Here is a 56,606-nt window from a genome sequence, read left to right as displayed (position 1 = left end):
CTCTGGAGATACCGTAACTGGAGAGGCGCCGTAGGTGGATCGAATTGATCTGCATCCTTCCATAATCGATAGTACCGTTGTTGTTGCGATGGATCGCATCGGCACGGCCACGCGATTCCTGCCACGCAATGGCGCGCAGCACCCAGGGATTGACATGTTGATAACTGGCGGCTTCTTCAAAACAGTCTGCGCGTGCGAGCGGCGCGGCGCATAGCAACGCCGCTGCAATCAACACGCGTCCCCGAGGCGCGGCAACATGCCGGGGCTGGTGCGCGCACCATCGTTTGCCCACGCGCATGTTCCTGGAGAACATGGCCCAATGCTTTGGACGCCGAACACGCGTGCCGTGCACGGACGGACACGTGGTCGGCGTATCGGTATCTGTCATGTCTGCCACCTGATCGTCGTTGATTCCAGCAACCCAGCGAAGTGGATACGCACCCCAGGTTGATCCGTCGCTCCGCCCTATCGCAATACCATAACAGCGCTGTGCACACGCACGCCCATGCTGGACGAAGCGCCTATGGCATAAACGAAATCGCAGCACGCATCGTTGTAACGCAGCTGTTCTCTTCTGTATTTCTGGCATTTTTCGGCAGCCAGGTTCGCAAGCAAAAGCGCGCTTTCGCGTCCTTGCAGATGTCTCGCGGTTGCCTCTTCTACCTTGCCGTCGGGGGCAGCACAGGGCTCCCATTACGATCTTGCCGAAGCAGCTTTCCGGCAATCGGCGGTGTATCCAGTTCACCCACATGAGACGGAATCAACATGGACTCATCTATCGGAAACAACTTCTCGAATTTCAGTAATTTTCAGACGATGGGCATCGGGCCCCAGCAATCCCATAATTCGAGTCAGCGCTCGCCTTCGGCTGACTCCGAGCAACAGCTGGATCAGTTGCTCGCCATGTTCATCATGATGATGCTCCAGCAGAGCCAGGGCAGCGATGCCAATCAGGACTGCGGAGACGAACAGCCGCAGAACGGTCAGCAGGACGGTCTGAGTCCGTTGACGCAGATGCTGATGCAGATCGTGATGCAGCTGATGCAGAACCAGGGCGGTGGCGGTTCGGTTAACAGCAGCCTGGGCAGCAACAGTTTCGGTGGCGGTTTCAACGCCAACCTGTCGAGCATCACCGGCCAAGCCTGATTGGCAATGCATGCAGGCTGCCGCGCCACGCGGCAGCCTGCATGTTGTTACAGCATCGGCTGCAACCCCGAAGCGTTGCTCAGGGCGAGACGATATGCGGGGTCAGCAAGAACAAGCGCTGCAAACGCTGCCCGCTCTTCTGGCGATGCTTGAACAGGTTACCGACCAGCGGGATCTTGGAGAGTCCGGGAACCTTGTTCAGAGCGGTCTGATCGGTATCGGAGGCATACCCGGCGATCAGCAGGCTCTGGCCTTCGTTGACGAATGCCTGGGTGGTGATCTCGCTGGAGGTGATGACGGGAATGCCATCGACGGTATCGGTGCCCAGCTGCCCGTCTTCGATACGCACATCCAGGCGCATCTGCCCATTGGGCGACCCCGGCACCACACTCGGCAGGACGCGTAGCGACACGCCCGCAGACAGGTTGTAGAGGTCTGCGGATGCATAACCGCTGACCCGCACGAATGCCTGCTGCTTGTGATCCATCACCGCTTCCACATTGTCCAGCGTCGCCACCTGCGGGGTAGACACGATCTTGGCCTTGTCGGTCTGCTCGAGCGCCGAGACGCGTGTCATCAGGTAACGCCCCGCATCCCCCAGAACCGCCGTCAGCGTGCCACCCAATGGAGCTGTTGCACCTGCCGCTGCGGCCCCGCTCAAGCTGCCATCGTAGCCAAGCTGGCCGCCACGCCCGTCGCCGGTCTGCACATCCACGCGCCGGCTGTGAAACCGCCAGTCGACACCAAGATCCTGCATGGCACCGTCGCGGATCTCGATGATGGTGGCATCGATCTGCAGCAGCTTGGGGCGGTTGTCGAGCTGCTGGATCAACGTGCCATAGGCGGCCATCCGCTCCGGGCGGTCGCGAATGAGAATTGCGTTGGTGCGCGGGTCGGCTTCGATCACCGGCGCGTCGGAGGCCAGCTCGCCACCGCTGCCGGCGTCCACCGACAGCGGCGTATCGCGGCGGGCCTGGCTCATCTCCGGCCACACGCTGGCCGGCGCATTGGCGCCATTGCCACTGCCCGGCAACGGCGGACTGACCGGCACCCGATCGGACGACGATCCGCCACCGAACCACGACGCAGGCAATCCGAGAATGCCGGTGTTGCTGCCACCACCGTTCTGGCCCTGACCGCCATTGCCGAAAGTATTGGACGAGCCACCGCCGATCGGTTGCACCCGCCCGAAATTGGCGCCCGGCCCGGGCCGCGCTGCTGCGGGCGCGCCACGCACGCCGTACATGCTACGCAACAAGCTGGCCATGCCCGGGACCTGGACGTCCTGCCCACCGATACGGGTGCTGTGATCGGCCGCCTGCGCATAATGCAGCTGAAACACCTGCACTTCGGTGGCATCGCGTTGGCGTGCGCCCTGCTCGACCTGTTTGGCGATCGCGGTGACGGTATCCACATACCCCGGCGGGCCGGACACCACCGCCACGTGCGCCGCCTCGTCGTAACGGACCGGAAAGCGCGGATCGTCCAGCCGCATGCGCGCAAGCGCATCGCGCAGCGCACTCGTCGATGCGGCGCCCAGATTCAAGGTCGCATTCTTGGTTTCGTTGGCGCCCCAGATTCTGAGCACGGCACCGTCGTAGTACCAGACGAAGCCGAATGTGGCAGACAAATCGTCGAGGAATTTCTGCGGGCTGGCTTCGAACTTGCCGCTGAGCGTGCCGGTCACTTCCGGTGATATCCAGGTGGTGACGGATTGACTGGCGGACAGGTCGCGCAGCACCTCCTTGAGATCCTTGTGGTCGGCAACGTATTTGAAGGTGCGCGAATGCCACGGCACCTGCGCGGCATTGGCATGCGGCGGCAGCAGCGGCAACAGGCCGAGCAGCAGTGCAGCGGCCAACGGTGCGCGGCGGTGGCGGTGAACTGGACTAGAGGCATATGCCATGGCGTTCCCTCTGCGAGGCAAGTGAAAGAAGTTGATAGCCGCAGCGCTTGGCATGCAGGCGCCGGCCGAAGGATTGCGTGCCGGATGCCGCCGAGCCGCGCACCAAGGCGTCGGCCGTACATCCAGCGGTCGTGCGCTCAGTGTAGGCAGCGCGCGGCTGGGAATGTCTCAACAAAGATCAGTGCGATACGCCTCCCTTTCCGCTCATGGTCGCGGCATCGTGCAGCTGCTGCTGGAAATGCAGGAACCCGAGTGCTTCACCGAATTGCGCGATGAACACGCTGGTCAGCAAGGCGAGCAGTAGCAACGCCAGCACCCCACGGATCGGCTGACTCAGATTTGAAGGTTCCAGCTTGTCGGCGGCGCGCGCCACAAAGCCGATGGCCAGATCCACCAGCACCAGCACCAACATCACCGGCGCGGACAGCTTGACGATTGCCGCCATCATGCCGTCGGTCTGCTGGATAACGAACGACTCGGCAACCGCCCCGATGTCCGGCGAGAGCTGGCTCAGTGGCCACCAGCGAAACGATTCGAACAACGCGCCGAGCAGCATCAACATGCCGCCCAGCGCGTAGAACGATACGATCGCCAGCTGCATCAACACCGTGGAGACCGGCGTGCTCTGCTGCCCGCTGAGCGGATTGGTCATCTGTACATTGTTATAACCGGACAGATCGTCGATCAGCAGGCCCACGCTCTCGGCGATCCAAAACACTGTCGATGCAGCAAAGCCAATCAGCAGGCCAATGAAGGCTTCCTTGAAAACCACCCCCACCAGGCCGGACGCCTGGATCCTCGCCAGCGCGTCAGCCGGTTGCCCATACGCGATGAACGAGCTCAGCACATAGATCACGCCGTTGCGCGCCATACCGGGAAGGCTGTCCTGCGCGGTTGCCGGCAGCACGGAAAACATCACGAACACACGCACCCCGCACAGCGCCAGCAACGTCACCAGCGACAGACCCTGCGATGAAAGCGCCAGCAACGCGTTGGCGGTGTCGTTCATCGCGCCACCCCGGGTGCGGCACGATACGCGCGCAGTGCCACCAGCGCTTCGATCGCGTCTTCTTCCTCTGCCGCTTCGCGGTGCGCTTGCCGGGCACGGCGCGCACTGGCAGCTTTTTCTGCATACATCTGCGCCTGTGCCTGCAGCTTGCTCACTGCCTGTTGCACGGATGCAAGCTCGTCGCGTGCGCTCTGAAGCGCCTGCCCGGCCGTCGCGAGCGCTTGTTCGGCTGCGTGGCAGCGCTCTTGCAGCACTGCGCGGAAGCGCTCGTGCTGCAGGATGGTGTCGATACCGATCGGCTCACCCGCACCGGCCTTATCGACCAGCGCAGCGTCGAACGTGGCCAGGCGCGTGGTGCAGGCGTCGGCCTCCTGACTGCAATTGGCGCGTTCGCGCTCGCACTGTTCCAGCGCATGCTTGCACTCGCTCAGGCGCTCCTGCATACGCTCGCAGCGGCGCGTCTTCAGCTGCTGCAATGTTGTCCAGGTGTTCGCACGCTCACGCATCGTCGATCACGTTTGCAAGCTGCTCCAACGTGGCTTCATAGTCACTGAGCTCATCGGTGGGCTGGCTGAGGAAATCGCGAATTGCATCGATCCTGGCGATTGCTTCGTCGGCGACTGTATCGCTGCCCTGGCGGTATTCGCCGACCTGCAGCAGGGTCTCCACATCGTTGTACTTGGCCAGCAGGCGCCGCAACTGGCCGGCGTCCTGGCATTGCTGTGCGGACACGATCTGGCTCATCACCCGGCTCAGGCTGCCCAGCACGTCGATGGCCGGGTACTGGTTCTTGGCAGCGATCTCGCGCGAGAGAATCAGATGCCCATCCAGGATACCGCGCACTTCTTCGGCGATGGGATCGCTGCCGGTGTCGTCTTCGGCCAGCACGGTGTAGAACGCGGTGATCGAGCCGCTCTCGCCCATGCCGGCACGTTCAAGCAGGCGCGGCAACTCGGCGAACACCGACGGTGGAAAGCCGCGACGCGTCGGCGGCTCACCGGCGGCCAGACCGATCTCGCGCTGCGCGCGGGCAAAGCGGGTCAGCGAGTCCATCATCAGCAGAACGCGCATGCCCTGATCACGAAAGTACTCGGCGATGGCGGTGCCGACGTAGGCGGCCTTGGCGCGCTCGATGGAGGAGCGATCGGAGGTCGCACACACCACCACGCTGCGTGCCAGGCCCTCTTCGCCAAGAATCATCTCGATGAACTCGCGCACTTCGCGCCCGCGCTCGCCGATCAGCACGATCACATTGACATCGCATTGCGTGCCGCGCGCGAACATGCCCATCAAGGTGCTCTTGCCTACGCCGGCTGCAGCAAAGATGCCCATGCGCTGGCCTTCGCCCAGCGTCATCAAGCCATCGACGATCCGCACGCCGGTCGGCATGGGGTGTTCGATCAACTGCCGGCGCATCGGGTCGGGCGCCTGCGCCTGGATCCGTACCCAGGTATCGCAGGCAACCGGTCCCTGCCCGTCCGCAGGCTCGCCCAGGCCATCGAGCACGCGTCCCAGCAGCGCCGATCCGACCGGCACCGCCAGTGGCCGCCCCAATCCGATCACACGTGTCTCGCGCGATAACCCGACCAGCTCGCCGAACGGCGCCAGCAAGGCGAGATTGCGACTGAACCCCACCACCTCGGCGCGCTGCAACAGGCTGCCATCGCGCTGGCGCAACTCGCACACCTCGCCCAGGCTGACCTGTACACCGGCCACCTTGAGCATGGTGCCGATTACTTCGACCACCTTGCCGTAGCGGCGGCCGAACGCGAGCGCGGCTAATTCGCGCTCGAGCGCCGTCTCCAGCAGCGGCATCTCAGCAAGCATCCGACACCGCCTGCGGCGTGGCCAACACCCGGCGAATGACTCGCCGGAGACTGCGTAGCTGATCACGCAGATCGGCCTCGAACACGCCGGTATCCCATTCGCACACGCAGGCGCCCGGCGCCAGACTCGCGTCGCCGCACAGCTCCACCGGCATGCTCCAGCCTGCGGCCGCCGCGGCCTCATCGAAGGCGCGCCGTGCGTCGTCCAACGCATCGTGATGCACGCTCACCCGCAGGGACTTCGCCTCGTCCAGGGCGCCCTCCAATGCCTGTGCGGCACGCGCATACAGCGCGACGGGATCGTGCCCGTGGACGACCTGTTCGCACGCGCGCGCGACGATCTCGGCCAGGCGCTCGCGTGCACGCTGCGCGGCTGCCTCGGTGGCGAAGGCATGCCGCAGGCCGCGCTCGTTCCACGTATCGAGCTGATGGCGCAGCCCCGCTGCATAGCCCAGGCGTGCGCTGCGCTCGGCCTTGTCCTGGGCATCCTTGAGGATCGCCTCGGCCTGCTGTTGCGCCTCGTCGATCAGCGCCTGTGCACGTGCCTGCGCATCGGCCAAGGTCTGCGCGCAACGTGCGTGCACCTGCGCGGTTGCCGCATCCAGTGCCAGCACCGAGGCCAACGCCTCGCGCGGAATGACATCGCAGTCCAGGCCGACCGCCTCGGGTGTGGACCTCAGCCACAGACGCATGGCGGCTCCGGCAACAGGGTGGGAAGCGCGTGCAGGAATGCAGTGCTCTCGCCGTCTGCGGCGACAGGCGCCACTTGCGCAGCGCCCAGCGGCAAGGACAGCGCCAGCAGCTTGGCCACGCCGGGATCGGGCCACACACCATCGGCCTGCAGCCGACGCCAGCCATCCCCGATCCACGCCACCTGATCGGCATCGCGCGGCAACAGCGGCATGGGCAGGCCGGTGACCGCGCGCTGGCGCACATGCTCAAGCACCGCTGGCCCCACAAGCTGCTCGAACCAGTCCAGACGCTCGCGCTCGATGCAGCGGCGCAGCGCCAATCCGCGCGAGAACAGGGCACGGCTGATCAGCACCTTGGCCAGCGAGGCGGGCGTGAGCAGGACCAGCGTGCTAGCCGGCGGATCGAGCGCCGCAAGCGGCAAGCCCGACCACCCCGACCAGACCTGAATCACGCGCAAACGCCGATGCACAGGCGCCTGCGCCCAGCCCATCGCTGCGACCGGACCAAGCCAATGCGCTACCCGCGCGGCATCCAGCGATTGCGCCAATGCCGCCAGCATGGCCGTCCAGCGTTGAATCCACCGTACTGTGTTGTCGATCCGTGCGTTGTCCATCCGCTGACCTCAACCGGCATTTTTTCTGGTCAACGCGCGCAGGCGCTGCCAGCCGCCCCAGCGGCGCGCATCGGCGCTCGGCCACCAATACAGCGCTGCCGCAGCAACCGCCACGCACAGCGCCAGCGCGCTTCCGACCAGCCATGGCCAAGGCCAGGTACGTGGCGGCGCCGATGCGGCGAACTGCGCATCGTTCTCCGCACCGCCCGGCACCAGCGTGACGCTGACGTTTTCGTAGGTCAGTCCTTCCACGCTGTGCATCACCAAGGTCTTGATGTTAGGCACCAGACTGGTCAGATCGCTGCCGACACGGAACTTGATGAACACCGCGGCGCTGGAGGGCTTGACCGATGACGAGAGCGGGTCGTTGTTGGGGAGCACAATTCCCACGTCGGCTGCGATCACGCCATCGATATTCGACAAGGTCTGCGACAGCTGCTGCGAAACGCCATAGATGAAACGCACGCGTTCTTCGGTAGGTGTGGAGATCAGGCCGTCTTTCTTGAACATCTCGCCGAGATTGGAGTGCCTCTCATGCGGCATGCCGTGCGCGCGCAGCAAGTCAAGCGAATACGACACCTGATCGTGCGGTGCATTGACCGCCCAGGTCTTGCCATCATCCGGCGTGACCTTTTCCGCATCCACACCGGCGCGCAGCAGTACCGCAAGCATGTCATTGGCATCGTTCTCGGTGAGCCCGGAATACAGCTGCTGACTGCAGGCAGACAGCAGCAGTGCCACCAGCAACACCACCATGCATCTGAGCGCGCGCATGCTATTGGTTCTTGAACAGTGTCTGCACGGCGTTCTTGCCCGACTGCGCCACGCCGACGCTGACATTGAGGTTGAAGCCGACCATCGTCAGCTCGTGCATCAACTTTATCTGTTGCGCCGTCATTTCCTGCAGCCCCATGGTTGGCGCCTGCATGCTGAAAGCATCGATATGCTCGGTCATGGTGCGCACGCCATCATTCTGCACATCGATCACCCGGCTCATCATGCTGGGCTCTCCCACACGCTGCATGGCAGGCGGCAACGGACTTGAAGACTGCATCAACGCTTGAAAGCGGTTGACCAGCGCCTGGTTCGGCGCCGCCGCCGTCGGCGATAACGCTTGCGTGGAAACACCGCTACCTGCGGTGATCGGTGGGACGGGTGGAATGAGCGTCATGACATGCTCCGGCGGGGTCGGGTCTGGCGATGCTCAGGCGCGCAAGTACTGCGCGTTGGGAACTTCCATCTGTACCGGGGATTCAATCTGCGCCTCCACTGGCTCGGGCGTCGGGGTGTAGCGTCCGGACAGCGCCTTGACCAGGCCGACCGCGTCGGCATCGGCGTCCTCTTCGATCAGCCCCTCTGCAATGCCATGCCACGACTGGTCGCCCACTGCAAACAGGCAGCACGCGTACAAGGCCTTGCACAACGGCTTGGAACCCGCATCGGCCTCCAGCTCACGCAGCAGGCGGGCGCCCTCCAGATAATTGCCGCGTTTGATCGAAATCCACGCATCGAAGGTATCCAGCGCCTTAAGCTCCGGCCGCAGCACCCGAACTGCGGCCAGCACCGCTGCGGCCTCGTCGATTTTTTCGTGGGTCAGCCCGACCGTGATCAGCTCGATCAGACCACTCACGACCGCGCCGGGGCATTCGATCTTTTCCATACAGCACCTCGTCATTCAATGGCTGCGGACAGCATGCGTGCATAACGCTACGCGTCCGCGCCCAGCAGAAGTTTTCAGAAGCGAACATCGGAATACTTTGGCGAACAAACCTTACTGACTTCGCCGACCTGCGCACACGTTCGCCTCAGAAGCGAATTGTCGGGCAACGGCTCAACCACAATCCGCACGGAGTGACAGCGGCCGGAGAGCACCATGTCGGATGAGAAGACCGAGAAGCCGACCGAAAAGAAACTGCAGGACGCGCGCAGGGATGGGGAAATCCCGATCAGCCCGGACGTAACCGCAGCTGCGGTGCTGCTCGGTGCTCTGTTGGTGATGAAACTGGCCGGCAGTTACTGTGTCGAGCACATGCGCACATTGATGTCGATCGGCTTCGATTTCACCGCCAATACACTCGATGCAACAGCCATGAACCGCGCGCTCGGTCGCATCGCCATCCAGGGAGTGTTGCTGATACTGCCGTTCCTGGTCGCCTGCCTCGCCGCCGGGTTGATCGGCACTTTTCTCCAGACCGGTCTGAATGCCTCGCTCAAACCGGTGACGCCCAAGTTCGATTCGCTCAATCCCGTGAACGGCGTCAAAAAACTCTTTTCGTTACGCAGTCTCATCAACCTGCTGAAGCTGGGCGTCAAGGCCATCCTGATCGGTGTGGTGCTGTGGTTCGGGATACGCGCGCTCATGCCGATGATCATCGGGCTTGCCTACGAGCCTACGCCTGACATCGCCCAGATCGGCTGGCGTACGCTGGGCACGCTGTGCTCCCTGGCGGTTCTGGTGTTCGTGTTGGTTGGCGCAGCGGATTGGAGTGTGCAGCACTGGCTATTCATCCGCGACAAACGCATGAGCAAGGACGAGCAGAAGCGCGAACACAAGGAAAGCGACGGCGACCCGGAAGTGAAGGGGAAGCGCAAGGAATTTGCCAAGGAACTGGTGTTCGGCGACCCGCGCGAACGGGTCGCCAAGGCCAAGGTGATGGTGGTCAATCCGACCCATTACGCGGTCGCACTCGCCTACGAGCCGGACGGCTTCGGCCTGCCGCAGGTCGTTGCCAAGGGTGTGGACGACGGTGCGCTGGAACTGCGCGCATTTGCGCACAACCACGGCATTCCGATCGTGGCCAATCCACCGCTGGCGCGTGCGCTGCATCAGGTCGAACTGGGCGACGCTGTGCCCGAGGCGCTGTTCGAAACGGTGGCGGTGGTGTTGCGCTGGGTGGATGAACTCGGCCGCGACCACGACGACGGCAGCAGCCCGCTGTCCTGCTAGGAGATCGCATGCGCTTGACACGGTATTTTGCATACAGCGGCGAAGTGGCGATCGCCGCCCTGGTGGTCGCGGTCATCGGCTTGATGATCCTGCCGCTGCCCACCCCGTTGATCGATACGCTGCTGGGCATCAACATTACCCTGAGCGTGGTGTTGCTGATGGTCACGATGTACGTGCCCGACTCGATCTCGCTGTCGTCGTTTCCCTCGTTGTTGCTGTTCACCACGCTGCTGCGGCTGTCGTTGAACATCGCGTCGACGAAATCGATCCTGCTGCACGCCGAGGCTGGCCATATCATCGAGAGCTTCGGCGAGCTGGTGGTGGGCGGCAATCTGGTGGTGGGCCTGGTGGTGTTCCTGATCATCACCACGGTGCAGTTCATCGTGATCGCCAAAGGCTCCGAACGCGTTGCCGAAGTCGGCGCGCGCTTCACCCTGGATGCGATGCCCGGCAAGCAGATGAGCATCGATGCCGACCTGCGCGGCGGCAATCTGACCGCGGACGAAGCACGCCACAAACGCGCGCGGCTGGCCATCGAGAGCCAACTGCACGGCGGCATGGATGGCGCCATGAAATTCGTCAAGGGCGATGCGATCGCCGGCCTGGTGATCACCATGGTCAACATCCTGGCCGGCATCGTGGTCGGCGTGACCTACCACGGCATGAGCGCGGGCGAGGCCGCCAACCGCTTTGCGATCCTGTCGGTGGGCGATGCGATGGTGTCGCAGATCGCCTCGCTGCTGATCTCGGTGGCGGCCGGCGTCATGATCACCCGCGTGGCCAACGAGAACGAGACCAAGATCAGCTCGCTCGGGCTCGACATCGGCCGCCAGCTCACCAGCAACGCGCGCGCCTTGCTGGCAGCGAGCGTGCTGCTGGCCTGCTTTGCGTTCGTGCCGGGATTTCCGGCGCTGCTGTTCCTGCTGCTGGCGGCGGCGGTCGGTGCCGGCGGCTACACGATCTGGCGCAGGCAACGCGACATCAGCGGCACTGACCAACCGACGCTGCCATCGACCAGCCGCAAGGGCGCCAAAGGCGATGCGCCGCACATCCGCAAAAGCGCGCCCGATTTCGCCTCGCCCTTGTCGATGCGGCTGTCGCCGCAACTGGCTGCAAGGCTCGATCCGACGCTGCTGGATAAGGCGATCGAAAGCGAGCGCAGGCAATTGGTCGAGCTGCTAGGGTTGCCGTTCCCGGGGATCGCGATATGGCAGAGCGAATCCCTGCAGGACCTGCAGTACGAAGTGTTGATCCACGACGTGCCCGAGACCCGTGCCGAATTGAGCGACACCGCAGACATGCAAAAGGCACTGGCCCAGCAGGCCATTGCGCCGCTGCATGCACGCGCGCACCTGTTCGTCGGCATCCAGGAGACGCAATGGATGCTTGAACAGGTTGGCGCGGACTATCCCGGGCTGGTCGCCGAGGTCAACAAGGCGATGCCGGCCCAGCGCATCGCCGATGTGTTGCGACGGCTACTGGAAGAACGCGTCCCGGTGCGCAACATCAAGAGCATTCTGGAGAGTCTGGTGGTGTGGGGGCCCAAGGAAAAGGATCTGCTGATGCTCACCGAGTATGTGCGCTGCGATCTCGGCCGCTATCTTGCGCATACCGCGACCGCAGGCACCGGGAACCTGCCTGCAGTGATGCTCGACCATGCTGTGGAGCAACTGATCCGGCAGTCGATTCGCGCCACTCCGGCCGGCAATTTCCTGGCCCTGCCACCGGAGCAGGCCAGTCAGCTCGTTGAGCAGGTGGAGCGCATCGTGGGCGATCACGCACGGCATCCACTGGCGGTGGTCGCATCGATGGACGTGCGCCGTTATGTGCGTCGCATGATCGAGGCGCGGCTGGGTTGGCTGGAGGTCTATTCGTTTCAGGAATTGGGCGCGGAGGTGCAGCTGCAGCCGATCGGCAGAGTGGTCGCCTGATGCGCAAGCCGCCTGTCCGCCATGTGCGCATCCTGCCGCTCGCCGGTGCACCGCTGCGGCCGGCGGCTCCGGCAACGCCGCTGCGGCTGGCGCAACGCGCCAACTTCATGCAATTACGACGACGTTTGACTGGCGCGCAGCTCGCGGTACCGGACGCTCTGTTGCCGCAGGAGTGCGACGACTATCCGCCGCAGCCCGACGTTGAGGATGCTGGGGATATGGATGTGGATGTGGATGTGGCAAACGAAGAGCATGACCCTGCGCAGGTGCGAAGCGACCCGTCATTGTGTCTCGATCAGGGTCACCATCGACAGATCGCTCGAGGCAATGACAGCGACGCGCTGGGGCGGCAGATCGCTACCGAGTGGATCCGCACTCAGCGCGCGCAGATGGCCATCAATCACATCGCGCTGCGCGTGGCCGAGTTCTGCAACGCCACGCAGGTACGCGGCGCAGGCACCTGGGAGGCGTGGCTGGACATCAACCACGACCTGCTTGCGCTAACCACCTTGTTTTTGCGGCTTTCGCCAGACCAGCTATCGCTTCGCTTCAACACCGGCTCGCCGGACGCGCGCGAGGTACTTTGCACCGAGAAGAAGCGCCTGGATACCGCACTGAAGGCCACGCTGAGTGACACGCTCCAGCTCAGCATCGAGGTTGTCTGACGCCGCACACGCGGCAGCATCGCCATAAGGAGGGATCCCGTCTTGCCAACCGATCCAGGCCTAGCTCCACCGGCACGTACCCTCTCTCAGGCACTGAGGCAGGTACCGGCCGCGCGCGCGCAGCTGGGCAGGTTGCTCGGTGATGCGCGCGCCGCACTCCGCTGCGGCTTCATCACGCACTGCCGCGGCATCCACGCCGTGGACGCGGCGCGGCTGCGGCTGCAGTTGGACAGCGGCAGCATGGATCTGCGGATCGCCACACGCGATGGTCTGGCGCTGCTGTTGAACGAAGCCGACGAGGCACTGCGCGTGTCGATTGCCGGGGTGCTGTTGAGCGATTGCCTGAGCGCTTTCGCACCGCTCGGTCTGGGTAATGCCGAGGTCGTCGCCTTCGAGCGCGATGCAGAGCCCGCCGATTCCCCCGGCATCGGCATCACGCTTGGCGACATCGACGCGATCGCCGAGACCGCCAGCCCACTCCTGCTTGCCGCACTGCAAGCGGCCAATGCTGCGCTGACGATGCCAACACCTCTGCCGGCCTGGTTGGCCGCACTGCGGGTGAACACGCGCCTGCGCATCGGCAAGCGCACCGCATCGGCAGCGCTGCTGCAATCGCTGCGCACGGGCGATGTCTTGCTGCACGGCATTGCCTCGGCTCCGCTGCGCAGCGGCGAACTGCTCTGGGGCATAACGGGAGGCGCAGTCTTGCGTGCCCCGGTACGCCTGAACCTGCAACAGATGATTCTGGAGACCACACCCGCCATGCAGCACGATATCTCCGAGCAAGAGGCCTCACCACCCACCACCGATGTGGCAGCACTGGAACTGCCGGTGCAGCTGGAAGTGGACCAGCTGGCACTGCCGCTGTCGATGCTGTCGGGCCTGCAGCCCGGCCAGATCCTCGAAATGTCGGTGCCGGTGGATCAGGCCGACGTCCGCCTGGTGGTCTACGGCCAGACCATCGGCATCGGCAGGCTGTTGGCCGTGGGCGACCATCTTGGCGTGCAGATCCTCAGCATGGCGGAGACCACGCATGCAGATGCCTGACGTCGGGTCGCTGCTGCTGGTGGTCATCATGCTGGGGTTGCTGCCCTTCGCGGCGATGGTGGTCACTTCCTACACCAAGATCGTGGTGGTGCTCGGCCTGCTGCGCAATGCCATCGGCGTGCAGCAGGTGCCGCCGAACATGGTGCTCAACGGCGTCGCGTTGCTGGTGTCTTGCTTTGTGATGGCGCCAGTGGGCATGGAGGCATTCAAGGCCGCGCAGAACTACAGTGCCGGGGCAGACAACAGCCGCGTGGTGGTCTTGCTCGACGCCTGCCGCGAGCCATTTCGGCAGTTTCTGCTCAAGCACACCCGCGAGCGCGAAAAGGCTTTCTTCATGCGTTCTGCGCAGCAGATCTGGCCCAAGGACAAGGCTGACACGCTCAAGGCTGACGATCTTCTCGTGCTGGCACCGGCATTCACGCTCAGCGAATTGACCGAGGCGTTCCGCATCGGCTTTCTGCTGTATCTGGTGTTCATCGTCATCGACTTGGTGGTGGCCAATGCATTGATGGCGATGGGGCTTTCGCAGGTGACGCCGACCAATGTGGCGATCCCATTCAAACTGCTGTTGTTCGTGGCGATGGATGGCTGGTCCATGCTGATCCACGGCCTGGTTCTGAGTTATCGGTGACGGCATGGACCAAGACGATCTTGTTCGATTCACCTCCGAAGCCTTATTGCTGTGCCTCAAGGTGTCGTTGCCGGTGGTCGGCGTCGCCGCGCTGGCCGGGCTGCTGATCGCCTTCATCCAGGCGGTGATGTCACTGCAGGACGCATCGATCTCGTTCGCGCTCAAACTGGTGGTGGTGGTGGCTGCCATTGCGGTCACCGCGCCGTGGGGCGCCTCGGCGATCATGCAGTTCGGCCAAGCGCTGATGCAGGCGGCATTTCCATGATCCGGCGCATTCCGCCAGGTTCCGTGCCGCCGTCGGTTTCGAGCGCGCCCAGCGTATCGCACAAGCATGCCGATGCGCCGCACACCGGTGTGCAGCCACTCGCCGACGCCGTAACGCATGGGCCGCGTCTGCGCCCCGCTCCGCCGCGCAAGCGGCGACGTGGCATGCGCTCGCTGGATGGCCAGGACGGCGAGCTCGACGCCGCCGAACAGGCAGAAGACGAAGCGGCGCGCGTGTCGGTGCTGCGTGGCCGTGTCAGCATCGCAATCGCACAACCACAGGGCCAGGGGCAAGGCCAGGACGATCAGCACGGCGAGGGCGGCAACGCGCATGCCGGCGATCCGCAGGCAGCTGTTTGGTCGGGCACATCGCCGCTGCAATCGGACCCCGGTGTGCGTGCAAGCATCGACTGCGTCCTCGGCCGCTACGCGGCGACGCGCGCCGCAGACCCGATGACCGAGAAACGCGCGCTTGCGGTCGCCCTGGTCGAATTGCGCGCGATCGGAATCGCCCATCCGGCCACCACATCGTTGACGGCCATGGTCTGGAGATTGATGCGCGAGCACCTGCTCTCCGGCAGCGCGTCCACCCCTGCGGAAAACGTCCAGGCATTACGCAAGCTTCTGGTAGATCTGGTGCCGGCGCAACCGGAGCCATCCCCAGCGCTGCGTAATTTCCATCTACTGCTGCCGCTGGTGCTGCTCAACGCGGAAAAACCGCGTAAACGCGTCGATCGTGCGGACGCCATCACACGCTTGGACACGCTGTTGATTGAGCACCCGGAGCGGGCCGCTTGGGAGATTCGCGCATGACCATGCAACTTCGCGTGCTGACGGGAATCCATGCCGGCGCACGATTAGATTTGGAGCCAGGGAGTTACGTACTGGGTACCGACCCACAGGCCGATATCCGGATCGAAGACTGGCCTGATTGCTCGCTCATCATCGAGGTGGATCATGATGGTCAAGTGCGTTATCGCAGCGACGCGTTGCCAACGACATCGTTTATCGCGCTGCACCCAGTCCGTTTTGGTCCCTTGGTGCTGTGCCTTGGCGATTCTGCATCCGATTGGCCAGACGATGTGGCATTGCTGGAGCGGCTGCTTTCCCCAGCCCCGACGCCGGCCACGCGCGCACCCAGGCGCAAAGCAGTGCGTGCAGTGGTGGGCGCCGTGCTAGCGCTAGCCGCCGCAGCGTTGCTGCCCTCATTGCAACCAGCGTTTCTCTCCGACGCGGCTACCCCGCAACGTCAGGACAACCGGGCCAATGAGGTCAGTTCCGTGCTGAAGCAGCTGGGCTTGCGCGAAGCGCGAGTAGAGCAGGTCGGCACGCGCGTGCGGGTCGAAGGCCTGGTGACCAGCAGCGCGGATGCGGCTCGCCTGCGCGCGCGGCTGAATCGGTACCAGCAGGCCGTCACGGTCGATGTGGTGGTGGTGGACGAGGTACTGGCAACGCTGCGCGACACCTTGGCCGACCGCGACCTCAGCGTGCGTTACGACGGCAATGGTGTGTTTTCGATTGCCGGCAGCAGCGACAACGCCGAGCGTGCGACCCGACGCATCGCTGATCTACGCAGCGACCTGGGCCCGGAAATCCGCACGCTGCATGTGGAGATCACTCAGCAAGACCCATCCGTGAAACCGCCCGCCAATTACGACGCCGCCCTGCTCGCCGACGGACTGCATTACGTGGAGACGCCGGACGGCACCAAGCACCTGACTTCCCTGCCGCAGCAAGCGGCGCCATGAGAACCGCACCATGTTCGATACCATGACCGATACGGTCATCCAGGATATGAGCAAGATCTTGCAGACCAAGGCACAGGATCTCTCCGGTGAGCGACTGCGCAATATGGAGGCAGCGCTGCACGCGACAGCGCAACAACTCCGTGTGCACTGGTCCGCCGCGAGCGATCAGGCTGCGCGCAACGATTTCACTGTCTTGCACGACGGCGTCAACGCTGCGCGCGACATCGTCGCGCACATCGCCAGCATGCCTTGACCATCGAGTTCCTTGGCCACCTTGGTCAAGCAAAACGCGCCGACAAGCGCTCCACGTTACTTCTCTTTAGCTAAGGAGTATTTATATGTCAAATTTACAATCGATATTGCCGCGATTGGGCCAGGCCGGGGATCTGTTTGGATCAAACCTTACAAGCAGATTTGACAATCACACTACCACTCAGACCTCGGACAATCAGATGGATAGTCTGATGGGTGGCATTGGCAAATCAGCCGCAGCACAGGAGCGCATGAACAACTACCTGACCGCGAAGAAGAACGAACTTGACTTCAACGTGGCGCTCAACAAATTCATCGGCAAGGCAGGCGACAACGCGAAGCAGCTGGTTGGCCAGTAATAGGGCCTGACATGCGCAGGGCCGGTGCATGGCCCTGCGCATGTCGCACGACAGATGAGCAGCACCCGATTCGAAGCGATCGTTGAGCAGATGTGCGAAGCATTGGACCTGCCGGATGTGCAGGCGGTGCTCAGCAGTCGTGTGCTCTGGGTGGAAGGGTTTGAAGTCTATCTGCACATGCCTGCAGCCCAGACCGACGATGAAGCGCAGCAAGCGCCGGAAGAAGAAGCGCTGTACCTACGCATCTCCTATGGCCTAGCACCTGCAGGACGCACCTTGATGGTCTTCCGGCTATTGCTGGAGGCGAATTTGACGGTGTACGCACAGGACCAGGCGCAACTCGGATTGAACGATGCTGGCGTGATCGTGCTGATCGTGCGTGTTCCGCTGTACGACGACGTCGACGGCGAATGGATCTGCGATCTGCTCGCCCACTATGCCGAGCATGGCCGCTATTGGAACAACAACATCTTCATTTCACACGACGAAATGTTCGAAGGAATCGCAACCGGAAATTATCTGTGGCTACGCGCGTGAGGTGCTCGGCCTTACATGCCCATTGTTTTAGCAAGCCATGTAGCACTGCGCAGCACGCTGTCGGCGACTTGCTGATCCGCTGCGCTGCAGGACATCGCCACGCTGCCAATCCGTTATTTCCAAGCGCAGGACTTCGTTCGCCATTCCTCCCTTGCAAGGACACTCGTCAATGAATCTTGCCATCCCCTCACATTCCACTGCGAACTTACAGTCGTGCTCATTCTCCCCTTCGCAGCAGCAGGCCTTGACTGCGGTGATCATGAGCATGCTGGTGTACTGCATGCAACGCATGCTCAAGGACATGCTGCGACAGCAGTATCAGCCCTCCAGTGATGGTCAACCCACGACCACCCCCAATCCGACACCGTCTATGCCGCCATCGAATCCTTCGTGTTCCACCAACACCGGCGGGCAACACGGCAGCGGCAGCGGTACTGGCAATGGCAACACCGGTGGCAATGGCAGCAACAGCTCCGGAACGGGTAACGGCAATGGAACGGGTAACGGCAACGGCGCATCGCCCACCACTCCGGGTCATTCGGTTACGCCCACGCCCACCAACGGGACTCCCGCCACGCCAGGCCCGACCGGCCCGCAGGCGCCGCTTCCTGCCGGCAAGGTCGTCACCGCGCCGCCCGGCGTCCAGAACAAGCCCATCGTGGTGCACAAGGGCGAGGTGTTCGACGGCAAGGGCCAGACCTACGTCGGCGGCCCCTGCCTGGGCAAAGGCGATCAAGACGAGCACCAGCAACCCCTGTTCATCGTCGAGGACGGCGGCAGCCTCTGCAACGTCCATATGACAGGCGGCGGCGACGGTGTGCATTTCATCGGCAGCGGCAAGATGGTCAACTGCGTCAACGAAGATGTCAGCGAGGATGCGGTCACCATCGATGGCCAGGGCAACCGTGAGCATGACGCGCGCATTGCCGGTGGGAGCCCCGAGGTCAGCGGCCGCCCCAAGGTCGAGATCATCAATTGCACGTTCAAGAAAGCTGCCGACAAGGTCGTGCAGGACAACGCCGCCGCCGACGTGGTGATGTCGGGCGACACCGTCGAGGGTGCCGGCAAGGTCTTCCGTACCAACGGTGGGCATACCGATATCGACTCGCACCTTCTGGTCGAGAATTGCCAGTTCAACCAGGTCAAGGAAGCGGTGTTCCGTACCGATGCGCCCGGCGCGACGGTGACGCTGAAGAACCTGAAGACCGATGCGCCCAGCGAGGCGATTGTGCCGAACGCTTCCCAGGCAATAGGCGCGACACGTATCGGCCATAAGGCCTACAGCGGCTGATCGCACCGCACACCAGCGTTGCACGTCGATCGCGCCCGGCAAATGCACTGCTGCGCCGCATCTGCCGGGCATCGGCACTGGCAACGCAACACGCGAGGTGTAGAGGGTGACCCGCATACGCCCTTCCAACGTGACATTCGGGCTGCCTGGTAACAGCCGCAGTACCGCGCATGCGGGTACGCCTGCGCCGCACAAGCAGTCCCATCAACGACTGCATCAATTGGATGGGCGAGCGGCCGAGTCCGAAGCATGCGCAGCAGAAGCGGATGTGGCCGCACGGGTACATCGCTACACCGCAGCTGCTACCGGCACCGTACATGACACACCTGCGCCACGCGAGGCAGGCAGGCTGCGCGGCGTGCGCAAGTCGTTGCAGAAGCTCGCCCAATTCGCTGGTACGGCCGTCGGCATCGCCCGGCAGGCCACTCCAGACCACACGCGCCTGCTGCGCTACCAAGGCACGCCTGCGCAACCTGCGCCGCCGGCCCAGGCAGATCCCGGCGACTGGCACGCACTCGCTCCTTTGCAGATAGCGGCGTTCTCTGCCTCGCAGCGGCTAAACGACGCCCGGATCGCTGGGCGCAAGGCCGCAGCGCTGGAGCGTTTGGTGCTACTGCATCTCGATCGCCTGGAGCAAGCCGCCGGCTTGCATGCCAGACGCGCACCGCGCCTGGCCGACCGTGCCAATGACATCCGCAAACGCCAACAGGTGCTGGCCACCTGGAACGCGCTACTACGCAAACACATCGCCAAGTGCAGCGAGCGCCTGGCGCGCACCGAGCAACAGCTGCAGGAGCAACTGGACCAACTGATGGCCATGCCCGCGCCTGCTGCAAGGGATCATCGTCCGCGCTTGCGCGACATGCTCAAGCACGAAGCAGAACTGGATCGCATCCGCAAACTGCACGAACACGCCCGCCACCTGTCTGCCCTGCGCGAGAAACAACAGGCCTCGCTGCAGCGCCTGCAAGTGCGCGCCGCCAGCCTCGACACCACATTGGCGCAGGCGCTGCAGTCTGCACACATCGTGGCTGGCGACCTGTTCGAGACCGCTACACAGGCCGACGATCTGCGTGCACTGCTTCCGGCGCTATCGGGCCTTAAACAATCGCTCGAGCAAGAGCTTGGCAGCGCAGTTGCCGACGATCTGAATGCCAGCCAGGCGCTGCAGACCGCATCGGCCGCGCTGATAGCCGCGCAGATCGCGCAGACCGCATCTAGCGCAACCGATGCCGCTGCGGCCACTGTATTGCGCAAGCGCTTGTCGACATGGGCGAACGGGCTCTCCACCACGCGTTTCGGAGACCAGGCGGTGCCTGCAGCGGGGATCGTGGCCATCGCACTTGGCGCGCTGCGCTCGGCCGTGGCCGGTGTGCTCGGCGACAACCGCGCGGAGGTGGCGCTGGTGCTTGCCACCTTCGACCATGTCCACAACAGCACCTGGAGTGCGCTGATCCCTGCCGACCCGGAGGAGTCCGGTGTACGGCCGAGTGCGGCGATGGATGAGCGCTCCGGGATTCCCCGCGCGGCGATCGAGGCAGCCACAACACGCTGGCTGGAGACCCTGTCGCGCATACCGCGCGGACGGCAGGTGCTCGGCCAGTTGATCCAGGTGCGCCACGAGCCTGCCGCCGATCCGGGCCGGCAGGACATCGCACGCATTGCGTTGCGAGCCGATGCGTTGCTGCGCGCCACGCCTGTGGACGATGCCGCCACACGGAGCTGGCTGAGCGATGCGCGACGCGCGGCCGGTCGTGCCCTGCACGCGGCCGACCCGGCGCAGGCGCTGCAGACCTGCAGCAGCGACGAACGCGCCGCCTACCACGCGTTGCGCAACGGTTACGAGTCACGTGCTGCCGATTCGGCGTATGCACGCGCAAATGCCCACCTGCAGGCGTTTGGCGAGGCGGTGCTTTGTGCCACCTCGCCCCAGCTTGCAGGCGCACACGCGAGCGCTCCCAATCCGCTGCATGCCTTGTCGGAGGGGCTGGAGGTCGCATCGGCCACCGCACTGCCGACACCACGTCGGCGTGCCAACCTGACCCTGGAGCACGCCTGCGCTGCCTTGATCGATTACCAGGGCGCAGTACATGCGGCCCGCCCACAGGGCCACATTCCATCGCATGTGGAGTTGAGCTGGCAGGCAGCTGCCGAACTAGTGCAGTGGGTCGATGAGGACGTGGACCGCAACGGCATGGTCTTCGATGCTGCCACCCTGGCACGCATCGGAGAACGTGCCGCCGCGCTGCACAGCCACCATCAGGCACAGGCCTCCCGAGCCCCGGGCGGTGCAGTGGTGCAGGCAGCGCCACCGGAAGGAGTGCAGCGTGCCTGGGAGCAATTGCAGAGCGGCCACTGCAGCGCGCCAGCGGCGTTCGATCTGTTGCGCACCTGCCTGCGTGCCGGGAGAGCGGAACACGCAGACCAGGCCGCACCGCTGCAACCGAGCGATCTCTCGCCACAGGCCGCATTGTGGCGTGCACATGCAGACGACTGCCTGGCGCATTTCGATGCTGCCGTGGACAAGACCCTGCAGTTATTGAAGCAGACCGGCGCCGGTGCACTCGCCCACCCCGACTCGTTGCTGGACCTGCTGCGCGACATGCTCTCACACCTGGAATGGCGCGACCGCTGGCGGATGACCTGCCAACGGACCTGGGGCGCCAATCTGGCACCGCTGTCGGCGGCCGCTGCGCTCGCGGGATCTGCCTTCGGTCTGGGCGCGCGTTTGATCGCCAGCGTGCAGTGCAATCGCGATGCCTGCCTGGAGTTCTACATGGGGCGTACCGGCCTGTACCTGCAGATCAGTCGTCAATCGGCGACACAGCGCCAACTCGGCGCCGGCCTGACTGTCGGCTACGGCATCGATGTAGACAGTGACTACGCCGCAGCAGGGGTCTCGGCCGCTGCGGATTGGCGCTATCGGCGCGAGACCGGCGTGGAAGACGGCCTGCAGATCCGCATCCCTCGGCTCGGCAAGGGCCGCGAGCCGGAGTTGCTGCAGGCGTTCTTGCGCATGCTGGAGCATCTGGTCCGTCGCGCAACACCCGATGCTTCCGCACAGCCACCCGACACCGACTGGATGCATGCGTTGCTGGCCGAGCATCCGGAAGCCAGCGTCGGGCTGATCGACCAGGCCGCACGCGTCGGCCAGGGTACCGAGTGCAGCGCGAGCGTCAGCGCCGGGCTGCGCGCAGGCGATGCGCACGGCCGCCGCGCGGGTGTCTCGCTCGGGCTCGGGGTCAGATCGCGCCAGGACCTCGGCTGGACGTCGACGAGCGTGGCCGGCTACATGACCACCCACTACTGCGACGCCACTGCCGCACGCCGGGTGGAAGCGGCCGCACGCCTCACGGCCGGCGCGCAACTCGCACTTGCCCAGCATCGAGGCGAAGGCACATCGGCAACGCCTGCGGCCAGCACTACGGTCTCGGCAATCGATGCAGGCTACGCCACCGAAGTGAGCGCGGACGTAGCCACCGCGTTCTGCACGCTGTTCCAGTTCGGTGGCGAAATCGATGCGGCCCGCAGCGATCGCGCAAGCGACTTCGCTCAGTTCGCACCATTCGAACGCCTGGTCCGCACCCAGTGGGAGCGCTGGGCCGACTACGGGCTGGTCAAGCTGGGCAACGACGTCGACCTGACCTTGCAGCCGGTGCTGGCAGAGTTGCAACTGGAGCATTTCATGCAGCAGGCCAAGCGCTTCGCCGATGGCAACGCGCTGGCCGCGCTGTTCGCCGACGAGGTGTTACGCAGCGCCGCAGCGCCGCTGCTGGACGTGCACCGGGCGCTTGCACTGATGGCGCAGGACGCTGGAGATCACACACGCGCGCTCGCCGAGCGCACTGCCTTCGACGATCTATTGCAGCAGCCGGCCGTGTGGGAGCCAACGTTGCTGCTGGTGCGCGAGAAGGCAAAACTGACCGAAGAACGTGGCGTGGACTTCGTCATCAAACGCCAGCGCAACCGCATCGCCGAAGCAATGCGTACCGTCGGTCAATGGCCGGCGTACGAGGCGGTGCCGCGCGCCGAACGGCCCCGATCCACATCCACTGATCGCACGTAAGCCGGGCACCAGACCGTCACCGGGGCCGCCAACAAGCGACAGACGCAACGGCGGCTGCGTCTGTCGTTGTGCTGTGCACTACGCACTTGGATCAATTGCGGAATCGATCGCTCATGGCCGGCCATTTTCCCACTGGCGAAGTTCCTCGCTCTGCTGCAATGCATGCCTGAGCGTCGTTAACTCGGTATCCAGTGTGCTGGTCACGTCGTTGCGTTGCACTCCGCTGAACATTTCCTTCCACCCGTCGTGCAGCGCAGTGCGCACAGTGTCGATGGTCGCGATCGAGACCGACTGGGCGGCGATTTCCGCGCGCAATGTTTCCAGAGCTCCACGCAATTTCTCCGCATGCGGCCCCGGTGCGGGCGAGGGCCTTACTCCCTCCTCCAGGGCACGCGCAATCTCCGCCGGTGTCGGCGCCGAAAACGCTGCGATCGCTTGGTCGATGGGTTCGGCCAGCGCCTGAAGCGTGCGTGCAATCGTGCGTTGATAATTGTCTGCGGCGGCGGCTCGGTCCTGATCCAGTCGCGTCGCCTGGCTGGTGTTTGCGCCGTTCTTGGCCTTGAGCGCATCCCAGACCGTATCGTTGAACAGGGCGTGCGCGGCCTGTTGCACCACCGTGGCGGTGGAGTTGGGTGCTTCGCCTGCAACGCTGCCGTTTTCATTTCCGCCACGCAACGGCGCGGCGATCAAACGGCCAGCGCCGAGCGAGGCGAAATTGGTCAGCACATTGCTGAGCATGTGGCGGCCCAGCACATCGCGCACCGCAGTGGTGACCGCGTTGGTCGTGCTCAAGGCCTGCCTTGCCAACGCCAGGCCTTCTTTCCCGATCTCCAGCAAATAGGTGGGGAAATGCACCGCATCGGACCACTGCGCAGGTCTGCGCGTCTTGTCCGGCAATGCCAGCGAAAACAGATTGAGTCGTTGCTGCCCGCCCAGCAGGTCGGGGACGCTCATCTGTCCGGTACGCGCCACGGCTTTGCCGGTTTCGAGCATTGCCTTCTGCACGACCCCCGCCCCGCCGGTAGCGAGCGCGCTCAATCCCAGTTGGCCAGCCGGCGTGCGCGTGCCCGGGTCGTCGGAAGTCCGCCGCGCCGCGTTGAATCCTGCATTGATCGTCGGCTTGAGCAACAAGGTATCCAGGGATTTGCCGTCCAACGTCGACTGCCATTGGGTGATCCCCTGGCGGCGGTCGTAGGCCTGTGCCTTGAGTTCTGCAAGCGTGGGTGCGTTGCCCTCGCCGGGACGCGTGAAACGCTTGCCTTCGGAGGTGATTTCCAGCAAAACCGGCGGCGGATCGGGCACCAGGATCTTGGGGTCAATGGCCTGAAAACGCGGCAAATTCGCAACGCGCGCGCGACGGTCCATTGCCGGGATCAGCAACGTATCGCTGGTATAGGACATCAGGCCCGCCACTGCACCGGACAGCGTTTCCGTACTCACCGTCTCCGAACCGGGCGGGCGCGAACTGTCGTAGGCGGCGCCCGCGGCATGACCGAACGGAGCCCGCATTGAGCCGATGAAGAAGGCCCTGAGACACTCGTAGGCGATCGGCAACGCTGCCTTTGCGCCTGCCGTCTTCATGTCTCCGACGATCTGGTATCCGGCATCCGGCCCGAACGCCGTGATGCGTTCATGCACGCGCGCGTCCGCCCATTCCAGATACGCCGCCTGCAGCGCCTCCTGCTCCTCCGACGGCGCTGCAAATGGCAGTTTTTCCAGGCGTGCACGTATCTGCCCCTTCAAGTCAGCGGCTGTCGACGCGCTGCGCTGCGCATAGGTCGCTGCATCGGAAGGCGCGTCCGACACATCGCTGACCGAGGACCCGGGGCTTAGCGGCGGAGTGTAAAACGCTGCATCCGTCAGCGACGAATGCGACGAATGCGAGGACTCCGAGCGATGGGATGCGCCATGCGAGGACTCGGCATGACTTGCGTCGGTGGTCACGCGACGTGAAAACGCCGCGCGACGAGCACGCAACACCGGGTCCGGAGAGCATAAGCCCGCGAGCGGCCCGGTTGGAGTCCGCGTCTGCCGTACTGCAACGGCCTCCTCGGCCTGCGTTGGCTGTATGGGGGCAGGCGAGGTTACGCGGCCGCTGGCAGAGGTCCCAATGTCGCTGGTGAGCTTCATGAGGCCACCTCCGCCGCGCTGCCGGCCTGCGTCACCAGCGCGTCCAGCACCACACGTGCGACCACTTGCCCGCGCTCCAGCGCATTGGCCACCGCATCGGGCGTGCCCTCAAGCAGCAGCGGGCAGACACACAGCAGCCCAAGATCAGAGAGCGTGAGCCGCCATCCGTAATGCGTCAGTAATTGTTCCTGCAGCGCCAGCAGCGTCACTACCTCATCGCCGCCGAGCTCGCGTGCGGCCAATGGCAGGATCACTTCCGGAAACGCGGTCATTTCGCCCTGCTGCATCTGCCCGTGGACACGGCACAGCATGCCCGCAGGACCAAGGATGGTTTCGCCTTGGCCAAGTCGCTGCGCAAGCTCCTCAGGCAATCCGAGACGGACTCCCAGGCTGGTGAAAAATGTGTCGTTCGCTGAGTGAAGATTTCCTGATTCCAACGTCATCTGAGTCTCTCCGGGGAAAAATGCGATGAGTTGCCAATGCACCAATCCGATAGGACACAGTATCTGGATCGGGATACATAGCTGAGCGAGCCGCTGCGAACCACTCGCGCCGAACACGAATTTGGAATCCTGGAAACTGCGCAAGCGCGACCTGCGTCATTCGTCGCGCATGAGTCCGCAAACAACAGATGGTTGGCCACTGCTTGCCTCTCTTGGTCTGATGCATTTCAGGGTCGCACGCATGGTCGAACTGGGTGCAGCGATCAGCATCGGGGGGACATCGGGCGAACAACGCAGCGCAACTGTCTCAGCCCAATCCTGCACCAGGACACAGCGACTTGAGGAGCGTCGCCTCGAAATTACAAATTCTCGGTCCGCATTTGCCTGGCCAATCGAGCGATTCCTTTGATTGCAGCTCCGTTGCACAAGATCATCGCTCGAAGACGTTCGCTACCTGCGGCGTGCCCTCAAATTCCTGAGGTTTTCCTTCGTGTCCGCCTCGAATTTGTACGCAACTTCCTTCGGGATAATCTGCTTCCCCAACGGCACTCCGCCTGCGTCTTCCAGATTCTGGCGGATTTCGCCGTTTTTTCTCTGCTTGTCCAATTGCACCTCTTCATAGTGAAATCCCGCCAACACGGGCATCTTGAGTATTTCTACCGATTTACTAATGCTACTTCCTATTAAGTAGCCTTTAACCGCATCAGTGGGCTTTGGCCGCTCGGCTGCCCCCTTACCTCCTCCTTTGGCCGCACCCACGGTCGAGCCTCTGGTTGCCCCCCTGGTTGCCCCCCTGGTTGCCCCCTTGGTGGCGCCCTTGGTGGCGCCCTTGGCCGCGCTCTCGCTTGTCACCTTGGTTGCGCCCTCGGCGACCCCTTTGGCTGCTCCCTTGGCCGCGAGCCTGGCCGTAGGTCCGCCGACTGCGCCAACGACCGCCCCCGCCATGTTGATGCCGGCAAGTTTCCACGCGAGCGACATGTCGCCACCTTGCAGTGCGGTGTCGAGGACCTGTGCCGCCTGCGCTTCGCCTTCCAGTGCCACCGCTGCTGCATCGGCAAACTCGCCAATGATGGGGATGCCGTTCAACGCACTCAGTCCTACGGACGCCCAGTCCAAGATCTTGCTGTCCCACTTGAGGAACTCATGCAATCCCTTGCCGACGGTCCCGATGTCCTTCTTCTTCTTCTTGATCTCCGGTTGATCGGCCTTGCCCATCAACATGTCCGCGACGGCCTTCTGCTGGTCGGGTGATGTGGCCGCGTGCGCGGGTGATTTCTCCACGGTCTTGTTGGCCGCCGTCATATGCTCGTAGAACTGCTGAAAGTCCTTCTTGCTGATCTTGCCCGAGTCGACGACATGGCCACCGCCGAAGAAGCTGTGGGGCTTCTTGTAACCGGTGATCGAATTGTTCAACAAGCCGAACAGCAGCGGATCGCCCAACAGCTGTTTGGCGGCGTCGCGCACGGCGGGGTCGGCTTTGTCGTCCTTGATGATCGTGTCGAGCTTGTCGCGGGTGACCTCTTTGCCATCGCCGAAGAACGCATCCTGATGGCTATTGATGGTGTCCAGGGTTTTCAGTTCGGGCGCGGTCAGGTGCATCTGCGATGCGGATTTCTGCAGGAAATCCGGGGTGCTCATCGAACCCGAGTCTCCCGCCAAGGCCTTCCATTGATCGGGATGATCGCGGAAGTACTGTGCGGCGGCGATGACCTGCGGTGGGGACTTCTTGGTGTCGCTCTCGCCTTCGACCAATTTTTTGAACGCGTCCTGGTTCAGATGCTTTGGCAGATAGTCCGAGTAGCGATAGAACTCGCGCATCGCGTCGCTTTCGGTCATGACCGTTGGCTGGGTCTTGTCCGGGCTGTCCGACGCCACATAGTTCTGCGTGTAGCCCTTGGCTTGCTTGTTGGCGTACTCCGCGACCTGGGGGTGGCCGGCCGAGAACTTGCCGAGATCGCCGGCCTTGATCTTGCCGCCACACTTGCCATCGCCGTGCGAGCCAATGGCAAAGAACAGCCGCGGATCCTTCTGCAGTTCGGTCAATGCCTTCTTCAGATCCGGCGGCGTCGCCGGATCGTTGATCTTCGCATCGAGATCGGCCCACGCGACCGGCAATTGGTCCTTGTGGCGATCCAGCGTGGTGACGATCTCCAATTCGTTCTGCGTGAGTGTTCCGTCTTTCCAGGTGACCGACGAGCCGTCCACTGCAGGTGGAAGGTCGCGACCCTTCATTTTTTCGGGATTATAGGTTGCATTCTTGCCGCCCATCGCAGTCACTTGCGGATGGCGGTCGGCAAAGTCGTAGAGGTTGGCGGCAATGAGCGTGCCATTGCATTTGCCTTGGTCGTCGTGATGGTGCTTGCCGTGCCCCTGCGATGCCATCGCAAAGAACAGGCCAGGATCCTGTTGCAAGCCTTGCAGCGCTTTCTTCAGGTCCGGCGGGGTGGCCGGGTCGTTGATCTTTTCATCGAGTTTGGCGAACTCGATCGGCGTCATCTCACGATGCTGATTGAGCGTGGAGACGATCTCAAGCTGGGCCTGGGTGAGCGTGCCGCCGTCCCAGGTCACCGATGAGCCTTCTGCGGCAGGAGGCGGCGTCGCTCCCTTGATATTCTTGGGATTGAATTCGGCATTCTTCCCGCCCAGGTCGGTCACCTGTTGATGATGGTCCGCAAAATCCCACAAATCATCGGCCTTGATCTTGCCGCCGCATTTGCCGTCTCCCTGCGAGCCGATGGCGAAGAACAGACGCGGGTCTTTCTGCAAGCCTTGCAACGCGCTCTTCAGATCGGCAGGCGTGGACGGGTCATTGATCTTGTCGTTGAGTTTTTTGAACTCAATCGGCATCTTGTCCTTGTGTTGATTAAGTGTCGAAACAATCTGCAGTTCCGATGGGGTGAGCGTGCCGCCGTCCCAGGTCACCGATGATCCATCCACCGCAGGCGGCAGTTTGGATCCCTTGATGTCCTTGGGATCGAACGGAGTCGGCAGCGTCGGCCAGGACGTGCGTTTCTCGATCGGCTGGCTGGCTTGAAGGTCGTCCGCTGAAGGCGTGGCCAACCCCGGAATGCAACTGCCTGCCTCACTGATTGGGGTGTTGCCGTAAGCGGCGGCAATCAAGTTGTAAATCTGCAGCAAAAACAGGGTATCCATCGCCAGCAACAGATCGGATTCGTTCATGGCCAACTCCGACCCGAGCAACTCCGGGGACGACGCGTCATCGGTTGGAGGTGGAAGCAGACCGGCGGTGCTCCCGGTCGAAAGCGTGTAGAGCGACATAATATGCGGCCTCGCAGTGACAAAGCAGGACAGAGCGGCTGCATATGAGTACATGCTCATACGGTGACACAGGCATGTCTCATGCGGCGGAAACAGATCTTGCCACTGCCGCCAAGGGATGCATGCGCCGACGAACTATTTTGGCGAAAAAAGCGCAGAAAGCGCAGAAAGCGGCGCGAGGCAGGCGAGCTAACCACGCCAGTCCGGGGCTGCCGAGGTTCACAAGCAGCCCTCGTCCTTGTGATGGACATTGTTTATGACGCTGCATGCCGATCAGATCGTCCATCTCTTCATGGGGCACTGAGGGACGGGGCATGCAGGACCGCGGCGTGTTTGCAAACAAACGCCTGATTCGCGTGGTGACGCAACATCTTCGCTTCCGCGCTGCGATGATGATCACAGGGAAGTAGCCTACGTGTGACAAGACGATGCAGTCTGCTGAATCTGCGAGGTATATCTCCATGTTCAATGTAAGCCGCTTACTTCGCGCTCGTCCGCGAAACGACACCACCGAACGCCCCCCTGCCGAAAACACGACGCCACGCGAACCGTCCGCTGCGGTGGATGGTTTACTCAGCCCGCTGCATGCGCGGCCGCGACGGCGCGAAAATACATCGGCGGCCGACAGATTGCCGCCCACGAGTCCGGGAGGAGGGCGCTTGTTACGGTCGCCTCTGCGTTCGTCGACGCCCCCGATTGGGGGAGCTGCAGGTTCTTCTGCACCACCGGCCAGCGTAGAGCGCGACATCGCCAACTGGCTCGCGCTTAACCTGCCGATGGCAGAGCTGGTCCCATGCGGCTACAACCTGCACAACGGCGAACGGGATACGTCGCGGGAGGTTCTGCAAGGCGTTGCAGACTCAATCCGGCGCGCACACGTTCACGGAAGCACCAGGCTCGCACTCGAGTACGGACTTCCTGCCACGACGCTACCTGATGCGATCGGCCGGCTTGAAGCACTGCAAGAACTGTCGCTGCTCAGAACCGGGCTTCGGTCGTTGCCAGACAGCCTTGGGCAGCTCCGCCAACTTCGCCACCTGCAAGTGGCCGCCAGCCCAGGCGTGAAACGGCTGCCAGCGTCGTTGACGCGCCTGCCCAACCTGAGGACCCTCGAGTTGACGGCGTTACCGTTGGAGGAGTTACCGGCCGACTTGGGGCGCATGCAAAGCCTGCGCCGCCTCACGCTCGGTGGTGGGCGCTATGAGCGCCTGCCGGCCAGCGTCGTCCAGCTAAGCCAGTTGACCCAATTGAGTGTGTCGAACTCGTCATATTTGCGGGAGTTGCCTGAAAACATCGGCAACCTGCGGGGGCTCAGGTCACTGGAGGTGGAATCGAACTCCAAGCTGGAGCGACTGCCAGGCGGCCTGACCCGGCTGCACCGATTGGAAGAACTCAACCTGTCCTCCAATCGCCGCCTGACTCAATTGCCCGAGGACATTGGGCAGATGAGCGGCCTGACGAAACTGTCGCTGAAAGATTGCCCTGCGCTCCGGCATCTGCCCGACAGCATGGGGGACCTCTCACAGCTGCAACGTCTGGATCTGCGCGGCACGGGGCTGCAGACCCTTCCCCAGTCCCTGGCCCGGCTTCCCGCCACCTGCGACATCAAGGTGCCGGGTCATTTGCGTGGCCAGTTGGCCCAGATCCGCAACCCGCAACCCGCGGCACTGCCGCTCGCCGGCAGCGTGCGACCACCGGCAAGGTCTGCGGCGGGGCAGGCCCGGCAATCGTGGAACCGCGGACCGGAGTTCACCCGCGTGTTGCGCGGCATTGATGCCGACCTCGGGGAGCGTTTTGACAAGTGGATGAAGGGATTGACGCAAAGCGCCATGATCTTCCGCGAATCCATCACGCCGGCCGACATGCGCCTGCTGGACCAGGTGGTGGCCGAGGCCATCACCTCTCCCGAATTCCGAAGCAGCTTCGGCGAGTTTTTGAGCGAGCACACCATCAAGACGCTGAACATGGATGGCATGACACAGGTGGGCCCCGGCGGGCCGGCCGTACGGGGGAATGTCAAAACCGCTTTTTCGGAAATGCTCAAGCACAAGCTCATGCACACGCAGGACCAGGAATCGGCGCTGAGCCTGTTGCAGGAAGCAATACAAAATCCGGATCTAGGTCTTTCCAGAAACGGCTTGCTCCACAGCAGGAACGAACTCACGGGACGCGAGCAGATGTGGCCGCCGCTGCGGGCCTACATTTCCATGCACGATGTGGAGGGGAAAGCGGCGCAGGAAGCCGCGACCACCTGGGCCATGGCGCAGTTCGATGAAGCGGAGGAAGGCGGCATCGGGGAAGCTGAGGCCAAGCGGGAATCCGAACAGGCGCAGGCCAACGCGAATGGCTTCATCGGGCTACGCGCACGTGCGCTGTTGAACGAATGGCGCATCCAGTAGCACCCTGCGTGCTGCAGCGAAGACGTCTCCACCATCATGCGTGGTGCTCTAGGGACCAAGGACCTCAGCGAATCCCTGGATGACCCTGCACCACCATGCTGGCACTCCATCCTCAGCAACATGGCAGGGGACTCATTGCGCGATCAGGAAGACCGCATAGATGTTTTCGGTGTAGGTGATGGTGCCGGCTTCAAGCGACTCGACGGTTGCACCTCGATCAGCAACAGGCGCTGGCAATGCTGGCGATCCGGAGACAAGTGAGACCATCGGGACCTTTGTCGGCCAACTGCCCGCCTGAATTCCATAGGTGAAATTCGGCGCAACATCGGAGATCGTATAAAGCCCCTGAATCCGGACGCCATACGCCTTGGCAAGTTCTGCGGCAGAATTGCGTGATTGGTCAGCAGCTTCGCGCTTGAGTTGCGCACGCACCTCGGCTTCTTTGCTGTAGGACGTCTGGATGCCCGACAGCTGGACTTCGTTACTCGTCTTCATTTCACTGAGAAATTTGCGCGCATCATCAAGCGACTGAAATGCCGCGCCAATGCCGCGCTTGACTTCAGTGCCTTCGAATTTTTGTGTTCCGTCCGCCACGCACGAGCATCCAACCCATCAACTGCTTCATTTGCCTTCTCCCTGGTGAATAATGCGCATGCTTAGGGCACGCCGCGCTGCAGTGCCGCCACATCCGTACTCAGGCGATCAACTGCCTCGGACGTGGTTGCCCACGAAGTCACGAAGCGGATCGTATGGCTCCCATCCGCGCGCATTTCCCAGCGCTCGAAGTCGTAGCCTTGTGCCAGCTGTGCAGCGTGTTGTGCGCTGACGGCAATGAATTGCTGGTTGGTCGGCGAGTCGCTGGTGAAGTGTGCGCCGGCCGCAAGCAGGCCGGCGCGCAGCCGTTGCGCCATCGCGTTGGCATGCGCGGCCAGCTCGAAAAACAGGCCGTCTTCGAACAATGCTGCGAACTGCGAACCGAGCACCATGCCCTTGGCCAGCAATGCGCCACGCTGTTTGATCAGGTAACGCAGATCAGCCTGCAATGCGGGATTGACGATGACCAGTGCTTCGCCGAGCAGCGCGCCGTTCTTGGTGCCACCGATGTAGAACGCATCGGTCAGTGCGGCAATGGTGGGCAGATCCAGATCGTTGCCGTCGGCGGTCAGCGCGGCACCCAGGCGCGCGCCGTCCAGGTACAGCAGCAGATCGTTTGCGCGGCAGAATCGCGACAGCGCATCGAGTTCGGCGCGCGTATAGATGGTGCCGCTTTCGGTGCTGTTGGAAATATAGACAAGGCGCGGTTGCACCATGTGCTCGTTGCTGTGCACCTCCAGCACCGGCTGGATCAATGCCGGGCTCAGCTTGTCGTGCAGCGCAGGCACGGTGAGCACCTTGTGGCCGGTGGCCTCGATGGCGCCGGTTTCGTGCGTGGCGATGTGCCCTGCTTCCACCGCAATCACCGCCTGATGCGGCCGCAAGAACGCGCTGATCGCAATCAGATTGGTCTGCGTGCCACCGACCAGCAGATGCACGTCGGCCAGCGGTTGCGCGATGGCAGTGCGAATCAACTCCGCAGCACGCTCGCTATGCAGATCGGTGCCATAGCCCGCGTTCTGCTCGGTGCTGGCCTGCGCCAACGCCTGCAGCAGGCGCGGATGCGCACCTTCGCTGTAGTCGTTGCGGAAACTGATGCGCGCTCCACCGCCCTGCCCGTCCATCACAGCCCCTTGGCCGCCTGCGCAACCGCACGAAACAGGGCGCGGCCCTTGTTCATCGTCTCCTGCCATTCCAGGTCCGGGTCGGAGTCGTAGACCACGCCGCCGCCGGCCTGCACGTACAGATAGCCATCCTGGATCACGGCGGTGCGGATGGCGATGGCGGTGTCGGCATCGCCGTGCCAGCCGATGTAACCGACCGCGCCGGAATACACGTTGCGTTTGACCGGTTCCAGCTCGCGGATGATTTCCAGTGCGCGGATCTTCGGTGCGCCGCTGACGGTGCCGGCCGGAAAAGTCGCGCGCAACACGTCGCTGTAATTGAGGCCGGCCTTGAGCGTGCCGGTGACCTCGCTGACGATGTGCATGACGTGGCTATAGCGCTCAATCACGAACTGCTCGCCCACCTTGACCGTACCCGGTTCGGCGACGCGGCCGACATCGTTGCGGCCCAGATCGATCAGCATCACGTGTTCGGCGCGCTCTTTCGGATCGGCCAGCAATTCTTCTTCCAGCGCCTTGTCCAGCTCGGGCGTTGCGCCGCGCGGGCGGGTGCCGGCGATCGGGCGCACCGTCACCACGCCATCGCGCAGGCGCGCCAAAATTTCCGGCGAGGAGCCGACCACCTGGGTGCCGCCGACATCGAGAAAATACATGTACGGCGAGGGATTCAACGCCCGCAGCGCGCGATACACATCCACCGGGCGCGCGCGGAACGGCACGCGCAATCGCTGCGATGGCACCACCTGGAAGATATCGCCGGCGCGCACGTATTCCTGCGCCCTGCGCACCACGGCGTGGTACTCCTCGCGGGTAAATGAGGAATGGAAATCCGATTCGTCGATGGCGTCGGAAATCTGCGCCTGCGGATAGCCGGCGCCGCCCTGACGCAAGCGATGTGCCAGCTCATCCAGACGCCGGTTGGCGCGCACATACGCCTGTGGCTGGCGCGGGTCGGCGTGCACGATCAGGTACAGCCGGCCCTTGAGGTTGTCGAACACCGCCAGCTCTTCGGAGAGCATCAGCAGGATATCCGGCGTGCCGAGTTCGTCGGGTTTGTCGCCGCTGCCCAGGCGCGGTTCGATGTACTGGATGCACTCGAAACCGAACCAGCCCACCAGCCCGCCGGTGAAGCCGGGCAAGCCGTCCAGTTGCGGTACTGAATGCTCGGCGCGCAAGGCGTCCACTTCGGCCAGCGGGTCGGCGACCTCGCGGGTTTCCAGCACTTCGCCGTGCTCGCTGACTTCCAGCGTATGTCCGCGGAAGCTGTACACGCGCCGCGCCGGCAGGCCGATGATGGAATAGCGCCCGAAGCGTTCGCCACCTTCGACCGATTCGAACAGGTAGGTGTAGGCGCCGTCGGCGAGTTTCAGATAGACCGACAGCGGCGTGTCCAGGTCGGACAGCACTTCGCGGACAACGGGGATACGGGTGTGACCTTCAGCGGCCTGGCGCTGGAACTGCTCTGCAGTGATCAAGACGACTTTCCTTCCGGGACTCTGTGGCGGGGCGGACGACGGCAACGGGCCACCATCGCCACCAACGGCGAGCGGAAGAGAAGGAGCGTGGGGTCGTCAGGCGGGACACGCAGGTACTGTAGCGCAAGTGTCGGCCCAGGGCAGCAGGTGCGGGGCCAAAGCGGTGCGAGTTGCGAAGGCGGGCTGGGGGTGTGTGGGCTTGCGCACTGGCTGATGTCAGACGCGGGCAGCGTGCGTCGTGATGTGGGTGGGGGGCGCTGCAGGGGCGGTCTGGCTTTGGAGCGTGGGTGGTGGCAGCGGCGCCAATGTCGGCGCAGGGACCCTCACCCCAACCCCTCTCCCGCGGGAGAGGGGCTTAGGGCCGCGCGCTGGACGTTGCTGCGGTTGTGATGCAGCCACTTCCCGTGTGCCCTCGTTGCTCAGCTTGTGACGGCTACTTCGCGTATGCCGCCGTTGCTGCGCTTGTGAGGCAGCTATTCGCTTCTGCCGGCGTTGATTGATTGAGTGCGACTGTCCGAAGACAGCTGGCCTTGATCGTCGAGATGGCATGGCGCTACCCGTTCGTTCGCATGCATCAACCGGGCGACCGCACATCAGCGCAGCCCGATCACGCTCTTCCGATTCCCGATTCCCGATTCCCGAACTCAAACCCCAACCAACGGGCAGTCCGCGGGCAGGTGCATGCGCAGCCGTGCCGGGACGCATTCGATGCGGAAGTGCAGCGAGGTTTCCGGTTCGCCGTCCAGGTTCAAGGTCAGCGGTTGGTGGGCGACGATCTCCAGCCACGGCACGCGGGCGCGCACGGCGACGCGTTCGAGCGCGGCCTGCTTGCCGCCGGTGACCAGGGTGCCGAGGGTGGCGGCTACCTCGCCGTTGAGGGCGGGGACGATGGTGACATCCAGCAGGCCGTCGTCGATCAGCGCTTCCGGGCACAGCGCCTGGCCGCCGCCGGCCTGGCGCCCGTTGCCCAGGCCCAGCGCGATGAATTCGCCGTCCCATTCGACATCCGGGCCGCTGAAGCGGGCGCTGATCGGGTCGATGCGGCCCAGCCGCGACATGCCGGTGATCAGGTAAGCCAGGCCGCCGAGCATCTTTTTCAGGCCTTCGTCGGTTTCCACGGTGACCTGGGTGCCGAAGCCACCACTGGCCATGTTGGCGCACCAATGCGGGCCGTGCGGGGTGTCCAGGCGCAGCAGGTCGAGCGGCTGCGCCGGGCGCTCGGCGATCAGGCTGAGCGCCTCCAGGGGGTCGACGGGAATCATGGCGGCGGTGGCGAAGTCGTTGGCAGTGCCCAGCGGCACCAGCCCCAGCGATGGCAGCGTGGCAGCATCGGCGTCGTGATGTGCGAGCGCGGCGGCTACTTCGCTCAGGGTGCCGTCGCCACCGGCGGCAACCACCGTCTGCACGCCATCGGCGACCGCTTCGCCCACATAGCGCTCGGCATCGCCGTCTTCCCAGGTGACCCGGACATCGAGCTGGATGCCGCGCTTGCGCAGCGTGCCCACCGCCTCACGCAGGTCCAGATTATCGGTGGACTTGCCGTTGAGGATCAGACGCCAGTGGGACGGGGCCATGCGCGCTGCCGATGTTTTAGGGGGAATCCCTGCAGGCTAGCAGCGGGCAAATGCGTAGATCGTGAATAGGCAACGTCGGCGCGCTGTCATTGCCGTGTCATCCAGAACCCGGAGAGTCGAAGGCCATAGCAAGGACGACGGGCGGAGGCAGGATCAGCCTCCAATTTTCTAGAAGGCCGCTCCTGTGGGAGCGGCCTTCCTTTTGCCAGTCAAGCGCATAGCGCCGATGGCGCGGTGCAGCGCCCGCTCAGGTGCCAGCGGCGCCAGCTGCAAATGCGGCCAGCCTCTCGCCATCGAGCCGGTACACGGTCCAGCCCTCCATCGGGCGGGCGCCGACCGCTTGATAGAAGTCGATGGCCGGCTGGTTCCAGTCCAGCACCGACCACTCGAAACGCCCGCAGCCGCGCTGCACCGCCAGCTGCGCCAGATGCCGCAGCAGCGCCAGGCCGGCGCCCTTGCCGCGCGCTTCAGGACGCACGAACAGGTCTTCCAGATACAAGCCGTTGCGGCCCAGCCAGGTCGAGTAATTGAAGAAATACACCGCAAATCCCAGCGCCTGGCCGTCCTGCTCGCAGATCAGCGCGTGCGCGGTGGCAGCCGCGCCGAACAGGCTGGCGTGCAGGTCGTCCGGGCTGGCCTTGACCGCGTCGGGCTCGCGTTCGTAAATCGCCAGGGCGGTGATCAGCTCATGCAACAGCGGCACATCGTCGGGCGTGGCGCTGCGGATCTGCGGCGCGGGCTGGCTCATCGCACCGCGTCCACCGCTGCACGCATCTGCGCGATCACGTCGGCATAGTCGGGCGCATTGAAGATGGCCGAGCCGGCCACAAAGGTATCTGCGCCGGCGGCGGCAATCGCGCCGATGTTGTCGGCCTTGACGCCGCCATCGATCTCCAGCCGGATCGGCTTGCCCAGCGCGTCGATCTTGCTGCGGATGGCGCGCAATTTATCCAGCGCCGAAGGAATGAATGCCTGACCGCCGAAACCGGGGTTGACCGACATCACCAGCACCAGGTCCAGCTCCGGCAGCACCCAATCCAGGATATCCACCGGCGTGGCCGGATTGAGCACCAGCCCGGCCTGGCAGCCATGCGATTTGATCAGCTGGATGGTGCGATGCACGTGGCGGCTGGCTTCGGGATGGAAGCTGATGATGGTGGCGCCGGCGTCAGCGAAGTCCGGCACGATGCGGTCCACCGGCTCGACCATCAGGTGCACGTCGATCGGCGCGGTGATGCCGTGCTTGCGCAGCGCCTGGCAGACCATCGGGCCGATGGTCAGATTGGGCACGTAATGGTTGTCCATCACGTCGAAGTGCACCCAGTCGGCACCGGCCTTGAGGACGTTGTTCACTTCCTCGCCCAGACGGGCGAAATCGGCGGACAGGATGGACGGGGCGATCGCCGTCGGTTGCATGGGCAGCTCAGAGGGTAACGGAGCGCACATTCTCGCAACCGGGATCGCAGGATGAAAGCGTTCTGCATCCATACGCGGCTATCGTGCGTACACACAACACTGGCGCGCTGCGCCTGACCTAAGGAGAACGCATGAAAACCACCCCGCTCGCTTCTGCCGCCATCGTCCTGTTGGCCCTCGCCCCATCCGCCTGGGCACAAACCGGCCCGGCCGACTGGTCCGGCTTCTCCATCGGCGCCAATGTCGGCGGTGCCGATCCTGCCGGCGTGTCCGGCGGCCGTTTCGGCTTCGATACCAACCTGGATGGCCGTGACGGCGATCAGGTCAGCACCGCCACCGGCGCTGATGCGTTCTCGCCGGGCTTTTGTGGCGGGGCGGCAGCAGGGCGTACGCCGGCCAGCGGCTGCAGCAAGGACAAGGGCGGTGCCGAATACGGCGCGCGGCTGGGCTACGACTGGCAGGCCGGCAACTGGGTCTACGGCGTGGTGGCCGAATACACCCGCAACGACATCCGCGACAGCGTCAGCGCCTTCAGTACGACGCCTGCGCTGTACACCTTCACCCGCCAGCTCAACCGCACCGCGGCATTGCGCGGCCGCATCGGCTATGCGTTCGGTGAGCAGGGCGATTACCTGGCCTATTTCACCGCCGGCGTGGCGCGCGGCGAGTTCGACCACAGCTTTGTCAGCAGCAATACCGCCAACAGTTTCACCAGCAGCGGCGGCGACAGTGCCGACGGCTATCAGGCCGGCATCGGCCTGCAGCGCCGTTTGAGCGACAACGTCTCGGTGGGCGTGGAATATCTGTTCACCCGCCTGCAGGACGAAGACACCCGCGTGCGCGTCGGGCCGGGCACGGCGCCGGCCACCAACCCGTTCCTGCGTGTCAATCCGGCCGGTACCGATCTGCGTCGCACCGATACGGATTTTTCGACCAATGCGGTGCGGCTGACGGCAACGTACAAGTTCTGAGGTTGCTGTTTCGCAGCGCTGGCTGCCGGCCAGCGCTGTCTGCGCCGTGCAGCATGGCTTGATTTTCCGGCAAGACCTGCGCATCACGCATCAGCTCTGCGTGTCACGCCAGGCCCCTCTTGCGCTGGGGCAAGAAGGCACACGCGCGAATGGCGCGTGTGCCTTGGGGCGCCCGCGCCGCAAGCGCGGGCCAAGGCGCGCAGCAGGGGTTTGGATAAGGGCACGGACCACCTGTCGGCAACCCAACTTCCCCAATCACACCGCGCACCGTTTCAGCGCCACCCACACACAACCACGGGCCATGCGATCAGCGCTTGCGCAGCCGTTGAATCCGGTCGTAGGCGGCGTTGATCTGGCTGGCTTTCCTTTCGGCCTGGCGACGGGCCTCCGGATCGGCATTGGCCACCTTGTCCGGGTGGTAGCGCGACATCAGCCGGCGATAGGCCAGATCGATCTCGGCGGTGGTGGCGTCCGGCTCCAGGCCCAGCGCTTCATACGGATTTTCTGCGCGGCGCTTGAACCAGCCGGCGTCCACCGCGTGGCCGATCACCAGGCCGATCATCAGCCCCATCACCGGTGCCCCGCGAAACAGCAAGGCGCCGGCCAGTGCGCCGAGCAGTTTTCCGTACCAGAGCATGGGGTGATCGGTGATGGGAGGCGGGTTGGCGATCTTACCCGAACGCCCGCCCCGCCTAGCTGACGGGCCCTGCACAGCCGCCCCCGGCGCGACCGCCAATAAAATCTGCGGGCCGCCGCGAAGCGCCGTACACTACGCGGCCCGCTGCCCACCCGCGGGCCCGCCGGGTCCCGGGGACAGCGTCATAGCGACGTCCTTAGGAGTGCCTGTGTCGACCACGCTGTTGCAATCCGATCTGCCCGGCCTGCCGTTGCGTCACCGTGGCAAGGTCCGCGATGTCTTCGACATTCCCCGCGAGCGCCTGCCGGCCGATGCGCCTCCGGGCGATTACCTGTTGATGGTCGCCACCGACCGCTTGTCCGCGTTCGACGTGGTGCTGCCGGATCCGATTCCGGGCAAGGGGGAAATGCTGTGCCAGGTGTCCAACTTCTGGTTCCACAAGACCGACCACCTGATGCCCAACCACTTGGTGGACATCCGCGTGGAGCAGGTGCTGCCCGAGGGCGTGGACCCGGCCTTGTACGCCAAACGCGCCGTGGTCACGCGCAAGCTCAAGCCGGTGCCGGTGGAAGCGATCGCACGCGGCTACCTGATCGGCAGCGGCTGGAAGGATTACCAGCGCACCGGCAAGATCAGCGGCATCGAATTGCCCGACGGCCTGCGCCAGGCCGAGAAACTGCCCGAACCGATCTTCACCCCATCGACCAAGGCAGCGGTCGGCGACCATGACGAGAACATCGACTTCGATGCGATGGTCAAAACCGTTGGCGCCGAGCTGGCAGAGCGCGTGCGCGATGCCACCTTGCGCATCTACCGTTTCGCCGCCGATTTTGCCGCCGAACGCGGCATCCTGCTGGCCGACACCAAGTTCGAGTTCGGCACCGATGCCGATGGCCGTCTCTACATCATGGACGAGATACTGACCCCGGACTCGTCGCGCTACTGGCCTGCAGATCAGTACGAACTGGGCACCAGCCCGCCGAGCTACGACAAGCAGTTCGTGCGCGATTATCTGGAAACCCTGGACTGGGGCAAGACTGCACCCGGCCCGAGCCTGCCGGCCGAAGTGATCGATCGCACACGCGCGAAATATGCCGAAGCGCTGCAGCGGTTGGCGGGTATTTCGGTTGATTGATGCCAAGGCCCTGGGGACGGGGCTTTGGTCGTACTAACGCCACCGTGACCTGAGCGCCGACATACTCGGCGCGCAAGACCAGGCTCGACGGGCCACTCATCTAACTTGGCAGCTTCGCGGGGTACTTTAATAATCCGTGATGCATTGGCGTATACCCACCTTCAAAGGCCCGCCTTAGAAGCGCGCCATACCGTCTAACGAGGTCGCAATGGCTCCGTCAAATTTTCCTGTTTTTAATTCTTTCTTTCTCCGCAGCGCAATGCTTCCGGGCCTGCTGCTTGCAATAAGCGCGTGCACCGCAGGTGAGTCTGCCGCACCCGCCGCTCCGCCAACAGCACCGGCGGCAAAGCAGCCAGTTAAGGCACCCTCCGCCAATGACCGATTCGCCACATTAATCCAGGCAAGCGGTGTGAAATGCGCTGACGCAAAAACAGCGACAGGCTGCACAGCAGGCAATGTGGATACGGGCGATTTTTACGACGTGGAGCTTCTGCCTGCCTGCGGCGACGACGGATTTTTTGCTGGCGTAGCGCAGGCACAGGGTGTAGACGTACTCAACACGGTACCTACCACCGGCAGCAGTGCGGTAGCTAACGCCAAACTGACCCAGGGCCAATTAGTCTGCATACGTGGTATTGGCCGCACAGGCCAAAATCCTCTTTATTATTACGCTGTCGCAATTCCCGCAAGCAGTGTTGCAAAGTGCAATAACAACACATTGTGCGAAAAGTATGGCGATAGGCCGATCAAACGCTTGAGGCCTTCTGCCGGTGATGCCTGCCATGCCGCAGCACCAGGCCAATATGTCGGCGACTGCGCGCAAGGTTGGGTGGCTGCCGATGCACTCGATGTGTTCTCAAATGGATTGTAAAGCTCAGTAGACCCAATCAGGTTCTACCAACTACTTAGCAAAGGAACAGCTCATGTCGGATCCAAAAATCACACGTGTACTCAGCAGCGTAGGCACGACGCGTACGCTGGAAATGGACGACGGCAGTGTCGTCACTCGCTCCGGCGGCACCGTGTCGTGGCGTAACAACAACCCCGGCAATCTCAAGTTCGAATTTTCCGGCAGCGCCGATAAGACAGTGCATAACCCACGCACTCGAGAACAAGCGCTTGATGCGGCACAAGACCGTTATAAAGGCATCGTTGGTCTGGACCAATGGGGCAATGCCGTATTCGAAAGTTACGAGGCCGGACGCGCAGCCAAGATACAGCTATTAGAGCGCCGCTTTAGCGAGAAGACCGTCGAGCAGATGCTACCCAGCTATTCGACCGCTGACTACAGCGGCCGAACCCATCATAAGGAGCAGGCAGCTGCCATCTTTGCTGAGGGCGACCGGCAAGGCGTGGATCTGCGTGAAAAAACAGTTGGACAGATGAGTGAACGGGAACGCGAGGTGCTTGCAGATGGTATCCGTCGTTTCGAGGGCTGGCGTGCAGGCGAGGTAACAACAACTCAGCAGCCTACTCACGCGCAGTCCGCGGCACCCGTGCAGGTGCAGACGTCATCATCGAATGCATTAGCCGGGACTGCACCCACTACTACTACTTACCGTGCAACAGCAGCCAGTGGCGCTGCTGTCTACAACGAGGCCTATCAGCATTTTCTTGGCAAAGGCCGGAGCTATGAGTACGGTCGCCCTGACCATCCGCGCCCAGGCCGCGATAGCAGCCGATTAGAGCGTGATATGGATGGAGACGGCCGGCTTGGCGTCGATTGCTCTGCCTTCGTCTGGCGAGGGCTTAAGAACGCGGGATACGATGTGCCTGGCGAAAATGCTGCAAGCTTCACCACTGCAAAGTTATTCAACGGCACGAACCCGACGTCGTATGCGCGCGAGCACTTCGATGTCACCTCGGCTGCTGAAGCGCGCAAGCCGAATGGATCACTGCACCAAGGCGACATCCTGATGTTCTCATCGCCACAGGGACAGCATGTTGGGATATTCAAGGGCTACGATGCCAAGGGGAATATTCAATTCATCGGATCACAAGGCAGCACCGGGCCAGCCGAAGTCACCATTACTCCAGGCGGATATTGGGATGGTCGCGGGACGAATATCGTCGGCGCATTGACTCCAAAGCCGGAATTTCAGGTACGCGCGCCGCTACATGGCACGGCTGAACCGAGTGTTGCACGCACACACGCAACTGCAAGCGTTGTCCTTCTGCAATCCGCATCGAATGAAGCCGCACCCCATCATTCCGTGAAGCACGGCGTGCGGGGTGATGACGTCCGGTCGATACAGCAGGACCTCAATCGCCTTGGTGTCCGTGATGCGCAGGGCAATCGGCTTGCCGAGGATGGGCGCTTTGGCGACAACACGCGCGAGGCGGTGCTGGCATTCCAGAAGCAGCATGGGCTGCAGCAGGACGGTATCGTCGGTCGCAACACGCAGGCTGCGTTGTCCGCTGCGCAGGCGCAGACACAGGTACCTGCGCGAGACACACAGATTGCCGCGCCGACAGGGCCGTCGCTCACGGATGCGTCGCATCCGGACCATGCCTTGCACAGCGCGATCCGCAGCAGGCTGCCGAGCATGATCTCCAACGAGACAGCTGCCAACGTCACCTTGCAGGCGAAGCAGAACGGCATCGACAGCGCGGACAAGCTGCAGAGCGTGACTGTGCAGGATGGCAAGGCGTTCGTCATGGGAACGACGCCCGGCTTCCGTGCGGCCGTGGATCTGAACCAGCCTGCCCCGACACTGGAGCAGACCAGCGCGCAGCTACTTGCCGGCCAGGCGCAGCAGCAACACGCCCACGCAGAGCATCAGAAGGTTGCAATGGGTGTGCGCTGAGGTGTGACAGGCGCATCCGAAGAAGCCGGCCAATTCGATGGCCGGCTTTTTTTGTACCCGATGTCTGCATCCGCTTGCATTGCAGCAGATGTTGCAGCCACTGACACAATCGGTGTCGTGAGTTTGCCGTGGCACGCGGCATCGAAATGTAAGCCGTGGGCGACCTCCAAATTCAACGCAGTCCAACCGGTGGCGGCACCGTACGCGCAAGTGCCAAGCGAAGTTCGAGCATGCAGGGGCAATGCAGTGACCTGCCGCCCGTCTCTCTGCGATACGCTCCACACCACAAAGTGGCGCCGCGCACAGAACGCAACACCACTGTAATTTTTACTATTGCACGACCGTGGACTGTGCAAGGTTGGCTGTCGGCACCTGCTGCCGTCCGCGATCGGCCGTGATGCTCATCGCCGCCGATCTTTGCATTGCACGTTTCCTGGGAGAGAGTCGTCATGCAATTCCACGTCTTGGGCGCGGCGATCTGCTGCGCGCTATCGTTTTCTGCTGTCGCTACCGCTGCGGATCTATCCGCAACGACCGCTGTTGCGCGGGCGCAATCGCTGTTGGGGAACACCGCATCGGCGTTGGCCAATCGGGCATCGGCCGATGCCTTCGTGGCGCGCGACAGCATTGTCGATGCCGACGGCACCGAACACGTGCGCTTCGATCGCACCTATCAAGGCCTGCTGGTGATCGGCGGCGATGTGGTGGTGCATTCGCGACGTGGCGTGATGCGCGAGCTGAGCCAGACCATGGACACCACGCTGCGTCCGAGCCTGGTGCCGGGCATCGATGCTGCAACCGCATTGCGCGTGGCCGGAGCGCAATTCGACGTGGCGCAGGATGCCGCACCGCGCGCGAGCCTGGCGCTGTATGCGCGCCAGGGCGCACCGCGGCTGGTATACGAGGTGATTTATAGCGGCATCAAGCCCGATCAGACGCCGACCGAAATGCATTACATCGTCGATGCGGTGAACCAGCGCGTCCTCGAATCCTGGGATACGGTGCATACCGTGTGCAGCGGCGGCACCACGGCGACCGGCACCGGGCGTTCGCTGTATGCGGGTAACGTGGCGCTGACCACAGCGCGTTGCAGCAGCGGCTACGAGTTGACCGATCTCGGTCGCGGCAGCGGCGCCACCTACAACATGCGCAACAGCACGTCCGGCAATGGCACGCTGGTCACCGATGCCGACAATGCCTGGGGCAACGGCGCCACCAGCGATACGGTCACCGCAGCGGTGGATGCGCATTACGGCGTGGCGCTGACCTGGGACTATTACCGCAGCACGCATGCGCGCAGCGGCATCGCCAATGACGGTGCCGGTGCGCGTAGCCGCGTGCATTACGGTAGCCGCTACAACAACGCGTTCTGGTCGGACAGCTGTTTCTGCATGACCTTCGGCGATGGCGACGGCAGCACCTTCACCCCGCTGGTGTCGGTGGACGTAGCCGGCCACGAGATGACGCATGGCGTGACCAGCCGTTCGGCACGCCTGGTGTACTCGGGCGAATCGGGCGGCTTGAACGAAGCGACGTCCGACATCATGGGTGCGATGGTGGAATATTCCGCCGCCAATAGCGCGCAACCGGGCAACTATTTGATTGGCGAAAAAATCATCGCCGGCAACAGCAGCGGCACGCTGGCGTTGCGCTACATGTTCAAGCCGAGCCTGGATGGCGATTCGCCGGATTGCTATCGCAGCAATCTGGGCTCCCTCGATGTGCACTACAGCTCCGGCGTGGCCAATCATTTCTACTATCTGCTGGCCGAAGGTGCGGTGGTGCCGAGCGGGTTCGGTGCGGGCACCAGCTACAACCTGACCCCGGCCGGGCTGGTCTGCAGCGGCTCCACGGCGCTGACGGCGATCGGCCGCGCCGCTGCCAGCCGCATCTGGTATCGCGCGCTGACGGTTTATATGACCTCTTCCACCAACTACGCAGCCGCCCGCCGCGCCACGCTGAGCGCAGCCACCGATCTGTACGGCAGCACCTCCACGCAATACCGCGCGGTTGCCGCGGCATGGAGCGCGGTGTCGGTGAACTGATGGGGCCGCGCCCCTCGCCACGCGCTCGATGCGTGGCGAGGGGCGCACCTGCCACAGCGCCATCCGCGCGCGTATGCTTGGGTCATTCCTGGGAGGGAACATGACCGAACGCACCACGACCGCGCGACCGATCGACCGCTATTTCGCCAGCTATTCCGACGATCATCAAAATGCGACCAACCAGCAGATCCATGTGCTGGCGGTGCCGGCGATCCTGTGGTCGGTGGTCGGGTTGCTGTGGTGCATCCCGGTCGGCGGCACTTGGTTCAGCAGCGGCGTGTGGGCAGCGCTGTCGATGTTTGCGGCATGGTCGTATTACAACCGGCTGTCGCGCCCGCTGGGGCTGGGCATGCTGGGGATCTTCTTTTTCTTCGGCTGCCTGTGCCGGTTGATCGAAGGCCGGATCGGGCTTGGCGGCCTGTTCACCACCGCGCTGACAGTGTTCGTGCTGGCGTGGATCGCGCAGTTCGTCGGCCACAAGATCGAAGGCCGCAAGCCGAGCTTTTTGACTGATCTGACCTATCTGCTGATCGGCCCGATCTGGGTGCTGGCCAAGGTCTATCGCCAGCTGGGTTGGCGTTACTGAGCGCGCCCGGCAGACCGGCCAGGGATCACTCGCCAATCCCCAGCTCTTCGGGCAATGGGCGAAACGCACGTGGCGCATAGCCGAAATCGCGGCGCGCCGGCTCCAGGTCGAACACCAGATCGTCGCGCATGCGCTGCAGCGCGGCGGCATTGAGGCCACGCAGACCGCCCAGGCGTTGCGCTGCGGTCAATGCGAGGCCGAACAGGCCCGGCGGCACCTGATACAGGCGCGCGGGCCGTGGCAATGCCTCCAGCACGCGCTCCACCATCTGCGTATACGCCAGCACTTCGCCGCCGCCCACCGCATAACTGCGTTGCTGGGTCGCCGGCTGGGCCACCACCGCCAACGCGGCGCTGGCCAGATCGTCCACATGCACCGGCTGCCGCAGCCCGGTGGCGTTGGCCGGCAACACGAACGCGCCGGTGCGGTGCGCCAAGCCGGCAATCTGGGTCAGCGTCTTGTCGCGTCCGGCACCATAGACCAGGGTCGGACGCAGCACGGTGGCGGCAGCGCCACGCGCCATCGCCGCAGAAAACAGCGCCTGTTCGGCATGCGCCAGCCGTTGCGCGACATCGCGCTCGGCCGCGTCGGTCGAATGCTCCTTGACCTCCACGCTGGTGGAACCGAACGCTACGATCCGCGGCGCCACCACCGGGTTTTCGGTATACCAGCGGGCGAAGTGGTCCAGCGGGCCGCAGCTGAAGATCACCTCGAAGGCCTCGCCAGCAGCGGCCGGCACGGCCAGATCGCCCTGCCGCCAGACCAGCCCGGAGCGCGCCGCGCGCGGCTGCCGCGACCACGCCGTCACCTGCCAGCCGCGGCTCAGCAACCGGGTCAGCAGGCGCGCGCCGATCTGCCCGCTACCACCGAAGACCAGGGCGCGTGGCGCAGATGCGGCAGTGGACGGAGCGGGATGGGCGGCAGTCACGGGCGGCTAGAGGTGCGTCAATGCCTGCAGCATACCGAGTGCGGCGCGGCGATGTGCAGCCAATTCGGCGCGGTTGCCTGCCGTGCGCGAGGGCCGCGTTGACGCAGACGTCAGTCAACGGTTTGTTAAACTCTCGGGCCTGCTCGCGAATCTTGTGTTCCCTGCATGCCTTTCTCGTTGGAAATCCTGTTGGCGTTGCCATTCGTGATGGCCGCTGCCACTGCGCTGCTCTGGCGCACGTCCCGTTCGATCACGGCGTGGTTGGCTGCGGCCGCGCCGTTGGCCGGGCTGCTGGTGCTGGCGCTGTTGACGCCAGCGGTGCTGCGCGGCGAGGTGATTGCCAGCGAACATGCGTGGCTGCCGCAGATCGGTTTGATGTTTTCGCTGCGGCTCGATGGCTTGGCGTGGATGTTTGCGCTGCTGGTGCTGGGCATTGGCGCGCTGGTGGTGCTGTATGCGCATTACTACCTGAGCGCACGCGATAGCGCGTCGCGCTTTTTTGCCTATTTGCTGCTGTTCATGGGCGCGATGCTCGGCATGGTGCTGTCGGGCAACCTGCTGCTGTTGATGGTGTTCTGGGAACTCACCAGCATCAGTTCGTTCCTGTTGATCGGATTCTGGTCGCACCGCAAGGACGCGCGCGAAGGCGCACGCATGGCCTTCGTGCTGACCGCCGGCGGTGGCCTGGCATTGCTGGGTGGCGTGTTGATGATTGGCCGCATCGTCGGCAGCTTTCAGCTGGACGCGGTAGTGGCCGCTGGCGATGTGATCCGCGCCAGCCCGCTGTATCCGTATGCGTTGGGGTTGGTGCTGCTGGGCATTTTTACCAAGAGCGCGCAGTTCCCGTTCCATTTCTGGTTGCCGCATGCAATGGCCGCGCCCACGCCGGTGTCGGCGTACCTGCATTCGGCCACGATGGTGAAGGCCGGCGTGTTTCTGTTGGCACGCCTGCATCCGGCGCTGGCCGGCACCGACCTGTTCTTCTACACGGTCACCAGCATCGGTGCGATCACGCTGTTACTGGGCGCATGGCACGCGATCTTCCAGCACGATCTCAAAGGCGTGCTGGCGTACTCGACCATCTCGCATCTGGGCCTGATCACCATGCTGTTCGGCCTGTCCACGCCGATGGCGGTGGTGGCTGGTGTGTTTCACCTCATCAACCACGCGGTGTTCAAGGCGTCGTTGTTCATGGCCGCCGGCATCATCGACCACGAGACCGGCACGCGCGACATGCGCAAGCTGGGCAATTTGCGTCGCTTGATGCCGATGACCAGCGCGCTGGCCATCATCGCCTCGCTGGCAATGGCCGGCATTCCGCTGCTCAACGGCTTCTTGTCGAAGGAAATGTTCTTCGCCGTAGCGCTGGGCACCGAGGCACCGCAGCTGATGCGCATCCTGGCGAGCACCGCTGCGCTGCTGGCAGGCCTGCTGGGCGTGGCGTATAGCCTGCGCTTTGTGCACGACACCTTCTTCGGCGATGGCCCGCGCGACCTGGCCACCACGCCGCACGAGCCACCGCGCTGGATGCGGATTCCGGTGGATGTGCTGGTGCTGATCTGTGTGGCGGTGGGCGTGGTGCCGGCGTGGACGGTGGCGCCGGTGTTGCGCGCCGGTGCTACCGCGATCTTGGGCGACACGTTGCCGGACTACAGCCTGGCGCTGTGGCATGGCTTCAACTGGCCGCTGGCGATGAGCATCGCCGGCATCGTCGGCGGTGCGTTGTTGTACATGGCGCTGCGGCGCACGCTGGATCTGTACGCCGTCCAGAACCGTTCGCCGGGCAAGGCGCTGTTCCAGTGGAATCTGCGCACCTTGTTCGCCGCCACCGCACGCATGACCGACGCAGTCACCAACGGCAACCTGCAGCGCATGTTGATGCTGCTGGTGCTGAGCGCGGTGGTCGTGGCGCTGGTGCCGTTCCTGCAAGGCGGCACGTTGCGGGCATGGCCTGCGCCCACCCCGATGCCACTGCTGGGCTGGATGGTGTGGTTGTTGATGATGGCCTGCGCCCTGGGCAGCCTGTTCCTGTACAAGCAGCGCCTGCTGGCGGTGCTGGTGCTGGGCGGCACCGGGCTGGCAGTCAGCCTGACATTCGTCTTCTTGTCGGCACCGGATCTGGCACTGACGCAGTTGCTGGTGGAGATGGTCACGCTGGTGCTGATGCTGCTGGCGATGAATTATCTGCCCGAGCGCTCGTTGCCCGAACCGGCGCGGCTGCGCAAGATCCGCGATGCCGCCATCGCCATCGTCGGCGGCGCGGGTCTGGCGGCGTTGGCCTACACCTTGATGACCCAGCCCAGCCACACCGTTGCCGGCGAGCTGCTGCAGCGCGCGTTGCCGGAAGCCTACGGGCGCAATGTGGTCAACGTCATCCTGGTGGATTTCCGCGGCTTCGATACCTTTGGCGAGATCACCGTCTTCGCGATTGCCGGGCTGGTGGTGCACGCCCTGCTGCGCCGCTCGCGGATGGCGCCGGAGCGCACCATGCCGGGACCGCCGATCAAGTTGCCGGTACCGGCCGATCTGGCGCAGATCATGTTCCCGCTGACGCTGACGGTGTCGCTGTTCCTGTTCCTGCGCGGCCACAATGCGCCGGGCGGCGGTTTTATCGCCGGGCTGGTGCTGGCGGTGCCGTTGCTGATGCAGTACGTGATTCAGGGCGCGGCATCGGTGGAATCGCGGTTCGGCTTCGACTACATCCGCCTGATCGGCATCGGCTTGTTGTGCGCGCTGGTCAGCGGTGCGGGCTCGCTGCTAGTCGGGCTGCCGTTCCTCACCAGCGGCCATCTGGAAATTCCGCTGCCGCTGCTGGGCGAGCTGGAACTGGCCAGCGCGCTGGGCTTCGATATCGGGGTGTATCTGGTGGTGTTCGGTGCGGCGATGTTGATGCTGTCGATGATGGGCACGATCAAACCCTCGCGTACGCGCAGTTCGCAGCGCGGCGAGATCGACCCCACCCAACGTTCGACACGCACCGCGGAGCAGCATTGATGGAATTGGCAGTGGCAAGCGCGATCGGCGTCCTCACCGCATTGGCGATCTATCTGCTGCTGCGCGCGCGCAGCTTCGATGTGATCCTGGGCATGACCTTCCTGTCGTACGCGACCAACCTGCTGATCTTTGCCGGCGGGCGGCTGCGCAACGGCCAGGCGCCGGTGCTGCGCGAGGGTGTGCCCGCCGAGCTGATGCACTACACCGACCCGTTGCCGCAGGCGCTGGTGCTGACCGCCATCGTGATTGCGTTCGCGATGACTGCCGTGAGCCTGGTGCTGGCGATCCGCAGCCGTAGCGACAACCACAGCGACCATGTGGATGCGCACGAAGACGCCGCCACCGGTGTGGATACGCGGCAGGCACGGCGATGAATCATCTGCTGATCCTGCCGATCCTGATCCCGATGCTGGGCGCGTCGGCGTCGCTGTTCGTCGAGCGCCGTCGCTACGGGCCGCGCGTGCAGCGCAGCGTGGCGTGGGTGAGCATGGCGTTGTTGGCGGCGGCGGTCGTCGCCTTGTTCGCACGCGCTGCCGACGGCGAGATCCTGGTGTATCTGCTCGGCGACTGGCCAGCGCGCATCGGCATCGTGCTGATGGGCGACCGCTTGTCGGCGTGGATGTTGTTGACGACCTTGATCCTGGGCTCGGCCTGCCTGCTGCACGCCTGCGCGGGCTGGGACCGCCGCGCCCCGCATTTTCATGCGTTGTTCCAGTTCCAGTTGATGGGCTTGAACGGGGCGTTTTTGACCGGCGACATCTTCAACCTGTTCGTGTTCTTCGAGGTGATGCTGATCGCCTCCTATGGCCTGCTGCTCAGCGGCGGGCGCGGACTGCAGATGCGGGTAGGCCTGCATTACGTGGTGTTCAACGTGTGCGCCTCGACGTTGTTCCTGATTTCGTTGGGCTTGCTGTTCGGTGTGTTCGGCACGCTCAACATGGCCGAAATTGCGCAGCGCATTGCCGATCTGCCGGCGCAGGATGTTCCGCTGGCCAAGGCCAGCCTGGGCTTGTTGCTGCTGGTGTTCTGCAGCAAGGCCGCCTTGCTGCCGCTGTATCTGTGGCTGCCGGAAACCTACTCGCGCGCGCCGGCGGCGGTGGCGGCGTTGTTCGCCATCATGACCAAGGTGGGGCTGTACGCAACGCTGCGGGTGTCGTCGTTGTGGTTCGGCGACGGCGCCGGCATGCTGCACGGCTTCGGTCGCCATGCGCTGTTGTGGCTGGGCATCGCGACGCTGCTGATGGCCGCCTTCGGGGTGATGGCCGCATCGCGGTTGCGGGTGATGGTGTCGTACCTGGTAGTGTTTTCGGCGGCGACCCTGTTCATCGCGTTTTCGCTGGACGATGCGGGCGCACTGGGCGCGGGGCTGTACTACCTGCCGCATAGCAGCTTTGTGGCGGCGGCATTGTTCATGGTGTCGGACCTGATCCGGCGCCGCCGCGGCAGTGCCAGCGACCGCAAGGAAGTGGTGGCACCGCTGCCGGGGCGGGCCATTCCGGGCACCATGTTCATGATCGCAGCGGTGGCGGTGGCCGGCTTGCCGCCGTTGTCCGGGTTCCTGGCCAAGGCGGCGCTGCTGCAGCACGTACCGGCGGGCCTGGTGGGGCCGGTGTGGGGCGCCATACTCGGTAGCAGCCTGCTGGTGGTGATCGGCCTGACCCGCGCCGGTGTACGCCTGTTCTGGCGTGTGCCGGTGGCGGTGGAAGACGCACCGGAACTGCAGCCGCAACGGCGCGGTCGCATGCGCCCGGTCGAAACTGCCGCCACCGTCCTATTGCTGGGCGGGCTGGTGGCGATGACCGTGGCTGCCGGCCCGGTGATGCGCTACACCGATGCGGCCGCGACGCAGCTGCGCGACCCCGGCGCGTATGTGGACCAGGTGCGCGCCACCACGCCGCAGCGGAGGCAGCCATGAGCACGCGCGTGCCATTGCGTCGCCGCCTGTTTCCGTCGCCGCCGTTGAGCGTGACCGTCTTCGTTTTCTGGCTGCTGCTCAGCGACAGTTTCGGCCCGCAACAATGGGTGCTGGGCCTGCTGCTCGGCGTGGTTGTGCCGCTCTTTGCGGTGCGTCTGGACCGCGAGTTCGCCCAGATCGGCTCGCTGCGTTCGGTGCCGCGCATGCTGCTGGTGGCCGCGGGCGACATCGTGCGCTCCAACATCAAGGTGGCCGCGCAGGTGCTTGGGCCCGAATCGCGCATCCATCCCGGTTTCATCTGGGTGCCGTTGGACATCGCCAACATCCACGGCATCGCCGCATTGACCAGCATGATCACGCTGACGCCGGGCACGGTGTCGGCCGCGCTGTCGGACGACCGCAGATATCTGCTGGTGCACGTGCTGCATCTGGACGATCCGGAGGCGTTGATTGCCGAGATCAAGACCCGTTACGAGAAGCCCCTGATGGAGATCTTTCCATGACCGGCCACATGTTCATCGAATCGACCATCGTGATCTGCATGCATGCAGTGGGCTTGGCCATCCTGATGGCGCTGTGGCGTTTGCTGCGCGGGCCGACCGTGCCGGACCGCATCCTGGCGCTGGACACGCTTTCCGTCACCGCCATCGCCGAGTTGATGTTGCTGGGCATGTATCTGGATTCGCCGATCTACTTCGAGGCCGCGCTGGTCATTGCGATGCTGGGCTTCGGCAGCACCGTGGTGCTGAGCAAATACGTGTTGCGCAGGGACATTGTCGAATGATCGCCCTCACCGAATATCTGCTCAGCGCCTTGTTGCTGGTGGGCACGTTCTTCATCCTGATCGGCGCGTTCGGGCTGGTGAAGCTGTCGGACTTTTTCAAGCGCCTGCATGCACCGACCAAAGCCAGCACGCTGGGCGTTGGCTGCGTGCTGCTGGCATCGGTGGGCTATCACCTGTTTCTGGGCGTGGACCCGCAACCGCGCGAACTCCTGATCACGGTATTCCTGTTCATCACCGCACCGATCAGCGCGCACTTGATGGCCAAGGCGGCGCTGTCGCTGATGATGGAAAACCGCCCGGAAGTGCCGAATCACGGCGATGTGCAGCAGGAAGGATTGCCGGAAGTCAAAGGCGATGTCGGCGAGAACGAGCAGACCGAGAAGCAACATCCGGGGCCGGCGTCTGAGCGTGGCTGAGGGGTGTTGCCAGGCCTGGATTGTTTGCGATCGCATTGTTGATCTTTGTCGGGAGCTTGCTGCTTGGCGAGGTTGCAGTCTGACGAAGTAGTCGGCATGTGGCGTATGGACTCACCGGCGCGCACGCCGCACTCGATCGCAAGCTGTACGCAGTTTTACAGCTGGCCGATGTATCTCGCAGCATCACGCAAGGCGCTGGCCATGGTTGCGTGCAGCGATGCTGCAACCAACCAAGATCGCTAGCCGGTTGCTAAATGCATACCAGCCAGCGTCGAGGTTGATAGCGTTTGCCGTTGCCGCTTTGATGACCACGCCGATGCGCGATGTGTCGGTTTCGGTACGCGCATGGATCGCAAGCTGCAGAGGGCAGCCGCCGCGCATGACGTCGCATGAACAACGCCGCATCACCGTTGTGCGCAGCATTTTCAGCCACAGCCTTCGACGTAATCCACCTGCCGCGGCTGCCCTACCCACCAACTGCTGACCTTGCCGTCTGCATCGGTCTCGAATACCAGCGCGGTCTGCCTGCCTGCGTCGGCAAGGCGCAGCGCGAGCGCGTTGGGAACGTACTTGTGCGGCTGCTCGGTGAGACCGCCGCAGTACAGTGCGCGCAGCTGCGCCAACGGCATGCCGACCTTGCCACCGCCGGGTGCCGTCTCTTTCGGTTCGCTGGGCTGGTAACGCACCAGATGCTCGCCTTCGAACATGAAACCGAAGCGTCGCGCATCGCTGGCCCACTGCGGGCGTAGCAGGTAGCAGCCGCCATCGGTTGCGGCGTTGCCCTGTAAATGCATCGCGATCATGTGGAGAGCGTGGCGGCACACCGTCGCGGCAATGGCATCGGCGCTTCATTGGCGGCCGTCCCCCCTGTCGGCTCCGAAGGACCGCCGCCATGACCCCACGCAAGACCGAGCTCGCCCTGACCACGTTGCAATCGCGCCGCAGCCCGCTGACGCTGCTGCAACGGCGCGCCCTGATCCTGCCCGACGGACAGCGCGATCTGGTGGCGCTCGCCGTGCTGCCGGGCGGCGATGGCGCGGCATTGGTACACAGCCTGTGCGCGATGGGGTACCTGGATCTTGGCGCCGACGCTGGCAGGACGCCGGGCCCGACGAGCCGCGCTGCAGCGCCCGCAGCGCCGCCGGTGCAGGCCGAGACACCCACCACGCAGGCCGGTGCAGCGCTGACCGAAGAGGATCCGCACCGCCTGCGTCGCCGCGCGGCTACCAGCGCACGGCTGTACCTGCTCGATATCCTGCAGCTGCAACGCAACCCGGCCGCCGTTGTGCTGCATCGGCAACTGCAGGCCGCACGCAGCGAAGAGCAGATCGCCGCCGCCATCGCCGAGGCCTTGCAGGCGTTGCCGCAGATCACCTCGGCCAGCTACACCGAGCGTGTGCGTACACGCATCGGCGAGCTGTTGCCGCAGGCCTTGCAGGCAGCGTGACCTGGTAGCCGCGGGCAGCCTCAGCCGAGATTGCCCGGGTTGTTCGAATGACCGGATTGGCTCACTGCCTTGCCGCACCAACGGCGCTGTCGTACAGGTGCAGTGCAACGCCGCAGTGCAACGCAGCAACGCAACGCGCATCGTACGGCTGCGCCGCGTCTGCCTACGTCGGCGGTTGGAATGCGGCGCGCAACCCGGACCAACACTGCTGGTAATCCGCTTGCCGATGCGTGGCGTTCAACGCTTGCTGGGTCGGGCGCAACACCGCGCGGGTCTCGAACATGAAGGCCATCGTTTCGGCGATGACATCCGGGCGCGTGAGATCGGCCTGCGAGGCCTTGTCGAAGGTGGCCGCGTCCGGGCCGTGCCCGCTCATGCAGTTGTGCAGCGAGGCGCCACCGGGCGCGAAACCTTCCGCCTTGGCGTCGTAGACGCCGTGCACCAGGCCCATGAATTCGCTGGCGACGTTGCGGTGGAACCACGGCGGGCGGAAGGTGTGCTGCGCCACCAGCCAGCGCGGCGGGAAGATCGCAAAATCCATGTTCGCGGTGCCGTGCGTGTCGCTGGGCGAGGTCAGTACGGTAAAGATGCTGGGATCGGGGTGATCGAAGCTGATCGAGCCGATGGTGTTGAAGCGGCGCAGGTCGTAGCGATACGGCGCGTAATTGCCGTGCCAGGCAACGACATCCAGCGGCGAATGGCCGATGTCGGCACGCCACAGATGCCCCTGAAATTTGGCGACCAGTTCGAACGCGCCTTCGCGTTGTTCGAAGGCGGCGTGGGGCGTTTCAAAATCGCGTGGATTGGCCAGCCCGTTCGAGCCGATCGGCCCCAGATCCGGCAGGCGCAGCAGGCCACCGAAGTTTTCGCACACGTAGCCGCGCGCACTGTCGTCCAGCAATTCGACCCGAAAGCGCACACCGCGCGGTATCACGCCGATCTGCTGCGGCTCCAGCTCCAGCACACCGAGCTCGCTATGGATGCGCAGGCGGCCCAATTGCGGCACCAGCAACAGCTCGCCATCGGCATCGTAGAAGAAGCGATCCTGCATCGATGCGTTGGCCCCATACAGATGCACGCCAACCCCGGACATCGCCTCCGGCCCGCCATTGCCGGCCATGGTGTAGAGACCGTCGACAAAATCGGTGGGCGTGGAGGGCAGCGGCAACGGGCTCCAGCGCAGCTGATCCGGCGGCACCGGGCCAGTGCCGAACTCGTTGTGGAACTGTGCTTGTTCGATCAGCGAAAAGCGGCCATGCACGGCCGCCGGACGGATGCGGTACAGCCAGCTGCGCCGGTTCTCCCCACGCGGCGCGGTGAACGCGGTGCCGGACAGCTGCTCGGCATACAGCCCATGCGCCACGCGCTGCGGCGAATTCTGTCCGACCGGTAAAGCACCGGCTACGGCTTCGGTGGCGAACTCGTTGCCGAAACCGGTCATGTAACGCTGGTCGTTGTGCATGGGTGCGTCCGGACTGTGCCCCCACAGGGGCTGGAATTAAGCCCCTCTCCCCTCGGGAGAGGGGTTGGGGTGAGGGTACGGTGTAGCGACCATCTTGCAGATCGTCTCAACCACCGCATCCAGCGAAAGCAATACATCGTTGTTCCAGAAGCGCAGCACTGTCCATCCCTTCGATTGCAGCCACCGCGTCCTTGCCTGATCGCTGGATGCTTGGTGCTGCGATCCATCCAGCTCAACAACCAACGCCGCATCGATACAACAAAAATCTGTGATGTACGGCGGAATCGGATGCTGACGTCTGAACTTGAAACCTTGTAGTTGATTGCTGCGTAAACAGCGCCAAAGTGCGCGCTCTGCGTCTGTCATCTCACTGCGTAATGCACGTGCGTGGGTGCGCGTAACAGTGGGTAATGGCGGTTTGATTTTCATCGCTCCACCGTACCCTCACCCCAACCCCTTATCTCTTGGCGATCTGCCAGATTAGGTGTCGAGAGCCGGCGTGGTCGACCGATAACCCACAGGTCTAAACAACCGCGGGAGAGCGAGGTCGCCACGCCGGGATCTCCTGGCAAACGCCCGAACAGTTGCTGGAGTTGGCACTCGTAACGATCAGGCTGGGCAGCCCAGGAGAGCTCTCGACCCTTCGAGCATAGCGGAGTTTTTCCATGGCATACGGCGTAGGTATCGATGTCAGCAAGCAGTGGTTGGATGTGCATGTGCATGGCTGCAAAGGCGAGCGGCGCTTCCCCAACACGGCGGCAGGTCTGCGCCAGCTGCGCAGCTGGCTGGGACACATGGAGCTGCACCAGGTGGTACTGGAAGCCACGGGCGGCTACGAACTGGCAGCGCTGGATGCGCTGCATGCGGCCGGCCTGCCGGTGGCGCGTGTGAACCCTCGCCAAGCGCGTGACTTTGCCAAGGCCATCGGCCAACTGGCCAAGACCGACACATTGGATGCGCGTGTGCTGGCGCAGATGGCGATGGTGGTATCACTCACGCCCTACCAGCCGCTGGAAGGCTGGCGCCGTCAGCTGCGCGAGTACCAGCAGCGCCGCACGCAGGTGTTGGCGACGGTGCAGCAGGAGCGCCAGCGGCTGTCTCAACTGACCGATGT

54 protein-coding genes and 1 pseudogene (1 of these 55 running past the window's edge) are annotated in these 56,606 nt (G+C 63.9%); 29 read left to right on the top strand and 26 right to left on the bottom strand.

Annotated features, from left to right (window positions below; genetic code table 11):
- On the bottom strand, positions 1 to 298 hold the 5' portion of the coding sequence (locus tag A7D16_RS09400; protein ID WP_239686977.1) for a lytic transglycosylase domain-containing protein. The gene continues 185 nt to the left of window position 1, outside the view; only the first 298 of its 483 coding nucleotides appear in the window; the start codon lies at positions 296 to 298; the stop codon falls past the left edge of the window.
- Between the two features lie 467 nt (positions 299 to 765).
- Between A7D16_RS09400 and xopA the strand changes: the two genes are divergently transcribed.
- Positions 766 to 1,146, top strand: a complete 381-nt coding sequence (gene xopA / locus A7D16_RS09395; protein WP_064631982.1) for a XopA/Hpa1 family type III secretion system protein — start codon at positions 766 to 768, stop codon at positions 1,144 to 1,146.
- A 79-nt stretch (positions 1,147 to 1,225) separates the two neighbouring features.
- Here the strand turns inward: xopA and sctC are convergent, their stop codons facing one another.
- The 9 genes from sctC to A7D16_RS09350 form a co-directional block, all read right to left on the bottom strand.
- The gene (sctC, locus tag A7D16_RS09390) at positions 1,226 to 3,052 is read right to left on the bottom strand and encodes a type III secretion system outer membrane ring subunit SctC (RefSeq protein WP_064631980.1); all 1,827 of its coding nucleotides are present in this window, start codon (positions 3,050 to 3,052) and stop codon (positions 1,226 to 1,228) included.
- Positions 3,053 to 3,230: 178 nt separating this feature from the next.
- Positions 3,231 to 4,061 carry a type III secretion system export apparatus subunit SctT gene (gene sctT, locus A7D16_RS09385; protein WP_064631978.1) on the bottom strand — a complete coding sequence of 277 codons (831 nt, stop codon included), beginning with the start codon at positions 4,059 to 4,061 and terminating at the stop codon, positions 3,231 to 3,233.
- Positions 4,058 to 4,567, bottom strand: a complete 510-nt coding sequence (locus A7D16_RS09380; RefSeq protein ID WP_064631976.1) for a type III secretion protein HrpB7 — start codon at positions 4,565 to 4,567, stop codon at positions 4,058 to 4,060. The genes sctT and A7D16_RS09380 overlap by 4 nt, the downstream gene beginning before the upstream one ends.
- The gene (gene sctN / locus A7D16_RS09375; protein ID WP_064631975.1) at positions 4,560 to 5,888 is read right to left on the bottom strand and encodes a type III secretion system ATPase SctN; all 1,329 of its coding nucleotides are present in this window, start codon (positions 5,886 to 5,888) and stop codon (positions 4,560 to 4,562) included. Before sctN ends, A7D16_RS09380 begins: the two co-directional genes overlap by 8 nt.
- Positions 5,878 to 6,579: a type III secretion system stator protein SctL gene (gene sctL, locus A7D16_RS09370; protein WP_064631973.1), complete on the bottom strand. Its 702-nt coding sequence runs from the start codon at positions 6,577 to 6,579 to the stop codon at positions 5,878 to 5,880. Before sctL ends, sctN begins: the two co-directional genes overlap by 11 nt.
- On the bottom strand, positions 6,564 to 7,193 hold the full coding sequence (locus tag A7D16_RS09365) for a type III secretion protein HrpB4 (RefSeq protein WP_064631970.1): 630 nt from the start codon (positions 7,191 to 7,193) through the stop codon (positions 6,564 to 6,566). Before A7D16_RS09365 ends, sctL begins: the two co-directional genes overlap by 16 nt.
- Positions 7,194 to 7,202: 9 nt before the next feature.
- Complete coding sequence (gene sctJ, locus A7D16_RS09360; protein ID WP_064631968.1) at positions 7,203 to 7,967, bottom strand: type III secretion system inner membrane ring lipoprotein SctJ; 765 nt, start codon at positions 7,965 to 7,967, stop codon at positions 7,203 to 7,205.
- 1 nt (position 7,968) lies between these two features.
- Positions 7,969 to 8,364 (bottom strand): type III secretion protein HrpB2, encoded by a 396-nt coding sequence (locus A7D16_RS09355; protein WP_064631966.1) that lies wholly within the window; start codon positions 8,362 to 8,364, stop codon positions 7,969 to 7,971.
- A 33-nt stretch (positions 8,365 to 8,397) separates the two neighbouring features.
- Positions 8,398 to 8,853 (bottom strand): HrpB1 family type III secretion system apparatus protein, encoded by a 456-nt coding sequence (locus A7D16_RS09350; protein WP_064631963.1) that lies wholly within the window; start codon positions 8,851 to 8,853, stop codon positions 8,398 to 8,400.
- Positions 8,854 to 9,066: 213 nt separating this feature from the next.
- Between A7D16_RS09350 and sctU the strand changes: the two genes are divergently transcribed.
- From sctU to xopZ, 13 genes are all read left to right on the top strand, one after another.
- Entirely contained in the window at positions 9,067 to 10,140 is a 1,074-nt protein-coding gene (gene sctU / locus A7D16_RS09345) for a type III secretion system export apparatus subunit SctU (protein ID WP_064631961.1), read from the top strand.
- An 8-nt stretch (positions 10,141 to 10,148) separates the two neighbouring features.
- Positions 10,149 to 12,071, top strand: a complete 1,923-nt coding sequence (locus A7D16_RS09340; protein ID WP_064631959.1) for an FHIPEP family type III secretion protein — start codon at positions 10,149 to 10,151, stop codon at positions 12,069 to 12,071.
- A complete protein-coding gene (gene sctP, locus A7D16_RS09335) occupies positions 12,071 to 12,736 on the top strand; it encodes a type III secretion system protein SctP (protein WP_064631957.1) in 666 nt (221 codons plus the stop codon). The genes A7D16_RS09340 and sctP overlap by 1 nt, the downstream gene beginning before the upstream one ends.
- 42 nt (positions 12,737 to 12,778) lie before the next feature.
- Positions 12,779 to 13,783 carry a type III secretion system cytoplasmic ring protein SctQ gene (sctQ, locus tag A7D16_RS09330; RefSeq protein ID WP_374053764.1) on the top strand — a complete coding sequence of 335 codons (1,005 nt, stop codon included), beginning with the start codon at positions 12,779 to 12,781 and terminating at the stop codon, positions 13,781 to 13,783.
- Positions 13,770 to 14,414 (top strand): type III secretion system export apparatus subunit SctR, encoded by a 645-nt coding sequence (gene sctR / locus A7D16_RS09325; protein WP_064631955.1) that lies wholly within the window; start codon positions 13,770 to 13,772, stop codon positions 14,412 to 14,414. Before sctQ ends, sctR begins: the two co-directional genes overlap by 14 nt.
- Positions 14,415 to 14,418: 4 nt before the next feature.
- Positions 14,419 to 14,679 (top strand): type III secretion system export apparatus subunit SctS, encoded by a 261-nt coding sequence (sctS, locus tag A7D16_RS09320; RefSeq protein ID WP_064631953.1) that lies wholly within the window; start codon positions 14,419 to 14,421, stop codon positions 14,677 to 14,679.
- Entirely contained in the window at positions 14,676 to 15,491 is an 816-nt protein-coding gene (locus tag A7D16_RS09315) for a hypothetical protein (RefSeq protein ID WP_064631951.1), read from the top strand. Before sctS ends, A7D16_RS09315 begins: the two co-directional genes overlap by 4 nt.
- Entirely contained in the window at positions 15,488 to 16,426 is a 939-nt protein-coding gene (hrpD5, locus tag A7D16_RS09310) for an HrpD5 family protein (RefSeq protein ID WP_064631949.1), read from the top strand. The genes A7D16_RS09315 and hrpD5 overlap by 4 nt, the downstream gene beginning before the upstream one ends.
- A 10-nt stretch (positions 16,427 to 16,436) precedes the next feature.
- Entirely contained in the window at positions 16,437 to 16,679 is a 243-nt protein-coding gene (hrpD6, locus tag A7D16_RS09305; RefSeq protein ID WP_064631947.1) for an HrpD6 family protein, read from the top strand.
- Positions 16,680 to 16,764: 85 nt separating this feature from the next.
- Entirely contained in the window at positions 16,765 to 17,037 is a 273-nt protein-coding gene (gene hrpE / locus A7D16_RS21450; RefSeq protein ID WP_082925772.1) for an HrpE family protein, read from the top strand.
- Between the two features lie 54 nt (positions 17,038 to 17,091).
- A complete protein-coding gene (locus tag A7D16_RS09295) occupies positions 17,092 to 17,574 on the top strand; it encodes a CesT family type III secretion system chaperone (protein WP_064631945.1) in 483 nt (160 codons plus the stop codon).
- Between the two features lie 265 nt (positions 17,575 to 17,839).
- A complete protein-coding gene (locus tag A7D16_RS09290) occupies positions 17,840 to 18,865 on the top strand; it encodes a pectate lyase (protein WP_064631996.1) in 1,026 nt (341 codons plus the stop codon).
- 106 nt (positions 18,866 to 18,971) lie between these two features.
- Positions 18,972 to 22,931, top strand: coding sequence for a XopZ family type III secretion system effector (xopZ, locus tag A7D16_RS09285; RefSeq protein ID WP_064631943.1), 3,960 nt, complete (start codon positions 18,972 to 18,974; stop codon positions 22,929 to 22,931).
- Between the two features lie 111 nt (positions 22,932 to 23,042).
- Here xopZ and xopF1 read toward each other — a convergent pair whose 3' ends face one another.
- The 4 genes from xopF1 to A7D16_RS23020 all read right to left on the bottom strand — a co-directional run bounded on the left by xopF1 (position 23,043) and on the right by A7D16_RS23020 (position 29,069).
- Positions 23,043 to 25,061 carry a type III secretion system effector XopF1 gene (gene xopF1, locus A7D16_RS09280; RefSeq protein ID WP_064631941.1) on the bottom strand — a complete coding sequence of 673 codons (2,019 nt, stop codon included), beginning with the start codon at positions 25,059 to 25,061 and terminating at the stop codon, positions 23,043 to 23,045.
- Positions 25,058 to 25,504, bottom strand: a complete 447-nt coding sequence (gene hap3 / locus A7D16_RS09275) for an Hpa3 family type III secretion system protein (protein WP_082925775.1) — start codon at positions 25,502 to 25,504, stop codon at positions 25,058 to 25,060. Before hap3 ends, xopF1 begins: the two co-directional genes overlap by 4 nt.
- 450 nt (positions 25,505 to 25,954) lie before the next feature.
- Positions 25,955 to 28,783 carry an HrpF/NolX family T3SS translocon protein gene (locus tag A7D16_RS09270; RefSeq protein WP_064631937.1) on the bottom strand — a complete coding sequence of 943 codons (2,829 nt, stop codon included), beginning with the start codon at positions 28,781 to 28,783 and terminating at the stop codon, positions 25,955 to 25,957.
- A 79-nt stretch (positions 28,784 to 28,862) separates the two neighbouring features.
- On the bottom strand, positions 28,863 to 29,069 hold the full coding sequence (locus A7D16_RS23020; RefSeq protein ID WP_153043146.1) for a hypothetical protein: 207 nt from the start codon (positions 29,067 to 29,069) through the stop codon (positions 28,863 to 28,865).
- Between the two features lie 490 nt (positions 29,070 to 29,559).
- Here A7D16_RS23020 and xopAE point away from each other — a divergent pair, with 490 nt between their 5' ends.
- Positions 29,560 to 31,182: a type III secretion system effector XopAE gene (gene xopAE / locus A7D16_RS09265; protein WP_082925770.1), complete on the top strand. Its 1,623-nt coding sequence runs from the start codon at positions 29,560 to 29,562 to the stop codon at positions 31,180 to 31,182.
- A 132-nt stretch (positions 31,183 to 31,314) separates the two neighbouring features.
- Here xopAE and A7D16_RS09260 read toward each other — a convergent pair whose 3' ends face one another.
- The 6 genes from A7D16_RS09260 to rpe all read right to left on the bottom strand — a co-directional run bounded on the left by A7D16_RS09260 (position 31,315) and on the right by rpe (position 37,365).
- The gene (locus A7D16_RS09260; protein WP_239686973.1) at positions 31,315 to 31,776 is read right to left on the bottom strand and encodes an SIMPL domain-containing protein; all 462 of its coding nucleotides are present in this window, start codon (positions 31,774 to 31,776) and stop codon (positions 31,315 to 31,317) included.
- Positions 31,777 to 31,838: 62 nt separating this feature from the next.
- Positions 31,839 to 32,900, bottom strand: coding sequence for a threonine aldolase family protein (locus A7D16_RS09255; RefSeq protein WP_064631935.1), 1,062 nt, complete (start codon positions 32,898 to 32,900; stop codon positions 31,839 to 31,841).
- Positions 32,900 to 34,375 (bottom strand): anthranilate synthase component I, encoded by a 1,476-nt coding sequence (gene trpE, locus A7D16_RS09250; protein WP_064631933.1) that lies wholly within the window; start codon positions 34,373 to 34,375, stop codon positions 32,900 to 32,902. The genes A7D16_RS09255 and trpE overlap by 1 nt, the downstream gene beginning before the upstream one ends.
- A gap of 644 nt (positions 34,376 to 35,019) precedes the next feature.
- Positions 35,020 to 35,949, bottom strand: a complete 930-nt coding sequence (yegS, locus tag A7D16_RS09245; RefSeq protein ID WP_064631931.1) for a lipid kinase YegS — start codon at positions 35,947 to 35,949, stop codon at positions 35,020 to 35,022.
- A gap of 247 nt (positions 35,950 to 36,196) precedes the next feature.
- The gene (locus A7D16_RS09240) at positions 36,197 to 36,697 is read right to left on the bottom strand and encodes a GNAT family N-acetyltransferase (RefSeq protein ID WP_064631929.1); all 501 of its coding nucleotides are present in this window, start codon (positions 36,695 to 36,697) and stop codon (positions 36,197 to 36,199) included.
- Positions 36,694 to 37,365, bottom strand: coding sequence for a ribulose-phosphate 3-epimerase (gene rpe, locus A7D16_RS09235; RefSeq protein WP_064631927.1), 672 nt, complete (start codon positions 37,363 to 37,365; stop codon positions 36,694 to 36,696). Before rpe ends, A7D16_RS09240 begins: the two co-directional genes overlap by 4 nt.
- A gap of 131 nt (positions 37,366 to 37,496) precedes the next feature.
- On the opposite strand from rpe, the gene A7D16_RS09230 reads away from it, so the two are divergent.
- Complete coding sequence (locus tag A7D16_RS09230; RefSeq protein WP_064631925.1) at positions 37,497 to 38,336, top strand: outer membrane protein; 840 nt, start codon at positions 37,497 to 37,499, stop codon at positions 38,334 to 38,336.
- 307 nt (positions 38,337 to 38,643) lie between these two features.
- On the opposite strand, the gene A7D16_RS09225 is transcribed toward A7D16_RS09230, so the two are convergent.
- On the bottom strand, positions 38,644 to 38,973 hold the full coding sequence (locus A7D16_RS09225) for a J domain-containing protein (RefSeq protein ID WP_064631923.1): 330 nt from the start codon (positions 38,971 to 38,973) through the stop codon (positions 38,644 to 38,646).
- 208 nt (positions 38,974 to 39,181) lie between these two features.
- Between A7D16_RS09225 and A7D16_RS09220 the strand changes: the two genes are divergently transcribed.
- The 5 genes from A7D16_RS09220 (at position 39,182) to A7D16_RS09200 (ending at position 45,546) form a co-directional block, all read left to right on the top strand.
- Complete coding sequence (locus A7D16_RS09220) at positions 39,182 to 40,108, top strand: phosphoribosylaminoimidazolesuccinocarboxamide synthase (RefSeq protein WP_064631921.1); 927 nt, start codon at positions 39,182 to 39,184, stop codon at positions 40,106 to 40,108.
- A gap of 208 nt (positions 40,109 to 40,316) precedes the next feature.
- Positions 40,317 to 40,979, top strand: coding sequence for a hypothetical protein (locus A7D16_RS21445; RefSeq protein WP_082925769.1), 663 nt, complete (start codon positions 40,317 to 40,319; stop codon positions 40,977 to 40,979).
- Between the two features lie 52 nt (positions 40,980 to 41,031).
- A complete protein-coding gene (locus tag A7D16_RS09210) occupies positions 41,032 to 42,915 on the top strand; it encodes a C40 family peptidase (protein WP_064631919.1) in 1,884 nt (627 codons plus the stop codon).
- Positions 42,916 to 43,364: 449 nt separating this feature from the next.
- On the top strand, positions 43,365 to 44,960 hold the full coding sequence (locus A7D16_RS09205) for a M4 family metallopeptidase (RefSeq protein WP_064631917.1): 1,596 nt from the start codon (positions 43,365 to 43,367) through the stop codon (positions 44,958 to 44,960).
- Between the two features lie 100 nt (positions 44,961 to 45,060).
- A complete protein-coding gene (locus A7D16_RS09200) occupies positions 45,061 to 45,546 on the top strand; it encodes an Mpo1 family 2-hydroxy fatty acid dioxygenase (protein ID WP_064631915.1) in 486 nt (161 codons plus the stop codon).
- A 25-nt stretch (positions 45,547 to 45,571) separates the two neighbouring features.
- Here the strand turns inward: A7D16_RS09200 and A7D16_RS09195 are convergent, their stop codons facing one another.
- Positions 45,572 to 46,474, bottom strand: coding sequence for an NAD-dependent epimerase/dehydratase family protein (locus A7D16_RS09195; RefSeq protein WP_064631913.1), 903 nt, complete (start codon positions 46,472 to 46,474; stop codon positions 45,572 to 45,574).
- Positions 46,475 to 46,639: 165 nt separating this feature from the next.
- On the opposite strand from A7D16_RS09195, the gene A7D16_RS09190 reads away from it, so the two are divergent.
- From A7D16_RS09190 to A7D16_RS09165, 6 genes are read left to right on the top strand one after another with little or no spacing between them, the layout of a single operon-like run.
- Positions 46,640 to 49,468: a monovalent cation/H+ antiporter subunit A gene (locus tag A7D16_RS09190; protein ID WP_064631911.1), complete on the top strand. Its 2,829-nt coding sequence runs from the start codon at positions 46,640 to 46,642 to the stop codon at positions 49,466 to 49,468.
- Positions 49,468 to 49,842 (top strand): Na+/H+ antiporter subunit C, encoded by a 375-nt coding sequence (locus A7D16_RS09185; RefSeq protein WP_064631909.1) that lies wholly within the window; start codon positions 49,468 to 49,470, stop codon positions 49,840 to 49,842. The genes A7D16_RS09190 and A7D16_RS09185 overlap by 1 nt, the downstream gene beginning before the upstream one ends.
- Entirely contained in the window at positions 49,839 to 51,383 is a 1,545-nt protein-coding gene (locus A7D16_RS09180) for a monovalent cation/H+ antiporter subunit D (protein ID WP_064631907.1), read from the top strand. Before A7D16_RS09185 ends, A7D16_RS09180 begins: the two co-directional genes overlap by 4 nt.
- Positions 51,380 to 51,886: a Na+/H+ antiporter subunit E gene (locus A7D16_RS09175; RefSeq protein WP_064631904.1), complete on the top strand. Its 507-nt coding sequence runs from the start codon at positions 51,380 to 51,382 to the stop codon at positions 51,884 to 51,886. The genes A7D16_RS09180 and A7D16_RS09175 overlap by 4 nt, the downstream gene beginning before the upstream one ends.
- Positions 51,883 to 52,167, top strand: coding sequence for a K+/H+ antiporter subunit F (locus A7D16_RS09170; protein WP_042821140.1), 285 nt, complete (start codon positions 51,883 to 51,885; stop codon positions 52,165 to 52,167). Before A7D16_RS09175 ends, A7D16_RS09170 begins: the two co-directional genes overlap by 4 nt.
- Positions 52,164 to 52,583 carry a Na+/H+ antiporter subunit G gene (locus tag A7D16_RS09165; protein WP_064631902.1) on the top strand — a complete coding sequence of 140 codons (420 nt, stop codon included), beginning with the start codon at positions 52,164 to 52,166 and terminating at the stop codon, positions 52,581 to 52,583. The genes A7D16_RS09170 and A7D16_RS09165 overlap by 4 nt, the downstream gene beginning before the upstream one ends.
- Positions 52,584 to 52,766: 183 nt before the next feature.
- Here the strand turns inward: A7D16_RS09165 and A7D16_RS09160 are convergent, their stop codons facing one another.
- Together A7D16_RS09160 and A7D16_RS09155 are read right to left on the bottom strand one after the other, a co-directional pair.
- Positions 52,767 to 53,006 carry a hypothetical protein gene (locus A7D16_RS09160; protein WP_147308547.1) on the bottom strand — a complete coding sequence of 80 codons (240 nt, stop codon included), beginning with the start codon at positions 53,004 to 53,006 and terminating at the stop codon, positions 52,767 to 52,769.
- Between the two features lie 2 nt (positions 53,007 to 53,008).
- Positions 53,009 to 53,371, bottom strand: a pseudogene (locus A7D16_RS09155) (lectin); the annotation flags it as partial.
- Positions 53,372 to 53,475: 104 nt separating this feature from the next.
- Between A7D16_RS09155 and A7D16_RS09150 the strand changes: the two are divergent.
- A complete protein-coding gene (locus A7D16_RS09150) occupies positions 53,476 to 54,030 on the top strand; it encodes a hypothetical protein (RefSeq protein WP_064631898.1) in 555 nt (184 codons plus the stop codon).
- Positions 54,031 to 54,193: 163 nt separating this feature from the next.
- On the opposite strand, the gene hmgA is transcribed toward A7D16_RS09150, so the two are convergent.
- A complete protein-coding gene (gene hmgA, locus A7D16_RS09145; protein WP_064631896.1) occupies positions 54,194 to 55,492 on the bottom strand; it encodes a homogentisate 1,2-dioxygenase in 1,299 nt (432 codons plus the stop codon).
- A gap of 36 nt (positions 55,493 to 55,528) precedes the next feature.
- A complete protein-coding gene (locus A7D16_RS21440; RefSeq protein WP_082925767.1) occupies positions 55,529 to 55,921 on the bottom strand; it encodes an endonuclease domain-containing protein in 393 nt (130 codons plus the stop codon).
- Between the two features lie 236 nt (positions 55,922 to 56,157).
- Between A7D16_RS21440 and A7D16_RS09140 the strand changes: the two genes are divergently transcribed.
- Positions 56,158 to 56,606 (top strand): IS110 family transposase (locus A7D16_RS09140; protein ID WP_153043145.1); only part of this gene is annotated, 449 nt, incomplete at its 3' end.

The sequence above is a fragment of the Xanthomonas nasturtii genome (assembly GCF_001660815.1).
Taxonomy (GTDB): Bacteria; Pseudomonadota; Gammaproteobacteria; order Xanthomonadales; family Xanthomonadaceae; genus Xanthomonas; species Xanthomonas nasturtii.
Note: the sequence above shows the minus strand (reverse complement) of the source record. Positions and strands in the feature narration are given on the sequence as shown.

Bases quoted from the DNA above. Each gene is read 5' to 3' on its own strand.
- xopA (WP_064631982.1), top strand. From the start codon at position 766: ATGGACTCATCTATCGGAAACAACTTCTCGAATTTCAGTAATTTTCAG.
- sctC (WP_064631980.1), bottom strand. From the start codon at position 3,052: ATGGCATATGCCTCTAGTCCAGTTCACCGCCACCGCCGCGCACCGTTG.
- sctT (WP_064631978.1), bottom strand. From the start codon at position 4,061: ATGAACGACACCGCCAACGCGTTGCTGGCGCTTTCATCGCAGGGTCTG.
- A7D16_RS09380 (WP_064631976.1), bottom strand. From the start codon at position 4,567: ATGCGTGAGCGTGCGAACACCTGGACAACATTGCAGCAGCTGAAGACG.
- sctN (WP_064631975.1), bottom strand. From the start codon at position 5,888: ATGCTTGCTGAGATGCCGCTGCTGGAGACGGCGCTCGAGCGCGAATTA.
- sctL (WP_064631973.1), bottom strand. From the start codon at position 6,579: ATGCGTCTGTGGCTGAGGTCCACACCCGAGGCGGTCGGCCTGGACTGC.
- A7D16_RS09365 (WP_064631970.1), bottom strand. From the start codon at position 7,193: ATGGACAACGCACGGATCGACAACACAGTACGGTGGATTCAACGCTGG.
- sctJ (WP_064631968.1), bottom strand. From the start codon at position 7,967: ATGCGCGCGCTCAGATGCATGGTGGTGTTGCTGGTGGCACTGCTGCTG.
- A7D16_RS09355 (WP_064631966.1), bottom strand. From the start codon at position 8,364: ATGACGCTCATTCCACCCGTCCCACCGATCACCGCAGGTAGCGGTGTT.
- A7D16_RS09350 (WP_064631963.1), bottom strand. From the start codon at position 8,853: ATGGAAAAGATCGAATGCCCCGGCGCGGTCGTGAGTGGTCTGATCGAG.
- sctU (WP_064631961.1), top strand. From the start codon at position 9,067: ATGTCGGATGAGAAGACCGAGAAGCCGACCGAAAAGAAACTGCAGGAC.
- A7D16_RS09340 (WP_064631959.1), top strand. From the start codon at position 10,149: ATGCGCTTGACACGGTATTTTGCATACAGCGGCGAAGTGGCGATCGCC.
- sctP (WP_064631957.1), top strand. From the start codon at position 12,071: ATGCGCAAGCCGCCTGTCCGCCATGTGCGCATCCTGCCGCTCGCCGGT.
- sctR (WP_064631955.1), top strand. From the start codon at position 13,770: ATGCAGATGCCTGACGTCGGGTCGCTGCTGCTGGTGGTCATCATGCTG.
- sctS (WP_064631953.1), top strand. From the start codon at position 14,419: ATGGACCAAGACGATCTTGTTCGATTCACCTCCGAAGCCTTATTGCTG.
- A7D16_RS09315 (WP_064631951.1), top strand. From the start codon at position 14,676: ATGATCCGGCGCATTCCGCCAGGTTCCGTGCCGCCGTCGGTTTCGAGC.
- hrpD5 (WP_064631949.1), top strand. From the start codon at position 15,488: ATGACCATGCAACTTCGCGTGCTGACGGGAATCCATGCCGGCGCACGA.
- hrpD6 (WP_064631947.1), top strand. From the start codon at position 16,437: ATGTTCGATACCATGACCGATACGGTCATCCAGGATATGAGCAAGATC.
- hrpE (WP_082925772.1), top strand. From the start codon at position 16,765: ATGTCAAATTTACAATCGATATTGCCGCGATTGGGCCAGGCCGGGGAT.
- A7D16_RS09295 (WP_064631945.1), top strand. From the start codon at position 17,092: ATGAGCAGCACCCGATTCGAAGCGATCGTTGAGCAGATGTGCGAAGCA.
- A7D16_RS09290 (WP_064631996.1), top strand. From the start codon at position 17,840: ATGCTGGTGTACTGCATGCAACGCATGCTCAAGGACATGCTGCGACAG.
- xopF1 (WP_064631941.1), bottom strand. From the start codon at position 25,061: ATGAAGCTCACCAGCGACATTGGGACCTCTGCCAGCGGCCGCGTAACC.
- hap3 (WP_082925775.1), bottom strand. From the start codon at position 25,504: ATGACGTTGGAATCAGGAAATCTTCACTCAGCGAACGACACATTTTTC.
- A7D16_RS09270 (WP_064631937.1), bottom strand. From the start codon at position 28,783: ATGTCGCTCTACACGCTTTCGACCGGGAGCACCGCCGGTCTGCTTCCA.
- A7D16_RS23020 (WP_153043146.1), bottom strand. From the start codon at position 29,069: ATGGACGATCTGATCGGCATGCAGCGTCATAAACAATGTCCATCACAA.
- xopAE (WP_082925770.1), top strand. From the start codon at position 29,560: ATGGCAGAGCTGGTCCCATGCGGCTACAACCTGCACAACGGCGAACGG.
- A7D16_RS09255 (WP_064631935.1), bottom strand. From the start codon at position 32,900: ATGGACGGGCAGGGCGGTGGAGCGCGCATCAGTTTCCGCAACGACTAC.
- yegS (WP_064631931.1), bottom strand. From the start codon at position 35,949: ATGGCCCCGTCCCACTGGCGTCTGATCCTCAACGGCAAGTCCACCGAT.
- A7D16_RS09240 (WP_064631929.1), bottom strand. From the start codon at position 36,697: ATGAGCCAGCCCGCGCCGCAGATCCGCAGCGCCACGCCCGACGATGTG.
- rpe (WP_064631927.1), bottom strand. From the start codon at position 37,365: ATGCAACCGACGGCGATCGCCCCGTCCATCCTGTCCGCCGATTTCGCC.
- A7D16_RS09230 (WP_064631925.1), top strand. From the start codon at position 37,497: ATGAAAACCACCCCGCTCGCTTCTGCCGCCATCGTCCTGTTGGCCCTC.
- A7D16_RS09225 (WP_064631923.1), bottom strand. From the start codon at position 38,973: ATGCTCTGGTACGGAAAACTGCTCGGCGCACTGGCCGGCGCCTTGCTG.
- A7D16_RS21445 (WP_082925769.1), top strand. From the start codon at position 40,317: ATGGCTCCGTCAAATTTTCCTGTTTTTAATTCTTTCTTTCTCCGCAGC.
- A7D16_RS09210 (WP_064631919.1), top strand. From the start codon at position 41,032: ATGTCGGATCCAAAAATCACACGTGTACTCAGCAGCGTAGGCACGACG.
- A7D16_RS09205 (WP_064631917.1), top strand. From the start codon at position 43,365: ATGCAATTCCACGTCTTGGGCGCGGCGATCTGCTGCGCGCTATCGTTT.
- A7D16_RS09200 (WP_064631915.1), top strand. From the start codon at position 45,061: ATGACCGAACGCACCACGACCGCGCGACCGATCGACCGCTATTTCGCC.
- A7D16_RS09190 (WP_064631911.1), top strand. From the start codon at position 46,640: ATGCCTTTCTCGTTGGAAATCCTGTTGGCGTTGCCATTCGTGATGGCC.
- A7D16_RS09185 (WP_064631909.1), top strand. From the start codon at position 49,468: ATGGAATTGGCAGTGGCAAGCGCGATCGGCGTCCTCACCGCATTGGCG.
- A7D16_RS09180 (WP_064631907.1), top strand. From the start codon at position 49,839: ATGAATCATCTGCTGATCCTGCCGATCCTGATCCCGATGCTGGGCGCG.
- A7D16_RS09175 (WP_064631904.1), top strand. From the start codon at position 51,380: ATGAGCACGCGCGTGCCATTGCGTCGCCGCCTGTTTCCGTCGCCGCCG.
- A7D16_RS09170 (WP_042821140.1), top strand. From the start codon at position 51,883: ATGACCGGCCACATGTTCATCGAATCGACCATCGTGATCTGCATGCAT.
- A7D16_RS09165 (WP_064631902.1), top strand. From the start codon at position 52,164: ATGATCGCCCTCACCGAATATCTGCTCAGCGCCTTGTTGCTGGTGGGC.
- A7D16_RS09160 (WP_147308547.1), bottom strand. From the start codon at position 53,006: ATGCTGCGCACAACGGTGATGCGGCGTTGTTCATGCGACGTCATGCGC.
- A7D16_RS09150 (WP_064631898.1), top strand. From the start codon at position 53,476: ATGACCCCACGCAAGACCGAGCTCGCCCTGACCACGTTGCAATCGCGC.
- hmgA (WP_064631896.1), bottom strand. From the start codon at position 55,492: ATGCACAACGACCAGCGTTACATGACCGGTTTCGGCAACGAGTTCGCC.
- A7D16_RS21440 (WP_082925767.1), bottom strand. From the start codon at position 55,921: ATGAAAATCAAACCGCCATTACCCACTGTTACGCGCACCCACGCACGT.